At 38.4% G+C, this 57,671-nt stretch carries 51 protein-coding genes, 2 tRNA genes and 12 pseudogenes (2 of these 65 running past the window's edge); 43 read left to right on the top strand and 22 right to left on the bottom strand.

The genetic code is table 11. The features are described from left to right. Positions 1–525 carry the 5' portion of a DNA topoisomerase IB gene (locus WG932_RS09610; protein ID WP_483087770.1) on the bottom strand. Its footprint begins 453 nt before the window's first position, so the window shows 525 of its 978 coding nt (coding positions 1–525); the start codon lies at positions 523–525; the stop codon falls past the left edge of the window. A gap of 694 nt (positions 526–1,219) precedes the next feature. Here WG932_RS09610 and WG932_RS09605 point away from each other — a divergent pair. The 4 genes and pseudogenes from WG932_RS09605 to WG932_RS09590 form a co-directional block, all read left to right on the top strand. Beyond that, positions 1,220–2,317 (top strand): annotated as a pseudogene (locus WG932_RS09605) (catalase); the annotation flags it as partial. 224 nt (positions 2,318–2,541) lie between these two features. Then, positions 2,542–2,601: pseudogene (locus WG932_RS09600) on the top strand (hypothetical protein); the annotation flags it as partial. Positions 2,602–2,610: 9 nt separating this feature from the next. After that, positions 2,611–3,153, top strand: coding sequence for a DJ-1/PfpI family protein (locus WG932_RS09595; protein ID WP_483088613.1), 543 nt, complete (start codon positions 2,611–2,613; stop codon positions 3,151–3,153). Then, a complete protein-coding gene (locus WG932_RS09590) occupies positions 3,135–3,272 on the top strand; it encodes a hypothetical protein (protein WP_483087769.1) in 138 nt (45 codons plus the stop codon). The genes WG932_RS09595 and WG932_RS09590 overlap by 19 nt, the downstream gene beginning before the upstream one ends. 184 nt (positions 3,273–3,456) lie before the next feature. Here the strand turns inward: WG932_RS09590 and WG932_RS09585 are convergent. Next, positions 3,457–3,530 (bottom strand) — tRNA-Asp (locus tag WG932_RS09585). 956 nt (positions 3,531–4,486) lie between these two features. Continuing rightward, a tRNA-Asp gene (locus tag WG932_RS09580) sits at positions 4,487–4,560 on the bottom strand. A gap of 424 nt (positions 4,561–4,984) precedes the next feature. Between WG932_RS09580 and WG932_RS09575 the strand changes: the two are divergent. Then, positions 4,985–5,709: pseudogene (locus WG932_RS09575) on the top strand (VIT1/CCC1 transporter family protein). A 372-nt stretch (positions 5,710–6,081) separates the two neighbouring features. Here WG932_RS09575 and WG932_RS09570 read toward each other — a convergent pair. The 6 genes from WG932_RS09570 to WG932_RS09545 form a co-directional block, all read right to left on the bottom strand. Beyond that, positions 6,082–6,720, bottom strand: coding sequence for an alpha/beta hydrolase (locus WG932_RS09570; protein ID WP_483087768.1), 639 nt, complete (start codon positions 6,718–6,720; stop codon positions 6,082–6,084). Then, complete coding sequence (locus WG932_RS09565; RefSeq protein ID WP_483087767.1) at positions 6,642–6,917, bottom strand: alpha/beta hydrolase; 276 nt, start codon at positions 6,915–6,917, stop codon at positions 6,642–6,644. Before WG932_RS09565 ends, WG932_RS09570 begins: the two co-directional genes overlap by 79 nt. Positions 6,918–7,040: 123 nt before the next feature. Then, positions 7,041–7,754: a hypothetical protein gene (locus WG932_RS09560; RefSeq protein ID WP_483087766.1), complete on the bottom strand. Its 714-nt coding sequence runs from the start codon at positions 7,752–7,754 to the stop codon at positions 7,041–7,043. 44 nt (positions 7,755–7,798) lie between these two features. After that, positions 7,799–8,215, bottom strand: a complete 417-nt coding sequence (locus tag WG932_RS09555; RefSeq protein ID WP_483087765.1) for a 6-bladed beta-propeller — start codon at positions 8,213–8,215, stop codon at positions 7,799–7,801. A gap of 7 nt (positions 8,216–8,222) precedes the next feature. After that, entirely contained in the window at positions 8,223–9,803 is a 1,581-nt protein-coding gene (gene pckA / locus WG932_RS09550; RefSeq protein ID WP_483087764.1) for a phosphoenolpyruvate carboxykinase (ATP), read from the bottom strand. 238 nt (positions 9,804–10,041) lie between these two features. After that, complete coding sequence (locus WG932_RS09545) at positions 10,042–10,878, bottom strand: 1,4-dihydroxy-2-naphthoyl-CoA synthase (protein ID WP_187770973.1); 837 nt, start codon at positions 10,876–10,878, stop codon at positions 10,042–10,044. Between the two features lie 348 nt (positions 10,879–11,226). On the opposite strand from WG932_RS09545, the pseudogene WG932_RS09540 reads away from it, so the two are divergent. The 3 genes and pseudogenes from WG932_RS09540 to WG932_RS09530 all read left to right on the top strand — a co-directional run. Then, a pseudogene (locus WG932_RS09540) lies at positions 11,227–11,700 on the top strand (AMP-binding protein); the annotation flags it as partial. Between the two features lie 345 nt (positions 11,701–12,045). Then, positions 12,046–12,474 carry a DUF2141 domain-containing protein gene (locus tag WG932_RS09535; RefSeq protein WP_014022950.1) on the top strand — a complete coding sequence of 143 codons (429 nt, stop codon included), beginning with the start codon at positions 12,046–12,048 and terminating at the stop codon, positions 12,472–12,474. 2 nt (positions 12,475–12,476) lie between these two features. Then, positions 12,477–12,653, top strand: coding sequence for a hypothetical protein (locus tag WG932_RS09530; protein WP_014022949.1), 177 nt, complete (start codon positions 12,477–12,479; stop codon positions 12,651–12,653). 41 nt (positions 12,654–12,694) lie between these two features. Here the strand turns inward: WG932_RS09530 and WG932_RS09525 are convergent. Next, positions 12,695–14,421, bottom strand: a pseudogene (locus WG932_RS09525) (phospho-sugar mutase). A gap of 200 nt (positions 14,422–14,621) precedes the next feature. Here WG932_RS09525 and WG932_RS09520 point away from each other — a divergent pair. Then, complete coding sequence (locus WG932_RS09520) at positions 14,622–15,044, top strand: hypothetical protein (protein WP_014022947.1); 423 nt, start codon at positions 14,622–14,624, stop codon at positions 15,042–15,044. Positions 15,045–15,231: 187 nt separating this feature from the next. On the opposite strand, the gene trpS is transcribed toward WG932_RS09520, so the two are convergent. Next, positions 15,232–16,206, bottom strand: coding sequence for a tryptophan--tRNA ligase (trpS, locus tag WG932_RS09515; protein ID WP_149394548.1), 975 nt, complete (start codon positions 16,204–16,206; stop codon positions 15,232–15,234). 107 nt (positions 16,207–16,313) lie between these two features. Here trpS and WG932_RS09510 point away from each other — a divergent pair, with 107 nt between their 5' ends. The 7 genes and pseudogenes from WG932_RS09510 to WG932_RS09480 all read left to right on the top strand — a co-directional run bounded on the left by WG932_RS09510 (position 16,314) and on the right by WG932_RS09480 (position 25,102). After that, positions 16,314–17,333, top strand: a complete 1,020-nt coding sequence (locus WG932_RS09510; RefSeq protein WP_483087763.1) for a DUF1573 domain-containing protein — start codon at positions 16,314–16,316, stop codon at positions 17,331–17,333. A gap of 218 nt (positions 17,334–17,551) precedes the next feature. Beyond that, positions 17,552–18,521, top strand: a pseudogene (locus WG932_RS09505) (tryptophan 2,3-dioxygenase family protein). A 3-nt stretch (positions 18,522–18,524) separates the two neighbouring features. Further along, positions 18,525–20,098: pseudogene (locus WG932_RS09500) on the top strand (NAD(P)/FAD-dependent oxidoreductase). A gap of 36 nt (positions 20,099–20,134) precedes the next feature. Further along, complete coding sequence (locus WG932_RS09495) at positions 20,135–20,512, top strand: CoA-binding protein (protein WP_041934854.1); 378 nt, start codon at positions 20,135–20,137, stop codon at positions 20,510–20,512. Positions 20,513–20,950: 438 nt separating this feature from the next. Continuing rightward, a pseudogene (gene gyrB / locus WG932_RS09490) lies at positions 20,951–22,909 on the top strand (DNA topoisomerase (ATP-hydrolyzing) subunit B). Positions 22,910–23,019: 110 nt separating this feature from the next. Further along, positions 23,020–24,484, top strand: a pseudogene (locus WG932_RS09485) (polyphosphate kinase); the annotation flags it as partial. Positions 24,485–24,496: 12 nt separating this feature from the next. Further along, positions 24,497–25,102 (top strand): hypothetical protein, encoded by a 606-nt coding sequence (locus WG932_RS09480; protein ID WP_483088612.1) that lies wholly within the window; start codon positions 24,497–24,499, stop codon positions 25,100–25,102. Between the two features lie 286 nt (positions 25,103–25,388). On the opposite strand, the gene WG932_RS09475 is transcribed toward WG932_RS09480, so the two are convergent. Together WG932_RS09475 and WG932_RS09470 are read right to left on the bottom strand one after the other, a co-directional pair. Further along, positions 25,389–25,637: a hypothetical protein gene (locus WG932_RS09475; protein ID WP_483087762.1), complete on the bottom strand. Its 249-nt coding sequence runs from the start codon at positions 25,635–25,637 to the stop codon at positions 25,389–25,391. 77 nt (positions 25,638–25,714) lie between these two features. Continuing rightward, entirely contained in the window at positions 25,715–25,990 is a 276-nt protein-coding gene (locus WG932_RS09470; protein WP_014022938.1) for a DUF202 domain-containing protein, read from the bottom strand. 141 nt (positions 25,991–26,131) lie between these two features. Here WG932_RS09470 and WG932_RS09465 point away from each other — a divergent pair, with 141 nt between their 5' ends. The 9 genes and pseudogenes from WG932_RS09465 (at position 26,132) to WG932_RS09425 (ending at position 34,605) form a co-directional block, all read left to right on the top strand. Further along, the gene (locus WG932_RS09465) at positions 26,132–27,034 is read left to right on the top strand and encodes a DUF3078 domain-containing protein (RefSeq protein WP_014022937.1); all 903 of its coding nucleotides are present in this window, start codon (positions 26,132–26,134) and stop codon (positions 27,032–27,034) included. Positions 27,035–27,680: 646 nt separating this feature from the next. Further along, the gene (locus WG932_RS09460; RefSeq protein WP_242067744.1) at positions 27,681–28,550 is read left to right on the top strand and encodes an AraC family transcriptional regulator; all 870 of its coding nucleotides are present in this window, start codon (positions 27,681–27,683) and stop codon (positions 28,548–28,550) included. A 153-nt stretch (positions 28,551–28,703) separates the two neighbouring features. Continuing rightward, positions 28,704–30,083, top strand: a pseudogene (locus tag WG932_RS09455) (glycosyl hydrolase). After that, on the top strand, positions 30,080–30,349 hold the full coding sequence (locus WG932_RS09450) for a hypothetical protein (protein ID WP_483087761.1): 270 nt from the start codon (positions 30,080–30,082) through the stop codon (positions 30,347–30,349). Before WG932_RS09455 ends, WG932_RS09450 begins: the two are co-directional and overlap by 4 nt. Beyond that, a complete protein-coding gene (locus WG932_RS09445) occupies positions 30,334–30,909 on the top strand; it encodes a sugar phosphate isomerase/epimerase family protein (protein WP_483088611.1) in 576 nt (191 codons plus the stop codon). The genes WG932_RS09450 and WG932_RS09445 overlap by 16 nt, the downstream gene beginning before the upstream one ends. Positions 30,910–30,921: 12 nt before the next feature. Beyond that, on the top strand, positions 30,922–32,064 hold the full coding sequence (locus tag WG932_RS09440; RefSeq protein WP_483087760.1) for a Gfo/Idh/MocA family protein: 1,143 nt from the start codon (positions 30,922–30,924) through the stop codon (positions 32,062–32,064). Between the two features lie 56 nt (positions 32,065–32,120). Continuing rightward, on the top strand, positions 32,121–32,846 hold the full coding sequence (locus WG932_RS09435; RefSeq protein ID WP_483087759.1) for a 3-ketoacyl-ACP reductase: 726 nt from the start codon (positions 32,121–32,123) through the stop codon (positions 32,844–32,846). A gap of 113 nt (positions 32,847–32,959) precedes the next feature. Further along, positions 32,960–33,187, top strand: coding sequence for a hypothetical protein (locus WG932_RS09430; protein ID WP_014022931.1), 228 nt, complete (start codon positions 32,960–32,962; stop codon positions 33,185–33,187). Then, positions 33,184–34,605, top strand: a complete 1,422-nt coding sequence (locus WG932_RS09425) for a sodium:solute symporter family protein (protein ID WP_014022930.1) — start codon at positions 33,184–33,186, stop codon at positions 34,603–34,605. Before WG932_RS09430 ends, WG932_RS09425 begins: the two co-directional genes overlap by 4 nt. Positions 34,606–34,830: 225 nt before the next feature. Here WG932_RS09425 and WG932_RS09420 read toward each other — a convergent pair whose 3' ends face one another. Next, positions 34,831–35,094: a hypothetical protein gene (locus WG932_RS09420; protein WP_483087758.1), complete on the bottom strand. Its 264-nt coding sequence runs from the start codon at positions 35,092–35,094 to the stop codon at positions 34,831–34,833. Beyond that, positions 35,085–35,822: a Gfo/Idh/MocA family protein gene (locus WG932_RS09415; protein ID WP_483087757.1), complete on the bottom strand. Its 738-nt coding sequence runs from the start codon at positions 35,820–35,822 to the stop codon at positions 35,085–35,087. Before WG932_RS09415 ends, WG932_RS09420 begins: the two co-directional genes overlap by 10 nt. 503 nt (positions 35,823–36,325) lie before the next feature. Between WG932_RS09415 and WG932_RS09410 the strand changes: the two genes are divergently transcribed. The 7 genes and pseudogenes from WG932_RS09410 to WG932_RS09380 all read left to right on the top strand — a co-directional run bounded on the left by WG932_RS09410 (position 36,326) and on the right by WG932_RS09380 (position 43,106). Further along, positions 36,326–36,712 carry a VOC family protein gene (locus WG932_RS09410; RefSeq protein ID WP_014022928.1) on the top strand — a complete coding sequence of 129 codons (387 nt, stop codon included), beginning with the start codon at positions 36,326–36,328 and terminating at the stop codon, positions 36,710–36,712. Positions 36,713–36,959: 247 nt separating this feature from the next. Continuing rightward, positions 36,960–37,157, top strand: coding sequence for a hypothetical protein (locus WG932_RS09405; RefSeq protein ID WP_483087756.1), 198 nt, complete (start codon positions 36,960–36,962; stop codon positions 37,155–37,157). A gap of 325 nt (positions 37,158–37,482) precedes the next feature. Continuing rightward, complete coding sequence (locus WG932_RS09400) at positions 37,483–39,132, top strand: DUF1549 domain-containing protein (RefSeq protein WP_483087755.1); 1,650 nt, start codon at positions 37,483–37,485, stop codon at positions 39,130–39,132. Beyond that, positions 39,083–40,168: a DUF1553 domain-containing protein gene (locus WG932_RS09395; protein ID WP_483087754.1), complete on the top strand. Its 1,086-nt coding sequence runs from the start codon at positions 39,083–39,085 to the stop codon at positions 40,166–40,168. The genes WG932_RS09400 and WG932_RS09395 overlap by 50 nt, the downstream gene beginning before the upstream one ends. Next, positions 40,165–41,650, top strand: a pseudogene (locus tag WG932_RS09390) (DUF1501 domain-containing protein). Before WG932_RS09395 ends, WG932_RS09390 begins: the two are co-directional and overlap by 4 nt. A 5-nt stretch (positions 41,651–41,655) precedes the next feature. Further along, entirely contained in the window at positions 41,656–42,288 is a 633-nt protein-coding gene (locus tag WG932_RS09385) for a DUF2231 domain-containing protein (protein ID WP_483087753.1), read from the top strand. Then, the gene (locus WG932_RS09380) at positions 42,264–43,106 is read left to right on the top strand and encodes a c-type cytochrome domain-containing protein (protein ID WP_483087752.1); all 843 of its coding nucleotides are present in this window, start codon (positions 42,264–42,266) and stop codon (positions 43,104–43,106) included. Before WG932_RS09385 ends, WG932_RS09380 begins: the two co-directional genes overlap by 25 nt. Positions 43,107–43,214: 108 nt before the next feature. Here the strand turns inward: WG932_RS09380 and WG932_RS09375 are convergent, their stop codons facing one another. The 3 genes and pseudogenes from WG932_RS09375 to WG932_RS09365 all read right to left on the bottom strand — a co-directional run bounded on the left by WG932_RS09375 (position 43,215) and on the right by WG932_RS09365 (position 48,717). Further along, a complete protein-coding gene (locus WG932_RS09375; protein WP_483087751.1) occupies positions 43,215–44,144 on the bottom strand; it encodes a hypothetical protein in 930 nt (309 codons plus the stop codon). Positions 44,145–44,462: 318 nt separating this feature from the next. Next, positions 44,463–45,605: a hypothetical protein gene (locus tag WG932_RS09370; protein WP_483087750.1), complete on the bottom strand. Its 1,143-nt coding sequence runs from the start codon at positions 45,603–45,605 to the stop codon at positions 44,463–44,465. 153 nt (positions 45,606–45,758) lie between these two features. Further along, positions 45,759–48,717, bottom strand: a pseudogene (locus WG932_RS09365) (DNA polymerase III subunit alpha). A gap of 203 nt (positions 48,718–48,920) precedes the next feature. On the opposite strand from WG932_RS09365, the gene WG932_RS09360 reads away from it, so the two are divergent. Beyond that, positions 48,921–49,214, top strand: a complete 294-nt coding sequence (locus WG932_RS09360) for a hypothetical protein (RefSeq protein WP_483087749.1) — start codon at positions 48,921–48,923, stop codon at positions 49,212–49,214. A 102-nt stretch (positions 49,215–49,316) separates the two neighbouring features. Here WG932_RS09360 and WG932_RS09355 read toward each other — a convergent pair whose 3' ends face one another. Further along, positions 49,317–49,682 carry a hypothetical protein gene (locus tag WG932_RS09355; protein ID WP_483087748.1) on the bottom strand — a complete coding sequence of 122 codons (366 nt, stop codon included), beginning with the start codon at positions 49,680–49,682 and terminating at the stop codon, positions 49,317–49,319. 44 nt (positions 49,683–49,726) lie between these two features. Beyond that, complete coding sequence (locus tag WG932_RS09350) at positions 49,727–49,948, bottom strand: hypothetical protein (protein ID WP_483087747.1); 222 nt, start codon at positions 49,946–49,948, stop codon at positions 49,727–49,729. Positions 49,949–50,484: 536 nt separating this feature from the next. Here WG932_RS09350 and tnpA point away from each other — a divergent pair. The 10 genes from tnpA (at position 50,485) to WG932_RS09300 (ending at position 55,986) form a co-directional block, all read left to right on the top strand. Then, positions 50,485–50,940, top strand: a complete 456-nt coding sequence (tnpA, locus tag WG932_RS09345) for an IS200/IS605 family transposase (protein WP_483087746.1) — start codon at positions 50,485–50,487, stop codon at positions 50,938–50,940. Positions 50,941–51,300: 360 nt separating this feature from the next. Then, entirely contained in the window at positions 51,301–51,519 is a 219-nt protein-coding gene (locus WG932_RS09340) for a hypothetical protein (RefSeq protein ID WP_483087745.1), read from the top strand. Then, a complete protein-coding gene (locus WG932_RS09335; protein WP_483087744.1) occupies positions 51,519–51,698 on the top strand; it encodes a hypothetical protein in 180 nt (59 codons plus the stop codon). The genes WG932_RS09340 and WG932_RS09335 overlap by 1 nt, the downstream gene beginning before the upstream one ends. Before the next feature lie 557 nt (positions 51,699–52,255). After that, entirely contained in the window at positions 52,256–52,759 is a 504-nt protein-coding gene (locus tag WG932_RS09330; protein ID WP_483087743.1) for a class I SAM-dependent methyltransferase, read from the top strand. 323 nt (positions 52,760–53,082) lie between these two features. Further along, positions 53,083–53,388 (top strand): YdeI/OmpD-associated family protein, encoded by a 306-nt coding sequence (locus tag WG932_RS09325; RefSeq protein WP_483087742.1) that lies wholly within the window; start codon positions 53,083–53,085, stop codon positions 53,386–53,388. Continuing rightward, complete coding sequence (locus tag WG932_RS09320; protein WP_483087741.1) at positions 53,382–53,489, top strand: YdeI/OmpD-associated family protein; 108 nt, start codon at positions 53,382–53,384, stop codon at positions 53,487–53,489. The genes WG932_RS09325 and WG932_RS09320 overlap by 7 nt, the downstream gene beginning before the upstream one ends. Positions 53,490–53,586: 97 nt before the next feature. Beyond that, positions 53,587–53,952, top strand: coding sequence for a DUF2200 domain-containing protein (locus WG932_RS09315; RefSeq protein WP_014022913.1), 366 nt, complete (start codon positions 53,587–53,589; stop codon positions 53,950–53,952). Between the two features lie 90 nt (positions 53,953–54,042). Further along, the gene (locus WG932_RS09310; RefSeq protein WP_483087740.1) at positions 54,043–54,801 is read left to right on the top strand and encodes a hypothetical protein; all 759 of its coding nucleotides are present in this window, start codon (positions 54,043–54,045) and stop codon (positions 54,799–54,801) included. 358 nt (positions 54,802–55,159) lie between these two features. Then, positions 55,160–55,846 carry a glycerophosphodiester phosphodiesterase family protein gene (locus tag WG932_RS09305; protein ID WP_483087739.1) on the top strand — a complete coding sequence of 229 codons (687 nt, stop codon included), beginning with the start codon at positions 55,160–55,162 and terminating at the stop codon, positions 55,844–55,846. Continuing rightward, a complete protein-coding gene (locus WG932_RS09300; RefSeq protein ID WP_483087738.1) occupies positions 55,819–55,986 on the top strand; it encodes a hypothetical protein in 168 nt (55 codons plus the stop codon). Before WG932_RS09305 ends, WG932_RS09300 begins: the two co-directional genes overlap by 28 nt. 194 nt (positions 55,987–56,180) lie before the next feature. On the opposite strand, the gene WG932_RS09295 is transcribed toward WG932_RS09300, so the two are convergent. Next, positions 56,181–56,993: a helix-turn-helix domain-containing protein gene (locus WG932_RS09295; protein ID WP_483087737.1), complete on the bottom strand. Its 813-nt coding sequence runs from the start codon at positions 56,991–56,993 to the stop codon at positions 56,181–56,183. 128 nt (positions 56,994–57,121) lie between these two features. Continuing rightward, positions 57,122–57,671: the 3' portion of a ChaN family lipoprotein gene (locus WG932_RS09290; RefSeq protein WP_483087736.1), read on the bottom strand. 182 nt of this gene lie beyond the right edge of the window; 550 of the gene's 732 nt are visible here — the last part of the coding sequence; the start codon falls outside the window, past its right edge; its stop codon occupies positions 57,122–57,124.

Raw genomic sequence — 57,671 nt, 5'->3', positions numbered from 1 at the left:
CTGAGCATCATCAATCATTACGCTTCGATCTATATGACTTTTACCATTATAGTGGAATATGATGCCATCTCCATCGATTTTCATGTGCTTTCTTCGCATAGTGGTTAAACCAATGGTGTCATTATTCTCCTGGTAATACTTGTTTCCTATCCGGATGCCATAGCCATCGAGGATCAAAATCATAAGCCCCAACACCTTTTCTTTGGTCCACTCTTTTGTTTGGATAGCTTTGTAAGATTTTTTTCTGATAGTTGGTAGTGCTTTAGCAAAATTTATTAAACTGTTGAATTTCTCTAATTGACAATTTTGCTCGTAGATTGTATGATAAATGTACTGCTTACGGCCTTTTTTGTCCCTGCCGGTTGCTTGAATATGTCCTTCCTCAAAACGGCATATCTTGACATCAGTCCACATTGGAGGTATAACTAAGTTCTTTAAGCGCTTTAGCGTTGTCTTGTCTTTTATAGGTTTTCCTTCTTCATTTAGGTACCTAAAACCTCTGGCCCATTTTTTCTGTAAATGCAAAGGGCGGAGTCATCAATTTCTCTTATGGCTTTCATTATTTAGCTATACTTCCTAGTGACATTGAATTGAATCACTTCTTGAAAATAATAATAGGGTAATGATGATGTAACCGACTGGTAGGCTTTTTTGTTTGGAATAAGCCTTGCCGTTCTCTTATTCTTAATTTTTATAATGTGTTATGTATCTCATAATTCGGCTAGATAATATATTGGAAATAAGTATTATAAACGGCTGAATTTGCCAATTGTTAAGGTTGATTTTATTAAAAGATGTCAAGACATATTACCCTGATTTTTAGCTGCCCATAAAAGTCTTCTGTTATTAATTTAAGTTAAATTTCATTTATAAAAGCATAAAATTTAAAAGAGCTAATTATTATTTTTTTTGAGCTATTGTTATTCTAATATCTCATTTAGCTTTGATTTAACCCTTGCGGGAAAAATATATTAGATCATAGGAAACTTAGCTTCTTACCTGAAATGAGTTTGATGTAGGCTAAACTCCTTTGAAGTAATAAACCAATTCCTAAAATAGCCTATAGGAAAGGAGGCTAATCAAAGGCTGTTGTAAAAATCAATTACTAAGATTAAAAAACATATTAACCCTATAAAACTATTGACATGAAAAAAGAAGATGGAAAGCAATCAAAAACAGCTCAGCTTAAGCAATTTACAATCGACCCAAAAGACCAAGAATTAACCACAAGGCAGGGGTAAAAGTCAACGATACGAATAATTCTTTAAAGGCAGGCATAAGAGGATCTTCGCTTCTTGAAGATTTTATTCTTCGTGAGAAAATTACCAGCTTTGATCACGAGCGTATTCCTGAGCGTATTGTACATGCAAGGGGGAGTGCAGCGCACGGTTACTTTGAATTATATGATAGCATCAGCCGGTATTCTAAAGCAGGTATTTTTACAGATACTAGTAGAAAAACACCGGTTTTTGTGAGGTTCTCAACAGTTGCCGGCTCCAAAGGTTCCACAGATCTTGCTAGAGATGTTCGTGGTTTTGCTGTAAAATTTTATACGGAAGAAGGGACTTGGGACTTGGTTGGCAATAATATGCCAATTTTTTTCATTCAGGACGCTATGAAGTTTCCGGATCTAATTCATTCAGTTAAGCCTGAGCCGAATAAGGAGATTCCACAGGCAGCTTCAGCACATGATACATTTTATGATTTCATTTCCCTTACACCGGAAACCCTTCACAATCAGATTTGGTTAATGAGCGATAGGGCAATACCTAGAAGTTTCCGGATGATGGAAGGTTTTGGTATTCATTCTTACCGTTTGGTCAATGAAAAAGGAGAGGCACATTTTGTTAAGTTTCATTGGAAACCAGTATTGGGAGTACATTCAGTAACCTGGGATGAAGCAACAAAAATAAGTGGAGCAGACAGTGACTTTCATAGAAGAGACCTGTGGGAAGCAATAGAGTCCGGCCAATTTCCTGAATGGGAACTAGGTGTTCAAATTGTACCTGAAGAAGATGAACACAAGTTTGATTTTGACTTGTTGGATGCCACTAAATTGATTCCCGAGGAGATGGTCCCCGTTAAAGTAATAGGAAAAATGACCTTGAACAAAAACCCGGATAATTTCTTTGCCGAAACGGAGCAAGTAGCATTTTTACCGGGTAATATTGTACCAGGCATAGATTTCACCAATGATCCACTTCTTCAAGGACGCTTGTTTTCCTATCGAGATACCCAGCTTTCTAGATTAGGTAGCCCGAATTTCCACCAAATTCCTATCAATCAGCCGGTAGCTAAAGCCCATCATAACCAAAGAGATGGTCATATGCAAACCGAAATACCTAAGGGGCAAACTGCCTATTTCCCCAACACACTAGGAGGAGGATGTCCGCATCTTTCAAAGATAGCAGAGGGGGCCTTTTCTTCATATGAAGAAAAAATAGACGGTAAAAAAATTAGAGCCAGAAGCGAAAGTTTCAACGATTTCTTTTCTCAGCCGGCTCTTTTTTATAGAAGTCTTGCAGATTGGGAAAAAGCCATGTGGCCAATGCTTATTCCTTTGAGTTGGGAAAATGTAACCATAAACATATCAAAGAAAGAATGCTATGGATGATAGCACAAATAGATGATGAATTGGCTGAGGAGGTTGCAGGTAATTTAGGTCTTAGTGTTCCGGAAAAAATAGAGGAACCTATAAACCAAGCGATAGGTGCAGATGTTAATGTAGCAGATTATCAACCCGGACCTAAAAAAATCTATCTCGAAAAGTCAACGGCACTGAGTCAAGCCAACACCAAATTTGATAGCATTGCTACTCGTAAAATTGCTTTTTTAGCCGCAGACGGATTTAAAATGGACGATTTTAAACAAATGAAATCGGCGTTAGAAGCTGAAAATGCTGTTTGCATGATCATTGCTCCTCATGGTGGGGCAATAAAATGTGATACTGGTATGGAGCATCCTGTAGGCGCAAGCATAACCACTACGGAAAGTGTTCTATTTGATGCCATATACATACCGGGAGGGCAGTCTTCAATTGATGCTTTATCAAAGACACCTAAATTCAAAAAGTTTATCAATGAAACCTTAAAACACTGCAAAGCCATAGCTGCAGATAATGAGGGGAGGACCTTTTGGATGAAACTTATGTAAAAGATTTCAAAGACGACAAAGCGGTACTGATCAATGCTGCGCCTGATGCTTTTATAAAAGCAATTGCCCAACATAGAAATTGGGATCGAATGAAAGAGACTGAAGGAATTCCTGTTTAGTCTATTTGATATTAATCCTATGAAAAACATAATTTTCTGAAGGAGATTTTCAGGTATTTTATATTTGTTATTCTCCTTCAGGAAGTTTTTTAGCCTAAAAGTAATTGTTAATATAGTGGTGTGTTAAGGAATTCTTTTAAAAAAAGAACCAACAAAAAAGCCTTGGAAAACCAAGGCTTTTATGCGGAATGGACGGGACTCGAACCCGCGACCTCCTGCGTGACAGGCAGGCATTCTAACCAGCTGAACTACCACTCCAATATTTTTACTTCTTAAGTTTCGATCCAGCGACCTTCCCGATAAGTCGGGACATTCTAACCAGCTGAACTACCACTCCAATATTTTTACTTCTTAAGTTTCGATCCAGCGACCTTCCCGATAAGTCGGGACATTCTAACCAGCTGAACTACCACTCCAATATTTTTACTTCTAAAGTTTCGATCCACCGACCTTCCCGATAAGTCGGAACATTCTAATCGGCTGAACTACCACTCCAATATTTTTACTTCTTAAGTTTCGATCCAGCGACCTTCCCGAAAAGTCGGGACATTCTAACCGGCTGAACTACCACTCCAATATTTTTACTTCTTAAGTTTCGATCCAGCGACCTTCCCGATAAGTCGGGACATTCTAACCAACTGAACTACCACTCCAATATTTTTACTTCTTAAGTTTCGATCCAGCGACCTTCCCGATAAGTCGGGACATTCTAATCGGCTGAACTACCACTCCAATATTTTTACTTTTTAAGTTTCGATCCAGCGACCTTCCCGATAAGTCGGGACATTCTAATCAACTGAACTACCAATCCAATATTTTTACTTCTTAAGATTCGATCCAGCGACCTTCCCGATAAGTCGGGACATTCTAACCAGCTGAACTACCACTCCAATATTTTTACTTCTTAAGTTTCGATCCAGCGACCTTCCCGATAAGTCGGGACATTCTAATCAACTGAACTACCACTCCAATATTTTTACTTCTTAAGTTTCGATCCAGCTACCTTCCCGATAAGTCGGGACATTCTAACCAGCTGAACTACCACTCCAATATTTTTACTTCTTAAGTTTCGATCCAGCGACCTTCCCGATAAGTCGGGACATTCTAACCGGCTGAACTACCACTATTTTGTTAATTTCTCACCTTTAAAAGTGATAATAGGTTAATAAATATTAAGAAGTCAAAAAAAGCCTTGGAAAACCAAGGCTTTTGTGCGGAATGGACGGGACTCGAACCCGCGACCTCCTGCGTGACAGGCAGGCATTCTAACCAGCTGAACTACCACTCCTTTTTTGTTTCTTTATTACTCCTCGTTTGAAGTGGTACAAAGGTAGAAGAATGTTTGTTTTTATACAATAGTAGGACGAAAAAAAGAAGTGTTTTGCTTTATCACTTTCATATTCAAGGACATTAATTTCAAATATTCAATTTCAGTCTCTCAAAAAGGGTAATAGTTCCTTTGGGCTAACTCAACCCGCCCTGGCTTTGATTATTATAATTACAGTACAAATTTTTATCATAACTCATTATCAGTTAGCACCATTATAATGCATGTTTCAGCGCATTAGAGAAGCCAAGGTGTTTTATTATAAAGGAATATAAAGTAGCGTGTCAACAATTACTTGAATTTTTGTAAATTAAAAATGTACCTGCTGAAATTGCATTCACGTTGCCATCAGCATTTTACTATTTAAAATTTTAAATCATATACTTTGGAAGAGTCAGAATTACATCAAGAAATACCATTCTTTAAAAATCTCCAAGAATACCTGAGGGAATTTGTATATGGAGGTATAGATGGAGCAGTTACCACTTTCGCTGTAGTGGCCGGTGCTGTGGGGGCAAACCTGGATCCTATGGTAATTATTGTTTTGGGTTTTGCCAATTTGTTTGCGGATGGGTTGTCCATGTCAATTGGAGCTTACCTGTCTTCCAAATCGGAAAAGGAAAATTACCAAAAACACAAAAACATAGAATATTGGGAGGTGGACAATATACCAAAAAAAGAGCGTGAAGAAATTGTTGCCATTTATAAGGAAAAAGGATTTGAAGGGAAGTTATTGCAAGAGGTTGTGGAGGTGATTGTGGCTGATAGGGATAGATGGGTGAATGAAATGATGAAGGACGAACTCAATATGATTGAAGAGGTTAAAAGCCCTTTAAAAATAGGTTTGGCAACGCTTATATCTTTTGTGGTGGTAGGATTTATTCCCTTAATAGTTTATGTATGGGATTACTTTTATGAAGTGGATTTTGATGTTTTTTCTGGACTTGTCTGTTAACCGGCTCGGCCTTTATATTGGTGGGTGCTTTAAAGAGTTGGGTCAACCAGACCGGGATTTGGCAAAGTGTAATTGAAACACTTTTACTTGGTATAATAGCCGCGTTAGTAGCCTATTTTGTTGGAGATGTTTTGGAAGCTTTTCTCTTACAATAAAAAATAAAAAAGCCTTTGTAATACAAAGGCTTCTAGGTGGGTTTATTTTAACCGACTACAGCTATATTTCTGGCGCAATGCCTTACTGAGTAAGTATTTAAATTGTTATGATTTTTTAAACTTAAGAAAAACAAATGGAAGCGCAAGCGTCATATTAGCATATCTTTTCATTAAGTTGAAAAAAATTAAATATTTCAAATTTCCTGTTTATACCAAATAATATTTCATCTAATTTTCTCCAAAAATCATTATAAAGTGTTTTATTTACACTTTTTAACATGTTTTTATAACATTTCCAATTGAATGAAACTTTAAATTAGAATTAACATTTTGGTAATGATATTGTTTTTAGTTAGCGGATTAACGGTGGTTTTAAGATTTAGGAAACAACCCGATTTTTTCTAGAAATGCTTCAGTTTCTAAAATAGTTTGTTCATAAATTTCTCTGTTCTTAAAATTGAAAAAACCATGTGGCTGACCATCATATAATACAAATTCACAATAGCTTCCTAATTTTTCCATTGCTTTTTGATAATACCTGCCAGTTATTACAGGAATTAATCGATCTTTTGTACCCAAAAAGAAAAGCGTGGGTGGAACTCCCTCTTTTAGATTGTGCAAGGGAGAAACCTCTTTGTAGCGTTCTCCAAGTCGATCGTAACCATATCCTGCTGGTCCGTTGTCAATGACAGGGTTGAAGAGAAGTAGGGCAACAGGCTTTGCACTTATTTCTTTTAAAGCATCACTTTCAAACCCTGAAATTGTTGCGGTACTTGCCGCAAGATGTCCCCCGGCAGAACCTCCGGATGCAATCACTTTGGCAGAATCAATACCAAACCTTTCTGCATTCATTTTGACATATTTCATGGCCGATTTTGCATCTTCGATCGCTTCAAATGGGCTGGTTCCATGCCTTGAAGCAACCCTGTAATCTACGAGTATGGTAACAAAACCTTTTTTGAAAAATGCACTGCATGAGGGCGGAATTGATCCCAACTTCCGGAAACCCATCCTCCTCCGAAGAAAAATACGATTGCTGGCTTGTCCTTCTTATTTTCATCAGAAAGAAAAATGTCCATTTTTAAGGTGTCATTTTCGGCAATTTTGTAGATTTCTTCTTGATGGTTTTGGGCATGGACGGTCAGTTGAGAGGTGATCAAACAGATCAGCATTAGAAAGGGGTACAAGATGTAAGTTGAATTTTTCATGAAATTTATATTTTCAATTAATAAGTTGGGGTAAAGTTCGGTTCTCATCTTTTAGAAAATGTTGTATTTTCAAAATTAAGCTTTTAGGTTTTTTTTTATTCGCTATTTCCCGGCAAATTATTTTTAAAATGTCACTTTATACTTTAATATGATGGGGTCCTCTTCATCAGTTAAGTTTTCAATGCATTGTAATAGTTGTTCTTCATGCTTTCCGAAGTAAGAAATATCTATCGCCCTTTGCCAATCTTCATATTGCATAACTTGATAAAAATATCCCTCTTTTGAATAACTACTGTTTCGGACATCGGTTAATGATTTGGTGATTTTCTTCTTGCCCGTGTCACGTTGAATAAATACATCATAAAAAGGAAAAGTAGAAAGATCTCCTTGGTCAAAATTATTACTTTTTTCAAGCCCATAAATCATTAGCTTTAAGACTCCATCACTATAATCTATTAAGCCCGAGTTGAAGGCGTAATTTTGTGAAAGGAGAATTTTTTCCATAAAAGTGTGCCCTTCCAATTCATAGTCCTCGGCAGCAATTCCCTTACTTCCAAAATTTAGAGAAAGATAAGATGTTACCGTATCTTCCTGAAAATGATAAATTGTATCGGATAGTCCAAAATTCAATATTTTCCCCATTTCTGAATCTGCGATCAATCCGGGGTTTAACTCACCACTATAGGGGAGAGATAAAATGGGGAGTGCTTTAACTTCATTAGTTTTTGTATTTAAAATTTGAAAAATTTTTTCTTGACCATTCCCAATTTTTTCAGAGGAAATTAACCAACTATCTTCTCCATTTTTTGAGACGGTAGGGACAAAGTTGTTATCCACCAATTTAATTTCACCTAGATATTCAAACGCTGGCAGGCTGTATTTTAGTAAATTCCCCTTCCTGTGTTAATGAATAGTGTGCTGTTCTCTACTATTATGTCATGAATAGCAGGATATTCACCGGGGCCGCTTCCTTTTTTGTTCCAGCTACGGAGGTGATTTCCACTAAGATCAAAGGAATGAATGGAGAAGTCCTTGGAGCACCTACTGGCATAATAAATCTTGTCTTTTATGACCAAGTCATAAACACTGCAGGAAAGATTAATCAAGGTGTCTTTTGGGGCAATTAACGGGATGAATTCAATACTTGAAACAAATTCTTCAAAAGGTAGAATTTCCTTGTTATCAATTAAAAGAGAAGGGGTGCCTATGGACACCCCTTCGTCTATTTTTGATTGACATTGAATTAAAACTATACCTACGAAAGCAATGAGTATAGCAAAACAATTGTAGCTTTTCATTTGCAATTTATTTTGGGCCGGCTTGAATGATTTTGTTATCAACTTGATCCTTAAATTGGTTAAAATTGTCTTTAAAAAGATTAATTAGTTTGTTTTTAATTTCCTTAAATTTCTCCTGATCCTTCCATGTATTTTCAGGAACCAATATTTCACTTGGCACTCCGGGGCAGCTTGTAGGGATTTGAAGTTTAAAATCATTTTCTTTCACGAATGAAACATTGTCAAAATCCCCATTGTGGATCGCGTCTAGAATCGCTCGTGTATATTTTAAATTTATTCTTGCCCCTACACCATAGGAACCACCACTCCATCCCGTATTGACCAACCAAGCATTCACATTGTGATTTTTTATTTTGTCAGCCAATAAGTTAGCATATTTATTTGGATGCCACATCATAAATGCCGCACCAAAACAAGCGCTAAAGGTAGCTTCAGGATCTTTCACCCCCATTTCCGTACCTGCAACCTTGGCAGTATATCCTGAAATAAAGTGGTAGCTTGCTTGTTCCGCATCTAACTTACTTACCGGAGGTAATACTCCAAAAGCATCACAGGTAAGAAAAATGATGTTCTTTGGATGCCCTGCAGTACATGGGATTTTGGTGTTTTCTATATAATCGATTGGGTAGGAGGCACGGGTGTTTTGAGTGATTGTAGTATCAGAATAATCAACTTTTCTACTTACTGGATCATAAACAACGTTTTCTAAAACTGTACCATAGCGAATGGCACCAAAAATGTCAGGCTCTGCTTCTTCACTTAAATCAATGGCTTTGGCATAGCAACCACCCTCTATATTGAAAACACCGTCATTGTGCCAACAATGCTCATCATCACCAATTAGCTTGCGTTTTGGATCTGCACTAAGAGTTGTTTTGCCTGTGCCCGATAAGCCAAAGAGTAAGGTGACATCTCCTTTTTCCCCTACATTAGCTGAGCAGTGCATAGATAATACATCTTGCTCAGGCATTAAGTAGTTCATTATTGTAAAGATCCCCTTTTTCATTTCTCCGGCATACTCAGTACCTAAAATTACCACTTCTTTATTTTCCAAGCTTATCCCTACACTTGTTTTGGAAGTCATATTGGTAGTGAAGTGGTTGGCCGGAAATTCTCCCGCATTAAATATCACATAATCCGGCTCTCCAAATTCTTTAAGCTCTTCTTCGGAAGGAAGAATAAGCATGTTTTGCATAAACAAGGCATGGTATGCTCTTGTGCAAATTATTCTTACTTTAATTCTGAACTTTGGATCCCAACCCGCAAAAGCATCTACTACATACAGATGTTCCCTAGTGTTGAAATAATCTATGGCTCGCTCTCTATTCACCATAAAAGTGTGCTCGTCCATTTCATAATTTACCGAACCCCAATCGATGTCTTTCTCAGACTCAGGGTGTCTTACGATCCGCTTGTCTTTAGGGCTTCTTCCTGTTTTAGTGCCTGAGTATACCATTAAAGCTCCTGTACTGGAAATAGCAGATCCTTTCTCTAACCTCAAGGCAGCCTCATATAACAAGGCAGTTTCCCCATTTCTCAAAATGTCAGTTACCTCAATTTCGTATTTTTTTAAATCAAAATCCATCATTCTAATTCTCTTTTTAGTTCTCAATAGGAATTAGTTAAAAATACCAAAATTAGTAAGAAACGCCAATGGAGACGGTCAGGAAAAATCATGACTAAAATCATGAAAATATAGAAAGGATGGTAGAAAAATGATTGAAATATAAAAATAGGAAGAAATAGCTGTAGAATTGATGCTTCCTCCAGCTATTTCTTACTTAATCTCTGAGTTGAAAATTAATGATTATAAAGATTTAGTGGATTTAAGGTATCCATTTAATATGTTTAAAATTAGGCTTGCGTTTCTGGAGAAAAGCATCTCGGCCTTCTTTTGCCTCTTCAGTCATATAGGCTAGCCTCGTTGCTTCTCCAGCAAAAACTTGCTGACCAACCATGCCGTCATCTGTAAGGTTAAATGCAAATTTTAACATTTTTATTGAAGTAGGAGATTTTTCCAAAATTTCTTGGGCCCATTGAAAAGCAGTGTCTTCCAGTTCATCGTGGGGAATAACTGCATTTACCATTCCCATCTCATAGGCTTCTTGAGCAGAATAGTTGCGTCCCAAAAAGAAAATTTCGCGGGCTTTCTTTTGACCTACCATTTTGGCTAAATAGGCAGATCCATATCCTCCATCAAAACTGGTTACATCCGCATCAGTTTGTTTAAAAATGGCATGTTCCTTACTTGCCAGAGTAAGATCACAAATAACATGCAGACTGTGTCCACCTCCAACTGCCCAACCTGGAACTACAGCTATAACCACTTTTGGCATAAAGCGAATTAACCGTTGTACCTCCAAAATGTTTAAGCGGTGCATCCCGTCTTCACCTACATACCCTTGGTGACCCCTTGCTTTTTGATCTCCCCCACTACAAAAGGAATAAACTCCATCTTTAGAGGAAGGACCTTCTGCAGACAACAAAACCACACCAATGTTTACATCTTCCCGTGCATCCAAAAAGGCATCATAAAGTTCACTGGTGGTTTGGGGACGAAAGGCATTTCTAACATCCGGTCTGTTGAAGGCGATTCTGGCCACCCCTTCACATTTTTTATATGTAATGTCTTTGTATTCTTTTACTGTTTTCCAATTGATCATTTCCAGGTTGATTTTTTGTTGCAAGTTAACAGCCTATTTTTATTTTGTAAAATTAACCTTGCTGATTATGGCTGAGAGTTTATAATTTCTTTATTTTGTACAGGCAAAAAGCTATGATAACATTCGGAAACACAACTTTTACAATAGATCAGATTCGAAGAGGGAGGGCAATCATTTGCCTTCAACTTACAGAAAAGCTTTTAATTTTTGTGAGCAGTGGTTGAACGGCAAGGATAATTTTGATCTATTAACTTCAGGATCTACAGGCTTGCCTAAGAAAGTGACAGTTTCCCGTAAGCAATTGGCAGAAAGTGCTAAGGCTACCAAAGCCTTTTTGGGTTTAACAAAGGCTGTAAAATGCTTTGTTGCCTTGATACCGAGAAGGTAGCCGGTAAAATGATGCTTGTCAGAGCCTTAGAGTGGGAGGGAGAATTAATTGTGAAACCGGCAGATGGCAACCCGCTTAAAGGATTGGAAAATGAGTTTTTTGATTTCGTTGCCTTGGTACCTTTGCAAGTAGAAAAAAGCTTGACTTCAAAGAAAGGAGCCTTAGCATTGGGAAAAATTAAAAATATAATCATTGGTGGTGCCCCCATATCTGCTAATTTGAGAGTGAAACTGAGTCTTTTACCGGGCAAGGTCTTTCAGACTTATGGCATGACGGAGACGGTTTCTCACATTGCACTTGCCAATTTAAAAAGCCATGGCAATTTAATTTACCAGGCTTTACCCAATGTGCAGGTAAAAGTAGATGCCTCCAATCGACTCATGATTCTTGCTCCTATGGGGGCAAAGCTTGGTTGCAGACAAATGATATTGTAAACCTTGAAGGTGAAAACTCTTTTACATGGAAGGGTAGAGCAGATCATGTGGTGAATTCGGGCGGGATAAAAATACATCCGGAAGAAGTTGCACAAAAAATAGGAGACCTTATGCAAGAGTACTTTCCTAATTGCATGTTTTTTTAGCAGGGATTAAGGATGATAAGCTGGGCCAAGCTTTGACTTTGGTTATTGAAGGAAAGGAAGATGTTGAAGCCGGAAAATTATTACTCCAAAGGGCGAAAAGCTTGCTTCCTAAATTTCATAATCCCCGAAAAATCTTGTTTTTTCCCAAATTCAAGTTAACAAGTTCAGGTAAAATAGATCAATTGCGTACTTTAGCAAAATGATTAACCAAACCATACTTATTCTTTTCACTTTACTTATGGGGCTTTACCTTCCAGACAATAGCGCACAGTTGACCATACAGGTAGAAGTACCAGATACAGATTCCGGATTTGTGCAGCTGTTGTTGTTCAAAGGGGACAAAGGTTTTCCAGAGCAAGCTACTGAGGCTCTTGAAACTGCTACAGCCAAGGTTCAATCAGGGAAAGCTATTTTTAAATTTGAGAATTTGGAAACGGGTATTTATGCTGTTTCGGCATTTTATGATGCTGATGGGGATGGTGTAATGCGCAAAAATTTGTTTGGAATACCAAAAGATCGCTATGGATTTTCTAATGATGCAAGAGCTGCTTTTTCTGCTCCTACATTTGATAGTGCATCCTTTAGCCTATCCTTAGGAGAGCATACCATTAGTTTTACATTAAAATAATTATGTTGAAGAAGCTTCAAATTATCGTTGCCTTAATTGGGCTTATAGCGGCAATCGTATATATATTGTATTTTTTTAGAGTCATTTACCATCCTTATATTCCTACGATAGCAGGAGGGACGGTTATTTTCTCTTATTTATTCGGGGTATATGCAAAAAAGAAACAGGAGGAAGGATAAGCAAAAAAATGCCGGCTTTATTGCCGGCATTATCATTTATTTTATTCAAAGAATGATTTCAAAGCACTGATTTTTGCTTCAAGGGAGGCCTCTGTGGCCCGATAGGCATCTCTGTTGGGTAAATTTTCATTGACAGAGATGTAGTATTTTATTTTAGGTTCTGTGCCGGATGGTCTTGCAGAAATTTTGCTTCCATCTTCAAGGTAAAATTGTATTACATTGGATTTATCCAGCTCTAATTTTTCCTCGGTACCCGATTTCATGTCATAGCTGATGCTTTCTTGTACATCCACGATCTTGCTAACGGCAATTCCATTGATTGATTTAGGCTTATTGGTCCTAAAGCCCTTCATCAACTCCTGAATTTGTTCTGCTCCGTCTTTGCCTTTCTTAGTGATGGAAATAAGTGCTTCTTTATAGAATCCGTATTCCATGTAAATCTCAGCCAAGACGTCTATTATATTTAGGCCTTTTTGTTTGTAGTAAGCCATAATTTCAGCCACTACTGCACACGCAGAAACCCCATCTTTATCTCTCACAAAATCTCCTACCAGAAATCCATAACTCTCTTCTCCTCCGGCAATAAATTCTTTTTACCTTCATTGGCTAATATTACTGCTGCAATGTTTTTGAAACCTGTTAGCACATCATAATATTCAACGCCAAAACCTTTACTAATTTCTCCCAATAAGCCCGTAGTCACGATGGTACTTACTGTAAATTGGTTTCCGGTAAGTCTTCCCTGTTCACGGTACATATTGAGCAGGTAATAGATGATAAGGGCGCCTGTCTGATTACCATTTAGTAATTCATAGTCATTGTTTTCGTTTTTAACGACTGCAGCATACCGGTCCCCATCCGGGTCACAGGCTAATACTAGCTCAGCATTAATTTCTTTGGCAAGTTTAATTGAAAGATCCAATGCTTCTGTTTCTTCCGGGTTAGGGTATTTAACCGTCGGGAAGTTACCATCCGGTTCAATTTGTTCTTTAACCACATGAACATTCTCAAAACCGAAAACCTTTAAGGCATCAGGAACCATTTTTCCGGATGCACCATGGATAGGTGAAAAAACAATGGTCATGTCTTTTTCTGCTAAATTGGTTAGCGGTGACATGCTTAACTTATTGACTTCATCAAGGTAAATGTTGTCAAAATCTTCTTCAATATACTCCTTTAAAGTGTCGTCTTTGGCCCAATTTACATCATCTATAGATTTAATTTTCATCACCTCGGCAATGATATTTTTGTCATGGGGTGCAACCACTTGACCACCATCATCCCAATAAACTTTATAGCCATTGTACTCTTTAGGATTATGGGATGCTGTTACCATCACCCCACTCTTACAACCATAGTGCCTGATGGCGAAGGAAAGCATAGGTGTAGGGCGCATGTCTTTAAAATATTTTACTTTAATTCCATTCGCGGTCAATACATTTGCGGTAGTTTCTGCAAAAAGCGTGTTGTTGATTCTGGAATCATGGGTAATTGCAAGGCTTATTTCCTCTTCGGGAAAAGAGGCTTTAAGGTAATTCGCCAATCCTTGGGTGGCCATTCCAATGGTATAAACATTCATTCTGTTGGAACCCACACCCATTAATCCTCTTAAACCTCCTGTGCCAAACTCTAGATCTTTATAAAAGGAATCAATAAGTTCCGTTTGGTCTTGTGCATTTAATAAAGCATGAATCTCTGCTTTACTCTTTTCGTCGATGTTACTATTAAGCCAAGCTTGAGCTTTTTCGATTATGATTGTGTCAGTCATATTTTTAAAAAAATTACTATGGTTTGAGAATTATAGCCAAAATATAAGCATTTATATGGATTATGCCTTAATGAGCCTTTAGATTTTTCCTTCTAATAAAATAATAAGTTGGCTCCCATACTTTTAATAATTCTAAGTTGGAATATGGTTTCATATTATTTACCTTCATCTATTTAAAAAATATAATAGTATTAGCTTATATGGATTTTGAGAAATTAGATGTGGAGCTCACCAAGATCGTGAAATTGCGAATAAAGTTGAGTGAAATAACTTATGCTGACCCTGAATATGATGACATCGAGGAGGAAATGCATGACCTTGAAGATGATTTGAATGAGGAGTTTGGAGACGAATTGGAAAGTAAATTAGAAGACATTTATGCCAAATTGGTGTCTGACAATGATGTGCTTCTGCCTTCTGCTTATTTGGCAAACAACTATATTCCAATGTTACCGGATGCAAGAGGCGTCATTACCTATGATGTCCAAGGTAGAGAAGGCGTTCCAATTGAATCTGAACAATTCGATGGGCAAGATGTGAGGATAGTCTTGGTGCCAAATCCAACTCGTTTTGTCATGGTAATCAATGGAAGATCATTAAAAGACCTTTGGAGATCCAGGTAATTAGAAAAATTATTTAATCTTTATTATTGGCAATCGGGTTAAACAATATTTTTGTTTTCCGGATTGCCGATTTTTTTGATGCATTTAAAAAGAACAAAATGGCAAAAAAACAGGTAGTTTAGTACCTGTTTTTCATCTTTTTGAGAAATAAAATATCAAGCTTTAACCTAAACTCGATATTGTGGATTTACCCAAAGCCAAGTTTTTTTCTAACTATTGCTAAAATTTCACCGGCCTCTTCTCTGGCTTTTTCTTCACCGGCTTCGAGTTTTGCCTCCAATTCCGGAAGATTGTTCATATAATATGAGAATTGCTCCCTTTCATGTTTGTAACTGTCTAAGATCAAGCCAAGTAATTCTTTTTTAGCATGGCCATAACCAAAATTACCTGCCAAATACTTTTCTCGCAAGGCAAGGGTTTGTTCTTCGCTAGCTATAAGTTTATAGAGTTTGTAAACATTGCAAACATCCGGGTCTTTAGGCTCTTCCAGAGGTGTACTATCCGTCACAATGGTATTGACATTTTTCTTTAATTGCTTTTCTGGTAAAAAAATATCGATGAAATTGTTGTAAGATTTACTCATTTTTTGACCATCCGTACCTGGAATTATCATCACTTCATTACTGATCCGTGGCTCCGGTATTTTTAATACCTCTTCACCTAAACGGTGGTTAAAAGCACTGGCAATGTCTCTAGAGATTTCTAAGTGTTGCAACTGATCTTTACCTACGGGTACCAAGTCTGCACTATAAAGCAGAATATCTGCCGCCATCAATACAGGATAGGTAAATAGCCCTGCATTGACATCTGATAAGCGATCAGATTTGTCTTTAAAGCTATGGGCATTGGCCAGCATGGGATATGGTGTAAAGCAACTTAGGTACCAAGTAAGTTCAGTTACCTGTGGTATTCTTGACTGCCTGTAAAATACTGACCTGTCAATATCCAGCCCGAAAGCCAACCATGCTGCAGCAACAGCATTGACATTGTCAATTCTAACTGCTGGATCTTTGATCGTAGTAAGTGAATGAAAATCTGCGATGAAGATAAATGATTCATTGTCTTCATTTTTTGTCAAAGTTATGGCTGGTTTTATTGCACCCAAAATATTCCCTAAATGCGGTTTTCCTGAACTTTGTATACCTGTGAGTACTCTTGCCATTATTGTCTTTTTGACACAAATTTAAGGAATTTAAACAATAATTTGTGGTTATTTTACCGTTATTTGCCAATATGAAGTACTTAGTGTTTTTATTAAATGTTGGTGCTATGATGCTTTCTAACATCGTAGCTGTTAATAGTCAGGAAGTTGGAGAAGAAGGCTTAATTTGGGAAAATAATCTGATAAACATTGGAGGGGTATTGCCGGAAAACGAAATTAAGTTGGCAGATTTCTATTATTTAAACCAAACAGACTCCAATGCATATATCAAAGAAGTAATTACAGACTGTGGCTGTGCCGTGGTTGCCTATTCTGAAGATACTTTGGCCCCAAATAAGGTTGGTCACCTTCAGGTTACCTTTGACCCGGAAACTAGAGGAGGCACTTTCTCAAAAATGATTCTGGTTAAAACCAATGTTAAACCTTCAGGAGATTCTTTGTTTTTGGAAGGGGTGAATATTCATTATCCGGAGGATCCTGAAGTCCATTACAAAGTAAAGAAGAATGGCTTAGGTTTTGTTTTCAACCAAAATAATTTGGGTACGATGTATACCAACAAACCTAAAATTAAATTTATTGACTTTTATAACTTCAATGATTTCCCAATCCAACTCAATTTAAAACAGGACAGTATCCCTTCTTATGTCAAGGTAAAGATGGAACCTCCCTTGGTAGAAGGTAATAGTAGAGGCGTTTTAGAATTAGAGTATGACCCTGCTTTAAGAGATGATTTAGGCTTTCTCCGTGATACATTTCCGCTTTCATTTTTATCAGGAGAGCGATTCAATGTTCCCATGCATTTAATGGCTACCATTCATGAGTATTTTCCTCCGCTACCTTTAAGTCAAGTGAATGAGGTGCCCAAGCTATTCGTTGAAGAAATGGAAATTGACTTGGGTAAAATTGGTCCAAAAAATGTAATTTCCAGAATTTTAACGCTTGAAAACACCGGGCCAAAATTGTTAAACATACGAAAGATTGTTACCAATTGTGATTGTTTGACCTATGAGCTCCCCACTATAGATATAAAAGCAGGAGAAAAAGTGGATCTTGTTTTTTCATTTGATCCAAAAGGACGTAAGGGTATCGACCACAAAACCATTACTTTTTTAGCAATGACCCTTTGAGCCCTACCAAAACTGTGGTGATAAAAAGTAGGATCAGATGAAATCTTTAAAATTTTTAAATGAATGATGTAAGTCATTGTTGCGCTATTTTTGGCGAATACAAGGGTTGTTTACGCGAAAATCTTGTTAATTTGCCGGCAGATAGAGATTTATGCTTGGTTTTCCCAAGAATAATTCTGTTAAATGTGTTTTAATGAAATAATGCTTCAGCAACCCGCATGGAAAATAAATATCCCGAAAAGGAAATAGTAGATAAAATTAAACTTCTGGAAGAAAAATTCAGGGCTTCAGGACAGGATTTATCCTCTTACCTTGAAGGGCTTTTGCATGCAGATTATCTTAACTACTGGGATTATATAAATTTAGATACCCTCCTTACTCTGCAACAGCCAAGAACTTCTTTTAAAGACGAGAAGATTTTCATCATTTATCATCAAATTACCGAGTTATACTTCAACCTGATTTTATGGGAGTTGGAACAAATGGCTGCTGTTGACAATATAGGTCTTAAGTTTTTTAAAGAACGGCTGAAAAGGGTCATTATGTATTTTGACTTGTTAATTTCTTCTTTTGCCGTCATGTGGAAAGGGATGGAAAGAGAGCAGTTTATGAAATTTAGGATGTCTTTGCTACCTGCAAGTGGTTTTCAGAGCGCCCAATATCGAATGATAGAAATTATGTGTACAGATATTCAAAATCTTGTATACTTGGAGCAAAGAGAAGATTATAAAGACATTAACCTTACCAATATAGATAGTTTGTTTGATATTTTATATTGGCAATATGGAGCCAAGGAATTGGCGACCGGAGAAAAACTTTGACACTGAAGTCTTTTGAAGAAAAATATGGAACTGAATTAAAGGAGCTGATTGCGAAATTCAGAAAAAATAACTTGTGGAAGAAATACGTTTACTTGGATGAGAAGGATGACGAATTGACAAGTTTGATGAAAGAGCTGGATGAAAAAGCCAATGTTTTTTGGCCACTAGCACACTATAAATCCGCAGTGAAATACCTGCACAAAAACCCTATGGATATAGCAGCAACAGGAGGTACCAATTGGCAAAAATTTTTACCACCTAGATTTCAGAAAGTTATTTTTATCCTGAATTGTGGACGGAGTCGGAAATTAAAGAATGGGGTAAACGATGGGTGGATTCGGAATTGCTAGATGTGGTGGAAAAGTAACTTATGAAAAAAGAATTGCAGCTGGCTTTAAGCCCCGAAGAAGCTTATAATGAAGCTTTGTTTAATAAAATAGTAGCGGAAAAATCAGGGCTCTCTCCTCACCAAGACCTTATAATTAGGGCCACAAAGAGGTCTATTGATGCAAGGGGCAGAAAGGTTAAAATTAATGTTACTGTTGAAGTATACAGCGGTCAAACACCCGAACCTCTTATCAGTAGAGGTAAAGATTATCCCAATGTATCAAATAGTGACCCAATAGTAATTGTTGGGGCCGGCCCGGCAGGACTTTTTGCTGCGTTAAGAGCCATTGAGCTCGGGAAAAAGCCTATTGTTTTGGAGCGCGGTAAAGATGTTCGTTCTCGCCGAAGGGATTTGGCAGCTTTGAATAAAGAACACATTGTAAACCCGGATTCCAATTATTGTTTTGGTGAAGGAGGTGCAGGAACCTATTCGGATGGCAAACTATATACCCGTTCAAAAAAAGAGGGGATTTACGGAGGATTATGGAAATTTTGGTTGCCCATGGTGCCAAGGAAGACATTTTAGTGGAGGCGCATCCACATATAGGTACCAATAAATTACCCTTATTGATTACTCAACTCAGGGAAAGTATAATAGAGGCAGGGGGAGAAGTATTGTTTAATACAAAGGTTACCGAATTCATTTTGGAAAATGACTCCATCAAAGGGGTAGTGACAAGCGAGGGGGAGAAAATTTTTGGATTAGGAGTGATTTTAGCAACAGGACATTCTGCCAGAGATATTTTTCATTTGCTCCACAGGCAAAAAGTTTTAATTGAAGCAAAGCCTTTTGCATTAGGCGTGCGCATTGAACATGAGCAAAAATTAATTGATAGTATCCAATACCACTGTCAATCAGATAGAGGACCTTATTTACCGGCATCCTCCTATAGCCTTGTTCAACAAACCGTGTTGGATGGAAAGCAGAGAGGTGTATTTTCGTTTTGTATGTGCCCGGGTGGATTTATTGTGCCCTCGGCTTCCTCACCGGAGGAAGTGGTGGTCAATGGGATGAGCCCAAGCAGAAGAGATGGCAAATTTGCCAATTCTGGTATGGTTGTGGCTGTAGAGTTAGAAGATCTTGGCAGATATGGGCAATATGGTCCACTGGCTTCCTTGGTGTTTCAGCAGGAAGTAGAACAGGCCGCTTGGGAAGCCGGAGGAAGGTCTCAGGTTGCTCCTGCGCAAAGGGTGGTGGACTTTGTCAAAAATCGCCAGAGTCAAGATCTACCAAGCACTTCCTACCAGCCGGGGTTAAAAAGTGTTAATTTAAACGATTTTCTTCCGGATTTTATCTCGAAAAGATTGGCCATGGCATTGCCGATGATGGATAAAAAGATGAAGGGGTATTACACCAATGAAGCCCAAATTGTAGGTGTAGAAAGCAGGACCTCTTCTCCTGTAAGGATTCCAAGAAGCAAGGAAAGCTTTGAACATCTTCAAATCAGCAGGCTTTATCCATGTGGAGAAGGTGCCGGCTATGCAGGAGGAATCGTATCTGCAGCCATGGATGGAGAGCGTTGTGCAGAAAAATTAATAGAAAAATATGGGCGGTAAATAAAATGTTGCATCTGTAATTTTAAAGAAAATTAAATGATGACAGAAAATAAAAAAACCGTGGTTTTAGGAGCAAGTCCGAATCCATCTAGATATGCCTATACTGCAGCCAATATGTTGCATGAACGAGCTATTCCTTTCGTACCTGTTGGTATCAAAACAGGGAATATCTTAGGAAAACCAATTCTTAATTTGAGGGAAAAACCTTCATTGCAAGACATTCACACCGTTACCCTTTATATTGGGCCACAACATCAAGATGAGTGGTATGATTACATTTTATCTCTAAAACCCAAAAGAATAATATTTAATCCCGGTACAGAAAATCAAGAATTAATGAATTTGGCGAAAACCAATGGGATTGAAGTGGTCCCTGCATGTACCCTAGTGCTCTTGAGCACGGGACAATATTAAAGCCTGCGGTATGATTTCTTGAACGAGCAATCTGTTTAAGAAGATGGATAACCAAGCCTTGCTTTAACAAATATTCAATTGCTGCCAAGCGTAAATTGCTGCTTTGTAGTGGCTACAATTTTACTGTCTAGTGCATGGTTAATCCTATTCAGATGATCAGTATTAAGTGAATATTTTAATGAGTTAATGGAGGCGTTATTTAATGTATAAAGTTTAGAAAGGCGTATCTTCTCCCAGAATTATTCAATAAATTTTGTGAAAAAATGAAGTTGTTGCTTGAAATACAGTCAGATAGGATTTCAGGGTATATCCATGTTTATTATAGCAACAATAGCCAAAAAAAGGGTTAAAGTCTCGTTTTTTTTGTGTATTTTTGTCTTTAGTTTAGTTTTAATATTTGAATTTGAAATGGCACTTCTTAGGCCATAAAATCTAACTATGAGTAAGGAAAAAGCGTCGTCGAATAAAAGCGATTATTCAGCCCAGAATATTCAGGTGTTGGAAGGGTTAGAAGCGGTTAGAAAAAGACCGGCCATGTATATTGGTGATATTGGGATTAAAGGACTTCATCACTTGATTTGGGAAGTTGTTGATAATTCCATAGATGAAGCACTTGCCGGCCATTGTGATACCATTTCTGTAATTGTGCATGAAGATAATTCAGTATCGGTACAGGATAATGGTAGGGGGTTCCTACCGATTTTCATGAGAAGGAGAACAGGTCAGCTTTAGAGGTTGTAATGACTGTGCTACATGCCGGAGGCAAATTTGATAAAGATACCTATAAAGTTTCAGGTGGACTCCATGGAGTTGGGGTTTCCTGTGTGAATGCTTTATCCTCTTCCATGAAGGTAACCGTTCATAGAGGAGGAAAAATTCATGAACAAGAGTATGTAAGAGGTGTACCTCAATATGAAGTAAGGGAAATAGGAGAGACAGATCGCAGAGGAACTCATGTTCATTTTAAGCCAGATCATGAGATCTTTCAAATCTTAGAATATAAATATGAGACGATAGCAAATCGTTTGCGAGAGATGGCCTTTTTGAATGCAGGCATTAAAATTTCGCTTAAAGACCTCCGAGAAAAAGATGAGGAGGGTAATTATCGAGCAGACGATTTTTATTCAGAAGGTGGTTTGATAGAGTTTGTTGAATATTTGGATGAAAACAAACAAAAAATCATTGAAAAGCCGATTTACATAGAGTCAGAGAAAAACGGTGTGCCCGTACAGGTGGCCATGGGCTATAATAATTCTTATACAGAAAATGTTGTGTCCTACGTCAATACCATTAATACCTATGAAGGAGGTACGCACGTTTCCGGCTTTAGAAGAGCACTTACCAGAACCCTTAAAAGCTATGCTGATAAATCAGGGATGCTTGATAAGGTTAAAATTGATATTTCAGGTGATGATTTCAGGGAAGGGCTTACAGCTGTTATTTCAGTTAAAGTTGCTGAGCCTCAATTTGAAGGGCAAACCAAAACCAAATTGGGGAACTCTGATGTAACTGGTGCGGTAGATGCTTCAGTTTCTGAGACCTTACAATTTTGGTTATTAGAACACCCCAAAGAGGCTAAAATAATCATCGGTAAGGTGGTGTTGGCTGCACAGGCCAGGCATGCGGCCAAAAAGCCCGTGAGATGGTGCAGCGTAAAAATGTACTCGGTGGAGGAGGGCTTCCCGGGAAGTTGGCAGATTGCGCCAATTCGGATCCCGCTGTTTGTGAATTGTATCTAGTGGAAGGGGACTCTGCAGGAGGCTCTGCCAAGCAAGGAAGAGACAGAGATTTTCAGGCCATATTGCCTTTAAAAGGAAAAATCCTAAACGTAGAAAAAGCCCAAGAGCATAAAATCTACGATAATGATGAAATAAAAAATATTTTAACAGCTTTAGGTGTTAAATTCGGAACTGCGAACGATGAAAAAGAATTGGACTTGTCCAAACTTCGCTACCACAAAATCATTATCATGACAGATGCTGATATTGATGGTTCTCATATCAGGACCCTTATACTTACTTTGTTTTTCAGGTACATGAGGAATTTGATAGAAAGTGGGTATGTTTATATTGCTCTACCACCGTTCTATTTGTTGAAAAGAGGCAAAGAAGAAAGGTATTGTTGGACAGAAGAAGATAGGCAAAGGGTTGTGAAGGAATTGGCTCCCGATGGAAAAGAGGACAGTGTCAATATTCAGAGGTATAAAGGGCTTGGAGAAATGAATCCTGAGCAACTTTGGACCACAACGATGGATCCTGAAACGAGGACTTTGAAAAAGTAACCATAGAATCCGCTGCTGAAGCCGATCATTTGTTTAGCATGCTAATGGGAGATGAAGTGGCTCCCCGAAGAGAGTTTATTGAAAAGAATGCTAAATACGCAAAAATTGACACCTGATAAATGGTATAGGTGTTCGCAAAAGAATAAAAAAGGGCATTTGGCCCTTTTTTTATTCTATAAATAATTTAGTATCATTGGTCTACTTTTACCATTATAATAGAAAAAACATGAAATTGATCCAGCTTGATAAAATTGAAGAAACCATCAATAATAGCAAATTAATCAGTAGGGATCTTAGTTGGCTAAAATTTAATGATAGGGTTTTTGACCAGATCAAAAAAGATAAAAGGAATATTTTCGAGAAATTTAAATTTCTTGCTATAGCAGCTTCTAACCTCGATGAATTTTTTATGATTAGGGTGGGGTCATTGTATAATTATCTTGATTATGATAAAGTTAGAATAGATTATTCAGGTCTTAGAGAAGATAGCTTTAAGAAAAAGCTAATGATCGAGTCTCAGATTTTTCATAAAAAGCTGCAAAAGCAATTTGTTAATGAATTGCTTGCCACTACTAAAGAATCCGGCTTCCAGCTGAGTAATGTGCGTAATCTTTTGCCGGAAGAACAAAAGACTGTCGAAGAATATTTCTATAAGGCGGTTTACCCCATGTTGACGCCTATGGTTTTTGATGGGTACCATACTTTTCCAATTTTGATGAATAAATTATTAATATTTGGAGTGGTAACCATAGGCCCTGGTGAGAAAAAGGACAACAAGAAACTTTCATTTGTACAAATTCCTTCCAATATCCCCAGGTTTTTTGAATTAGAGAGAGAAGACATGACCATTTATGTTCCCATAGAAGAAATGATTAGGGAACATATTGTATCCTTGTTTAGGAATGTAAATATAGAGTCCATTAACCTTTTCAGGATTACTCGAAATGGTGATTTCACCCTAGAGGAAAGTGAAGACATGGATACCAATTTTCTGGAAGAAGTAAAAAGGAAATTGAATGAAAGAAAAACAGGCAGGGTTGTTAGGATTGAAATAGAAGAGGGTTACAGCAAGTGGATGGTTAATTTGCTCAAGCAACGTTGGACTTTACATGATGACAGCATTTTTAAAATAGAACGAAAAAGTTTGATGGATTTTACCGGCCTGTGGCAGGTAATAGGCAACAAACGTTTCAAAGATAAAATGCCTGCTGCACCTACTCCTATCCCACCTTTATCTTATCCCGAGGCAGCCTCTGAAGATATATTTGAGGTGCTGAAACACAAAGATGTTCTCCTCCATCATCCCTATAATGATATGGAGCCCATTTTGGAACTTTTGGATAAGGCGGCAGATGATCCACATGTAATGGCCATAAAAATGACCATATACAGATTGGCAAAAAATTCTCGGATTGTAGGGGCTTTGCTTAAAGCGGTAGAAAATGGAAAGCACGTTTCTGTGTTGTTTGAGGTGAAAGCTCGATTTGACGAGGAAAACAATATCAGGGAAGCAAAAAAATGCAAAAAGCAGGCTGTTTTGTAATTTATGGAGTAAGTAATTTTAAAACCCATACCAAATTACTTTTGATCGTAAAAAAGGAGGAAAATAGGGTCACACGTTATGTGCATTTAGGCTCGGAAATTACAATGAAGAAACCAGTCGAATTTATACAGATATTGGCCTTTTAACAACCAATGAAACCTTGGCCAATGATGTTTCCGAATTCTTTAATGTGATTACAGGTCATTCGGCACCTACTAGCTATCAAAACCTCATCACTTCTCCTAGGGATATGAGAAACAACTTGATAGAGTTTATCAAAATTGAATCTGAAAATGCCAGAAAAGGTTTGCCTTCCGGTATATTTATTAAAATCAATTCTTTGGAGGATTCCGAATTTATACATGCCCTCTACGGGGCCTCACAGGCCGGTGTGCCGGTTAAGTTAATAGTGCGAGGCATTTGTTGCTTAAGACCCGGGAGAGAGGGATTGAGTGAAAATATTGAGGTGATTTCAATCGTGGGGGATTTTCTGGAGCATTCCAGAATCTATCATTTTCATAATAATGGTGATCCTAGGATTTATGTGGGTAGCGCTGATGCCATGGTGAGGAGTTTTGATAAACGTCTGGAGTCTTTATTTAAAGTTGAAAACGAGTTCCTGCAAAAGCAGCTCATGAATATATTGAGGTACAACCTGATGGACAATGTAAATGCATATGTTATGCAAGAGGATGGCAGATACGTAGGTAAGGAACCAAAAGAAGGAGAAGAAATCTTCAATATTCATCAAAGATTTTTGAATTAGAGCCCGCTATGATAGAAGATGTCAAATTAATTGATTGAAATAGTTGACAAGCAAATCAAAAAAATAGCCGCAACCTCGATGGTGCGGCTATTTTTTTATACGAAAATAATACTTAGAGGATTAAATATAGAATCTATTATTTGCTATCACAAAATCAACCCATTTGTCACTGTTTTTTATTCCCATATAGCGATGCTAGGCTAAAATTTCAAAAAGCCTTATTTTCCGGGGATTGCAAACTTATTACGACTGCAATTGCATAAGCTCGGATTGAACATTTCTGTTTTCATGACCTACAAACAGGGGTGGTATGCTTATGGATAGAGTTATTTCTTTTTCCTACAGCCATTAAAACAAAACCGGCAACGATAGCAATACCTCCGGCGTATGGTGGCCAATTGAGGTCGTTTTCTTTATCGGTACTGATTTTTAATGGTCCGGCATCAATAATCGTTTCTTCGGTGGTGTAGGATATACCTGTAATCAAAAACATGACTGTTCCCACGATAATTAAAATTATTCCTAAAAATTTCATTTGAAATAGCGTTGATGTTATGGGGTTATCTGCAAATAGCCTACCAATTTTTTTAAAATTTAGTAAGGTTAAAAGGGTTACATTTTTTGGTATTTACCTTTTGACAGTTTGTTTCTTAGTCTGAAATAATTTATAAATCCCGTAATTAGTAAAATTACACTGATCAAAAATGAAAAATACCCTAAACTCTTGACATTTGCAAGGTCGTTTACCTTAATTAAGGCTGTTCCACTTACGATAAAATATAAACTAGTTCTTATATAGGCCAATAATGTTCGGTCATTGGCAAGCTTTGTCCTCTGGCGAGCTAAAAAATCTCTAACAATCAGTGTTTCTTCTGTTTGATTTTCCATAGATTTGCGCTTTGTTTAGATTTTGCAATTATATTAGGCTCATTACTGATAAATTTAGTTAAAAGTAATTGATAATAAAGGTTCAATTCTTTTAATAATTCAAATTAGATACACAATTATTGAAAATTAATAAAGTAAAGCATGAAAAATTTTATACTAACCTTACTGGTTTTTGTTCTAGCAATAAATTTAACCCTGGCACAGGGTGGTACGGATGCTTCAGAGCAGACTCCAACAGACACATCATACTGGCAATCCGAATTTAGTGCAGGGTTGAACTTTAATCAGGCCGGATTTAGTAATAACTGGAAAGCCGGAGGAGTAAATTCTGTGGCTTTTGGAAGTATCATTGCAGGTAAAGCCCTTTACCAAAAAGATAAAATTTCTTGGGACAATGAGTTGGAGCTTTTATTCGGGATAGTTAGAAACGAGGGGGAAGGGACACGAAAGTCCAATGACAGAATATTTCTGGATACAAAATTAGGGTATCAGTTAAGCAATAAGTGGTCAAGTTACTTCTCAGTAAACTACCTTTCCCAGTTTGCAGAAGGTTATACTTACAATGATGATGGTACCAAATCATTGATATCTAAGTTTATGGCTCCGGGGTACCTGACTTCATCCTTAGGTTTTGAATTCAAGCCTAATAAAGAGTTTTTCTTAAGAATAGGTCCATTTTCACCAAGATTTACTTTCGTTACGGACAATCAAATTATTGCAAATGTACCGGCAAATTATGGGGTACCGGCAGGGGAAACGGTTAGAGTGGAATGGTTAGCCATGCAGGTTTTTGCCAGTTTGGATAAGAATCTTTCAGAAAACCTTAACTTAAAATCAAGGTACACCATGTTCGCCAACTATGAGACGCTTTCCATGAAAAATATAGATCATAGATTGGATGTAACCCTAACCGCCAAAATTTCTAATATTATTAACGTAACCCTTACAGGTATATCCTTATATGATATAGATCAGGATCCGGGGGTTCAATATAGCCAAGGCTTAGCATTGGGTATATTATATAAAGTGGGTAACAAAAAATAGATTATTAACCATTTTTTATCAGGTTAATTTGGTTTTTAATCAGGTATTGTTAATTTTGTTTGTATTATGGTAGTTAAATAATAGTTGGTTTAGTTTTCAAAATAAAAAGCAGGGGATATTCTCCTGCTTTTTTATTTTATGCCTATTTTATTTTTTCTATTATTTCTAATAACACTCATTGAAAGGATTTAAGCCAGGGGAAAACAAAAAAGCTATGAAACAATGTCTCATAGCTTTAGTCAATTAACAATAAACCCAAAATAACCTGCTGTAGGAGAAGGAGTCGAACCTCCACGGAGCAGTTAGGAAAAATACGAGCTCGCTATTTTCTTTATCCTGAGATCTCCACCCTCGAGACAGGAGGGCATGTCTGCCAGTTTCATCATCCTACAGTATAAGAGACCATTTGTCTCTGTTTGATGTTTCAAAGGTAAAACAAACCTATTGAAATTAAAAATATGACAATGAAAATACTAAAAAAATACATTATAATTAAAAATAGTATTGATTATGTGGTTTTTTGATAAAAATTGTATTGTTTTAAGCTATGTTATTAACGATTTTTGAAAAATACATTTTATATTTTTGATTACCTTAGAGGTTTAACATACCGATTGTCATGCAAGAGCCTATCAAAACGTATGAAATGCCCAAAATTACTAACAAAAGGGCATTCCAAATTTATGAAGTTCAAGGAAAAACCATTCAAAATAGTACCTATCCTCATGAGACTGATAGACCTCATCGACATAAATATTATGAGATATGTGTTTTTGTAAATGGAGCGGGAAAGCATGAGATTGATTTCAACAGCCATGCTATCCATTCAAGAAGTGTGCATTTTCTCACGCCCGGGCAAGTACATAAAATCAGTAGAGAAAATGACTACCATGGATACCTAATGGTCTTTTCTAGAGAGTTTTATGCTTTAGATACAAAAAATGAAGAATTTCTTTTTCAACTACCTTATTTCAACAATCCTACCTTGGTGCCAATTCTCAATTTAAATGAGGAGGATTTTAAAGATCTATTAGATTTGATAGAGGTGATAGGAAAAGAGTATAAAAAATGGAATAGTTTTACAACAGCAATCTTAAATAATTATCTTCAGATTTTCTTGATCAAGTGTAAGCAATTTTACCTAAGGTATTTTGCTGATAAAAATAATACCTTGGATCCGGATTTTGCATTGGTTCAACAATTCAACGCGCTGGTTGAACATCATTTTAAGCAAGTACATCAGGTGCAGGATTTTGCTGATAAAATGAAGCTTTCGCCAAGTATGCTAAATAAACACGTAAAAAAAATTACTGGGATGACCGCCGGAGAGGTGATTTTGGAGCGTTTAATGCTTCAGGCCAAACGGTACCTTATCTATACAGACCTTTCGAATAAGGAAATAGCATATGAACTTAACTATCCTGACCCATCCTATTTTAGCAGGATTTTTAAAAAGAAAACGGGTGTTTCTCCATCTGAGTTTAGATGGGTGGAAAACGAAAAGTACCAGCAATAGGGTGAAAAATGCCTTTATATTAGATGAATTTTAAGATATCTTTATCATCTTAAACAAAAAGTGCATGATTTGACCTTTTATAAATCAGATTATAATACTGAATTTTAAAGCTACAAATCACAATTCCAAAATAAACTTAAACCCATTAAATGTATGATTGCAATTGATTCTGAAATCCAAGCTAAAGATCTAAAATCTGCTCTGGATAAATTTTGGCAACTCTCTGCTGAGAAAATCTCCGCAATTGAAAAGGAATACCCCAAAACCAAGGTTCCCCTGTTTTTACAGTAGATGGAAAATATGCAACCAGAGGTTGGACCGAATGGACACAAGGTTTCCAGTTTGGCTCTTCCATCTTGCAGTTTGATGCTACAGGTGAGAAAAGCTTTCTGGAAAAAGGAAAGCTAAAAACGCATCAGTATATGGCCCCTCACATTAGCCACACAGGGGTACATGACCATGGTTTCAACAATGTCAGCACCTATGGTAATTTATTAAGACTAATGGTGGAGGAAAAAATTCCTTATGTTGAATGGGAAAAGAATTATTATGAATTGGCATTGAAGATTTCAGGTGCTGTGCAAGCCAGCCGATGGTCTCCCATCAAAGATGGTGGATTTATGTATTCCTTCAATGGCCCTCATTCACTCTTTGTGGATACCATCAGAACCGTAAGGATTTTGATGCTTAGCCATAGCTTGGGACATGTGCTTCAAGAAGAGAATGACAAGAAAGTCAATCTTCTTGTGAGAGGTTTGCAACATGCCAAAGCGACAGCCGATTATTCTGTATATTATGGTGAAGGTAGAGACCGGTATGATCTATGGGGTAGAACTGCTCATGAGAGTGTTTTTAATACCAATGATGGCAATTATCGTTGCCCTAATTCTCAGCAAGGATATACAGGATTCTCTACTTGGACGCGTGGGTTGGCTTGGGCCATGTGTGGTTTTGCTGAAGAGTTAGAATACATAGAGACGCTATCCGAAACTTCATTAAAAGCCTATGGAGATCCTGCAGAAATTAAAGCATTTTTGTTAAAAGCAGCCACAGCATCTTGCGATTTTTACATCGAGCATACACCTACAGACGGCATTCCTTATTGGGATACTGGAGCACCTAATCTTCATAATTAGGGGATTACCTTTCTCGTCCTGCTGACCCTTACAATGACTTCGAGCCGGTAGATAGTTCTGCTGCTGCTATTGGTGCTCAGGGATTATTGAGACTAGGTCATTACCTAAAGAAAAACGGGGATGAGAAAAAGGAAATACATACTGGCAAGCAGGCCTTACCGTCCTAAAAACTTTGTTAGATGAGCCCTACCTTAGCACTGATAAAAATCATCAAGGTTTGCTTTTGCATTCTATTTATCATGAACCAAACGGATGGGACAATGTACCTGCAGGCCAAAAAATTGCTTGTAATGAATCCAGCATGTGGGGGGATTATCATGCAAGAGAGCTGGCATTGTATGTACAACGCATCATAGACAAGGATACTTATTATACTTTCTTTAATTGTCTGTCATGAGTGTGAAACCTATAAAAGATTTAAGTAAGCTTTGTGTACACACCATTACTACAAAGCCCTGGAGCTTGGAAGAAGCGGCTGAAAACTACGAAAGGGTAGGAGTAAAAGGTATTTCCGTATGGCGTCAATACCTGGGGGGTAGAGATATTGCAGCTTCCGGAGAGAGACTAAGAAGTCATGGGTTAGAGATCGTTTCCTTGGTGAGGGGAGGTTTTTCCCTTCAGTTTCTTCAAAAACCCGAGAACAGGCCATCCAAGATAATTTAAAGGCAATTGAAGAGGCTGCTGCATTGGGTGCACCCATGATCGTATTGGTATGTGGTGCTGATCCAGGGCAATCTTTGGTAAAGTCTCGTGAACAAATTAAAGATGGGATTGAAAAGGTATTGCCTTTTGCCATTGAACATGGAGTAAAACTGGCAATCGAACCTTTGCATCCCATGTATGCAGATACCAGATCGGCTGTAAATACCATGGGACAGGCCAATGATATGGCAGAAGCCATAGGTTCAGATCATGTTGGTGTTGCCGCTGATGTTTACCACTTGTGGTGGGATCCTGACTTACGAGAAGAATTATTAAGATGTGGGCGCAATGACAATCTATATGCTTTTCACATTTGTGACTGGATGTGTCCAACCGTAGACTTCTTGAATGACAGGGGTTTAATGGGAGAAGGTTGTATAGATATCCCTACCATCAGAGGATGGGCAGAGGAAGCCGGTTTTTCGGGGTTCAATGAAGTTGAAATTTTTTCTGACAGACATTGGGCAGGAGATCAAAAAGAGTTTTTAGACAAGATTGTTGAAAGTTATTATAAGAGTTAAAAAAATATAGAAATGGAACACAAGGTAGGAATTATCATGAACGGTGTCACCGGAAGGATGGGCACCAACCAACATTTGATGCGTAGTATCGCAGAAATTATTAAACAAGGTGGGGTAAAATTAGACAATGGAGATACCATTATGCCTGACCCGGTATTGGTGGGAAGAAATGAAGACAAATTAAAAGCTTTAAGCAAGCGTTCAGGTGTTTCCAAATACACTACGGATTTGGACAGTGTTATGAATGATGACCAATACAGTGTTTACTTTGATGCCCAAACTACAGGCAGAAGAGCTGATGCTGTAAAACAAGCGGTGAAAGCAGGTAAGCATATTTATTGTGAAAAACCTGTGGCTGTTGATACAGAAACTGCTTTGGAATTGCATAAAATCTGTAAAGAAGCCGGTGTGAAAAATGGGGTAGTGCAGGATAAGTTATGGCTGCCAGGGTTAAGAAAGCTTCAAAGGTTAATAGAAAATGGATTTTTTGGTGAGATTCTTTCCGTAAGAGGTGAGTTTGGTTACTGGGTATTTGAAGGGCAGACCATTCCTGCACAAAGACCTTCTTGGAATTATCGAAAAGAAGATGATGGGGGAATCATTGTAGATATGCTTTGTCACTGGAGATATGTTTTGGACAATATTTTCGGTAAAGTGAAGGCAGTATCTTGTATGGGAGCTACTCACATCAAAGAGCGTGTAGATGAGCAAGGTAAACCTTACAAATGTACTGCAGATGATGCCGCATATGCGACATTTGAATTGGAAGGTGATATCATTGCCCAGTTCAATTCATCTTGGACGGTTAGGGTAAGAAGAGATGACTTGCTTACAGTACAAGTGGATGGAACCAAAGGTTCTGCAGTAGCCGGCTTGAGGGAATGTTACATTCAGCATTATGGTAATACCCCAAAACCGGTTTGGAACCCTGATATTCCTCAGCCAATTGAATTTTACGAAGGTTGGTCTAAGGTGCCGGAGCAAGAGCCTATGGACAATGCATTTAAAGTACAGTGGGAGTTATTCTTGAAGCATATTGTTACTGATTCCCCTTTCCCTTGGGACATGAAAGAAGGTGCAAGAGGTGTACAATTGGCTGAAAAAGGCTTAGAAAGCTGGGAGAAAAGGACTTGGTTAGACATCCCGGAACTATAATTTAACAAACCCATGAAAAAAGTAGCCTTAGTCACGGGGGATCCCGTGGAATTGGTTTGGGAATTGCTAAATGCCTGGCCAAACAAAATTTTGATCTTGCCATCAACGGCATGCGAAAGGAAGAGGATGTACTTTCAAGTCTTGAAGAATTGAAGGCTTTGGGAGCTGATGTTGTCTATTGCAGGGGAGATGTAGGGAGTGCTGAAGAGAGACAAGGAATCATGGACAAAATCAACGCCCATTATGGTCGCTTGAATGTTTTGGTAAACAATGCAGGTGTAGCGCCAAAGGAAAGAAAAGACATTTTGGAAGCCACAGAAGAGAGCTTCGATTATGTATTGAAAACCAACCTAAACTCAGCTTATTTCCTGTCGCAGTTAGCCGCAAACTGGATGATTGAGCAGAAAGGTAAAGCAGAAGATTTTACAGGTTCAATTATCAATGTTTCTTCAATTTCTGCCACTGTCGCTTCAGTAAACCGAGGTGAATATTGTGTTGCCAAAGCCGGAATGAGTATGGCCACCCAATTGTTCGCTGTAAGACTTGGTGAATACAATATTCCTGTATTTGAAGTTAGACCTGGAGTAATCGCTACCGATATGACTTCAGGTGTGAAAGAAAAATACGACAAACTAATTGGTGAAGGACTGATGGTCCAGCCAAGATGGGGATTGCCGGAAGACGTAGGTTTGGCGGTAACAGCCTTAGCTAAGGGTGATTTTCCGTATTCTACAGGTCAAGTGATCATGGTAGATGGAGGTTTGACTTTGCCTAGATTGTAAATAGTATCAAATGGTCGGAGCTTACTCCGGCCATTTGGCCTTTTATATAAATATTTGCGCAGAATCAACCAACAATTGTATATTGTCAATTCAAGATATTAAACCCAATTCAAATGGAAAAAAAGAAATTATACTGGAGAATATGTTGCTTCGCAGCAGTTTTCTTATGCATCATTACCTATACGCCCCTTATTATTCCTCAAGGGGTAGCCAAACCCATGTTGGGAGGCGTTCCTTACAGTCTATGGACAAGTTTTATTATTACCGTATTATTGGTTGTAATTACCTTTATCGGTACTAGAGTTCATCCGGGCATGCAAAACGAGGAGGACGATTTATGATTTTCTGGGTTTGGGTTTTTGGTCTGATATACGCAGGCATGCTGGTATTTGCTTCTCTCAAGTCTTATAAGAAAGGGAGATCATCTGAAGAATTTATGATGGCCGGTGGAAATATTGGCCTTTCTCTGGGGGTGCTGACATTTGCAGCAGCACTTTTTAGTACGTTTACCTTTTTGGGAATGCCTGACTTCTTCCGAATTAACGGAATAGGGGCATGGATTTTTCTAGCGGTTTCGGATGGTGCCATGGTGTTTGTATTGCTATGGTTTGGTTACGAAATTCGTAAAAAAGTTAGAGGAATGGAGTTTAGAGGGGTGTCAGGGCTGATTTCACGTTGTTACGACAACAAATTAGCAGGATACACCTTTTTTCTTAGCGCCTTTTTGTTTTTGATTCCTTATGTAGGGATTCAAATTCAAGGAATTGCCATATTTATGGATGCAGCTTTCCCGGAATCATTGCCGGCATGGGGATGGTCCTTGGGTATTGTTTTGATCATGTTGACTTATAGTGAGATCGGTGGATTAAAAGCAATAATCTTTAGTGATGCCATTCAAGGTGTGCTATTATTAGCAGTGATTTGGATCATCGGATGGGTTTGCTTAGATCATTTTGGAGGAATTGGACCAATGTTCGAAAAAGTAGGCACAGTAAAAGAAGAACTACTTTCAACCCCTGGCCCTCAAGGTTTGTTAACTCCACAGTTTCTACTTGCATCGCTTATAGCGATTTTGATGATACCCGTTACTCAGCCTCAGTTTACTACCAGAATTGTGGTAATGAAAAGCATGAATACGATGAAGTTGATGGCGGTTTCATTGGGAGCATTTGCTATATTGGTGATTCTTCCTACGGTTTTTATCGGCATGTATGGAGCAGACCTTTATGGAGAATTAGATAGAGATGAGTTCTTTGCCAACGCTTTTCTAAAAGATCAGCATGAGGCTGTTGCCGCTTTAGCCATTATAGGACTGATTGCTGCCGGGTTATCCACTACCAATGCCATGATTTTTGCCATGGGTTCTGAGTTGAGGGGATTGCTTACAGGTGCAGAGAAAGTAATTATGAAACGGACAAAAATAGGAATATTCGTTTTCTCTACCATTGCTTTTATCTTCTCAATAATCGTCTTCGATCAGTTGGTATTGCTTGCTAGGGTGAGTTTTGCCGGAACAGGAATTATGGGACCAATGATTTTATTGGGAATTTTAAGTGATAGAAAAATTTCCCCTGTAATGATTTATTTATCTTTAGGTGGATTGGCCATATTCTTACTTTCTTTGGGAGGGATTATTCCAAGCATGTATTTTGGTTATCGTTTAGACTTATTGTTATTTATAATTCTTGGAATTTCTGCTGTAGGAAGTTACCTGAGCAGTGAAAAGCGCGTGGTTTCTGACACCAAAGTCAATGAATAATTAGAACTATAAATGTATGTATATACCTCTTGATTGTTCAACAACCTAAGGGATTCAATCAAATATTTATTACGCCTCTGCTTTGAAAAATGCAGGGGCGTATTTATTTGATACCAGGTAAAAATCATAAAAAAAAACTACAAAAAGTAGATTGGTCTTTTACCTAACCAGTCTACTTTTTGTAGTCCATCAAACTATATAATGGATTTTAATATTGATTGACAATCAATTAATATTCACCCATTTTTCGGTGCTGTCAGATTCAAATATGGCTTGTAAAACCTTGGTGTTGGCCTTGGTGTTTTCCAAGGTGACCGGCACCTCGGTATCTTCCAAAATTGCCTTGGAGAAATCAATGGCTTGTTCTGTATATTGGTTACTCACCGGAAGAATAATCTTTTCTGCATTGTCTTTAGAAAAGTCCCCTTCATGGATATATATTTCATTGGGTTGATCCAATGGCGCATTGAAAGGAATCCTTACTTCCAATATTTTTTCTCACCGAAAAACAGCATGCGCTGATAAGCAGTCAATTGTGTACTTATCGTAAATGTCATTTGAATTTCATGAAAATCTAATAGAACGGAGCCTACTTTATCGGTTCCAAACTGAGGATCATATTCCAGCATTGAAACCAATCTTCCCGGTTCTTTTTCTAAAACAAACCTGGAGGTAAAAACAGGATAGCACCCAATGTCCCAAACGCCTCCGCCTCCCATTTCCTCTATATTCCTGATATTGTCTTTGTCATCATTAAAATAACTGAAAAATCCTTGAACAGCTTTTATTTTACCCAAGTAACCGCTTTTCACCAATTCTCTGGCTTTAATCCACTGAGGATTTGAGGCCACCATAAAAGCCTCACCAACTTTTACATTGTATTTATCTCTTGCAGCGATTAGTCCGTCGATCTCCTCGTGATTCAATGCAAATGGTTTTTCACAAAGCACATGTTTTCCTGCTTCAATACACTTTAGCGTCAGCGGTACATGCATGTCATTTGGCAGGGGGTTGTAAATGACATCTATTTCCGGATCATTGATAAGGTCTTCATAAGAGCCATAAGCCTTTGGTATTCCCAGACTTTTTGCAGTTTCTTGTGCCCTTTCCAGGTTTCTGGATGCAATGCCGTAAACCTCATACAAATCACTGTTTGCCATTGCAGGAATGACCTTTTCTCTGGCGATTTTGGCAGTACTAAGTACTCCCCACTTCAATTTTTTTCATTGATGTTTGAGTTTAAAGACAATTTAAAGTTATTATCCCCTATGTTTTGGGGAGCGTTTGCTTAAGCAATTTACTATTAATGTAAAGTAAAGCCAAAATCAGGAGGGCTTCTTTAGTGAATCTATAGCATATGGCCAATGTAAACGGGTATAGAGGCTTTTAAATTTGGTTTGCCGATTACTGAATTTTTAACATCACTTTTGCCCAGAGAAAAATTACGGTTGGGATAATGAAGGGTTTCAAGCAGATAATAAATCCCCGTACTATATTATTTCATTGAAAAATGAATTTTAGACTTATTCATTCAAATAATTTTTTACATTTGTTACAAGTAAAAGTCTAAAATCAATTTTGCCCAGAAAAATTTATAAATAATTTATTAAAGATATTTTTAATTTTCCCCTCCATAAAGATTTCGCGATCCATGGAGGGGTTTTTTGTGAGCAAAATTAAACGAGTTTAGACAAATGGTTTCATATTAAATTAAGAACGCATGAAAATTGAACACATCGCTTTTAATGTAAAACATCCTCTTGAAGTATCGGATTGGTATGAGGAACACTTGGGTATGAAGGTGGTAAAGAAAATGACTACTTCCCCATACATGATATTTTTATCGGATGACAGTGGCAAAGCAATGATAGAACTGTACAATAATCCTGCTGCTGAAATTTTGGATTATGCGAATCAGGATCCTTTAATGGTACACTTGGCTTTCGTTTCTGAAAACCCGGAAGAAGAAAAGGAAAGGTTACAAAAAGCTGGTGCTGTCCTTGTAAGTGACGATACTTTAGATGACGGTACCCGATTACTAATGATGAGAGACCCTTGGGGACTAGCCATTCAATTTTGCAAAAGGGCAAATCCAATGCTGAAATAAAAGATTTTGCATCACAAAGTCAGTGAAATAAATCAAGAAAGTCTGCCCGTTTATAATTGCCGGCAGACTTTTTCTTTCCCAGGATACAGCGAAAATAGTTAATGTACTTCTATTCTTAAAAATGCTGCAACCCTTACTTTTAAAAGTTATGTATGGTTTACAATATTTTTTTAAAAAAAGTCATTTTTTCAGGACAAAGGAAAAAAAGAATACGTAGTGTCTATAAACCCAATCTTATTTGATCGAAATGAAAAGTAAATTATTGTTCCTACCGGATGTTCTATTGTTATTGTTTATATGCTTGTCATGTGAACGGAATGAGTTTCGACATTCAGAATTAAATAGTGATGGTGAAAAAACAGTTCTTTCAGTTAAAAATAAATCCATTGCAAGCGATCAAGTAATGGAAGAAAAAGTTGGGAATATATACAAGACACCTATTTAAAGCATTTAGCAAGTTTAAAAGCCAAGGTACTGAAAGATTAGTTGGTGAACTTTTTAATCTTCTTTTTGGTAAAGGTAAGTGTTCGGCGCTTACCTTTTTTGTGCCTTAATAATTCTTGGATATTACCTTTCCTTAAATCTTATATTTGAATTGAGCATGTTTTTCTTTACTTTGTTTGGTGATTAGGCGGATTGGCCAAAACCATAATTATGATCAATCAAAAAAAGTATTAATAGTAGTATCATCTGCATTTATTTTAGGGTTAGTTTGGTGGGTGGTTCGCGTAGTACCCTTAGAAAATAAACATAAATTTATTCCTCGGGTAATGTTGGGAGAAAGGGTCGATTTCAATCGTGATATTCGACCTATAATAAATAATAAATGCATTGCATGTCATGGTGGGGTGAAACGCTCCGGGGGCTTCAGTTTATTATTTGAAGAGGAAGCATTGGAAGTCAATGAATCAGGAGAAAGGGCTATCGTTCCGGGGAATGTCAAGAAAAGTGAGCTCATTCAAAGAATTACCCATAGAGATCCTGAATACCGCATGCCTCTGGAGGAGGAACCGCTTACTGATGAAGAGGTTGCGTTGTTTTCTCGCTGGATCAATCAAGGTGCACAATGGGAAGATCATTGGGCCTATAAAGCTCCTGAAAAACCTATAGTTCCTACTTCTGATGAAAAATGGGCAAATAATGAAATAGATCATTTCATCAAGGCAAAGTTGGAAGAAAAACATCTTAGTCCTAACCCTATTTCGGAAAAACAGTCTTTATTAAGAAGGCTTAGCTTGGATATTACAGGATTGCCCCCAAGCCTTGCGGAAATGCAAGCTTTTCTTAATGACAGTTCCGATAATGCATATGAAAAGGCTGTGGACAGCTTATTGGCTTCACCTGCTTATGGTGAGCGATGGGCTGCCATGTGGATGGACTTGGCCAGGTACGCGGATTCAAAAGGATATGAGGCAGATCGGCCAAGGGAAATCTGGAAATACCGCGATTGGCTTATAAATGCATTCAATAAAAATATTCCATATGATCAATTTGTAATGGACCAATTGGCGGGAGATTTAAAACCGGATGCTACTGACCAAGATTTTATTGCTACAGCTTTTCACCGCAATACCATGAACAATGATGAGGGGGGCACAGACAATGAAGAATTTCGGGTGGCGGCTGTATTAGATAGGGTAAATGCCACATGGACAGTTTTACAAGGAACCACCATGGAATGTGTCCAATGTCATAGCCATCCTTATGATCCTATTCGCCACGAAGATTATTACCGTAGTATGGCATTTTTTAATCAATCAGCAGATGCTGATGTTCCCAGTGAGTCACCTGTATTGATAACTTATAAGGAGGAAGATGATCTAGAGAAATTAGCTCAGATTAAAAATTGGGCGAATGAACATGGTGATGACGGAAGAAAGGGCAAGTATTACACTCAACTGCTTAGGCTTGGCGTGCCCAAACTATATGCACATTATTTTTATCAAATGGACAAAGGTCTTCCCATTCAGGGAACGGCTACTTTCAAGGTGGATGAGAAAGTTTATGCTTTCACTAAAGGACTTTCATTTGAAGGGGAAAATCGATTGGTGTTTAAGGCGAGAACCAATGGAAATGAGGGAAAGCTTAGTTTTCGTCTAGACAGTATCAATGGTACAGAAATAGGAGTGTGGAAGGTAAAGGCAAGGTTCAAAAAGGAATTTAATGAGGAAGAAAATAAGGAGGTGACCTATTACCTCAATGAGGTAATCACATTGCCCATAAAACCTATAAAAGGAAAACATGATCTATACCTCGTTTGGGAAGGGAAAGATGAGGTAGTGCAAACAAGCACCTTTGAATGGTTGATGTTACATCACGCTTTACCGGGTGAGGATAAAGAAAATTACCCAGAAATTGAACAAGCTATGTATGCGCTTTTTAATTCTGAAAAAGAGAGAAACAACTCCGGTAATGGTTGATCTGCCGATTAATCACCAAAGGATTTCTAGGGTATTTGAGAAAGGGAGTTGGATGGTGCCCGGAGAAGAGGTGAAAGTTGGTGTTCCTGAGATCTGGAATCCTTTTGATAAGTATGATGAAAACCGTATGGGTTTGGCAAAATGGATGTTTAGCGAGGAAAATCCACTAACGGCTAGGGTCATGGTAAACCGAATTTGGGAACAGTTTTTTGGTAGAGGGATTGTGTCCTCTTTGGAAGATTTTGGTTCTCAAGGATTTTCTCCTACACACCCTGAATTACTTGATTGGCTGGTGATCAAGTTTAGGGAGGACCTTAAATGGGACATGAAAAAATTGATGAAAGAAATTGTCATGTCAGCTACCTACAGGCAGTCATCCCATTATACCCAAGAAGCCAAAGAGTTAGATCCGTTAAACGAGTGGCTGGCTAGAGGTCCTCGATTGAGATTAAATGCTGAGCAAGTAAGGGATCAATCACTTGCAGTATCCGGGTTGTTAAGTAAAAAAATGCTCGGAAAAAGTGTGATGCCTGAACAGCCGGAAGGAATTTGGCAGGTGGTCTACAGTGGGACAAAATGGGAAACTAGCAAGGGAGATGATAAATACAGAAGAGCATTGTATACATTTTGGAGAAGAACCAGTCCTTACCCATCCATAATATCCTTTGATGCACCCAGCCGAGAGTTTTGTTTGCCAAAAAGAATAGCGACCAATACACCCCTCCAAGCTTTGGTTACCCTAAATGATCCGGTTTATCTGGATGCTGCAATAGCTCTTGGTAGAAGGGTGTTGGAAAATGGATCAGCTGATGTAGCGGGGCAACTTTCCTTAATATATAGTTTAGCTATGTTAAGGGGAATAAGTGAAGAGAAACTGGAAGACTTAAAAGAGGTGTACCATCAAACTGAAGTTTATTTTGAAAACAGCCCCGAAGAGATTTGTAAATTAACTGGGGAAGAGGATAAAAAATTGGCAGTGTTTACAGTTGTGGCCAATGTCGTAATGAATTTGGACGAATTTCTGATGAAATCATGAGTAAAAGAATTGATTTAACAAGTGAATATCAATATAGGGAATTGCAAAGCCGGACTAGAAGACACTTTATCAAGCAGTGTACCACAGGCTTGGGTGGGATTGCTTTGGGAAGTTTGTTAGGTTGTGGAAGAAGCAACTCTACCAATACTCAGGCAGATATAGAAGCTTTTGTTCGCAAACAGGTTCCTCATTTTGCACCCAGTGCCAAGCGAATCATTTACCTACACATGGCCGGAGCTCCTTCACAATTGGAGCTGTTTGATTACAAACCTGAGTTGGCAAAATTGGATGGAAAAGATTGTCCACAGTCTCTTTTGGAAGGGAAGAAATTTGCTTTTATTCAAGGTGTACCTAAAATGTTAGGACCTCAGGCTGAATTCTCTCCAAGAGGGAATTCAGGGATGATGATTTCTGATAACTTGCCACATTTTTCAACGATAGTGGATGATGTGACATTGATCAAAACCATGCACACAGATCAATTTAACCATGCCCCTGCACAATTGCTTTTGCAAACAGGATCACCTCGGCTTGGTCGCCCAAGTATGGGAAGTTGGGTTACTTATGGCTTAGGCTCTGAAAATGAAGATTTACCGGGATTTATGGTGTTGGTATCTGGGGGTAATACGCCTGATGCCGGGAAATCGGTATGGGGAAGTGGGTTTTTACCCTCTGTCTACCAAGGCGTGCAATGTCGTTCTGAAGGTGATCCGGTATTATATGTTTCCAATCCTTCAGGTATAGATGGCCACCTTAAAAAAAACCATTGATGCCATCAACCAGATCAATGAGAAAGAATACAAAGAATTTGGAGATCCTGAGACCCTGACCAGAATCTCTCAATATGAAATGGCTTATCGCATGCAAACCTCTGTTCCGGAGGTAATGGATATCAAAGATGAACCTGAGTATATTCATGAAATGTATGGGACTGAGCCCGGCAAAACTTCTTTTGCCAATAATTGTTTGCTAGCCAGAAGGCTGATTGAAAAGGGCGTTCGTTTTGTTCAATTGTTTGATTGGGGTTGGGACATGCATGGCGTAGCGGAGAGAGAAGCTTTGGACACCGGCCTGCCAATTAAATGTAAGCCTATTGATAAAGCAATGACAGCCTTGGTCAAAGATTTGAAACAGAGAGGTTTGTTGGATGATACTCTGGTTGTTTGGGGAGGAGAATTTGGGAGGACGCCAATGCAAGAAAATAGGGGAGGAAAGGAATGGCCATTTAAAGGCAGAGATCACCATACAGAGGCCTTCCCCGTTTGGATGGCAGGTGGAGGTGTAAAAGGTGGTTTTACCCTTGGAGAAACCGACGAAATAGGTTATTATGGTATCCAAGATAAAGTACATGTCCATGATTTGCAGGCTACCATCCTGCATTTAATGGGGATGGACCATGAAAAGTTCACCTATTTTGCACAGGGAAGAGATTTTAGATTAACGGACGTGTCCGGTAAAGTAGTTAGTAAAGTTATCGCATAAATTAAATGGAACAAGGCGCAGATATTATTATTTTCTTTGGCAGGTTTCACCCCCTGTTTTTACACTTACCCATTGGTTTTTTAGCCTTGGGATTTCTAATGGAGATTCTATCCCGTAGAGATCAGTTTTCTTATCTGAAACCAGCTGTAGGGTTTGTTTTGGCCCTTGGCGCATTGACTGCGCTACTCACCGCTGTGTTGGGCTTAATGTTGGCCCAAGCCGGAGATTATGGGGAAGACCTGCTGTTTATTCACAAATGGGCAGGGATTTTATTGGTGGTTTTTGCTTTTGCAGCTTGGGGTTTACACTTCAAAAGGGATAAAAATCCCTCAATAACCATTCAAAGGGCCTACATTGGGACACTGTCAGTCATGATGTTGCTCCTTGCTGGAGCAGGACATTACGGTGGATCACTAACACATGGATCTACTTACCTTACTCAGTACATGCCCGACACCATGAAAAAGTTGGCCGGGATACCTGTGGAAGAAAAAGGGCCTAAATTAATTGAAAATCTGGATGAGGCAGTGGTTTATGTAGACATCATTCATCCCATCATGGAGCAGCGTTGCAATTCCTGTCACAATGCCAGCAAAAGAAGGGAGACCTTCAAATGCACACACCTGAAGCACTCATGAAAGGTGGAGAAAATGGTGCCATTTTTGAACCTGGAAGTGCAGCAGAAAGTGAGATGATCAAAAGGGTTCACCTGGAAGAAAACCATGATGACCATATGCCTCCCAAAGGAAAATCGCAGCTAACCGATGATCAAGTGCTTTTGCTGGAATGGTGGATCAATGAAGGAGCGTCATTTGATAAGAAAGTAGCTGAACTTAAGGCGGATGACGAAGTGAAAAATGTATTGCTTACATTGTCTGATCCCAATGCAAATAAATCCGCTGTTGAAATTTTACTGGCAGAAGGTACCTCAGCCATTGAGGAAGAAAAATTAAATGCATACGTGAATGAAGGCATTGCTATCAAACGGCTTTCCAATGAAGACAATTGGTTGCAAGTGACTTTGTATAGAAAAGATTCAGTAGATGCTATTCTTGCTAGATTAGCAACTGATTTTCCTGAACAAATTACTTGGTTAGATGTAAAAGATACCCAACTGTCTGATAAAGGACTTACGGAAGTAGGGAAATTAAAAAACCTTACAAGACTAAGGGCAGAAAAAACAGCAGTAACAGATTCCGGGCTGGCAAATCTGGAGGGGCTGACTTACCTGGAGTCACTCAACCTGTATGGTACAAATATTACAGATGCAGGACTTGCCCACCTTGCAGGTTTGCCTAATTTGAGACGTTTATACGCGTGGGAAACGCAGGTAAGTAGGGATGGTGCAGCTGCCTTTATGGAAACTTCTGGAAACCTTGATATCAATTTGGGCTATGAAGTAAATGTTCTTGATTCGACCAATGTAGAAGTAAAACCTATCGCTGTAAGTAATTGACAATAACACAAGAGTAAGCTAACCGAATAATACCAAGCTCAATTCTAAGTAGAATTGGGCTTGGTTTATAGAGTACTTACAGTTTGGAAAGAAATATTAATTCAAATTTTAACCTGCCATCGGATTGATTTTAATATAATTCAATAATATACTTTTTACATTTTCTACTGTTCCTGATTTCATGCCTCCATCAGTTGCTCCGGTAATCCAATACAGCACCATGCCTGCATCAGAGCAATCCCATTTACCTTTTTGAAATTTGACGACATCATCTACTTCTGCTATTTTTCCAAGCATCCATACCCACTGAATTCTAGGATCAGGGTGATTTTTGGCCCAATCCCATTGTGCTAAATCCACCTTTAGGTTTATATTTTGGTCTGGAATACGAACTTCTTCAACCCCAAAATCCAATACCTGGTTCCAGGTATAAAAATCTCCTGCATTGTCATTCGCCGGATGATGGGTAATCACTTTTAAGAATTGGTGTTTACCGTTATCGGAAGCCTCTAAAGCGAGAGCTATAATGTCAGGCTCACCTGCTTCAATGATCCACAATGGGTTTTCGGCCGAAGATTCATTTATGGCTTTAGCTAGATCATTGACGGTTTCCTCTTGTTGCCAAAGGGCATCGAAAAACACCAGAGAATCATATCCTCCCCATCTGCGGGCCGTAACATCGCAGGCTACTTGCATCAAATAGTGCCGCTCCCTTTCAGCCCTTTCAGAAATTCTTGCCCCTCTTACCAAATCACAACTGTGGGAATAATGCACCAATCTGTCTGTTAATCCTGCTGCCCGCAACAAGGCTAAAGAAACAGCTGTTCCACCTAAGTCATCCGGGTCGGGGGAATTGCCATCCGCCACAATGGCCATTCTTCCCAGTGGAGGAGAAATTACTATACCTAATTCAGTTTCGATATTTTGCAATGACTCTCCTTTAGCTCTTGATGAAAGAACGATCCCGGCCCTATCTCTGTCAATTAAACTTTCATTAATCCCATTATTTGGTTTTACCCTTATATGGCTATCATTCATTACTGAATTTTGAGCTTCTGCAATCATACTTAAGCAGACCAAAAAAATTGCGGAAAGAAAAATTACTCGCATAGTGATTGTCTTTTTGAGATTATTGGATGATGTATTTCACATCGCCAGCGGTTCCAAAATTCATCGATTGGATCTTATCCGACTTTTTGGATGTGATTTGTAAAAATATCATTTAAAATCAAAAAATCTGTTTATAACCAGTGCTAGCAACCTGATTTCGAGTTATAATAGGCCTAAATCTACTATATCGTCACTAAGTACCCTTTTTGGGGCTATTAATTCTCTAGCTATTTCCAGCAATGACTTCTACTGCGGGACCAATGCTACCTGATAGATGGTATAGAATTCAGGCTCCTGATCCAAAAGCTCAACATGCTGTCGCGCCCACAACCGATTTTTACCATCTACATGTGTAGGGGTAAAATTGGTGGGACAGAGGCCAACTTCGCTGTATACCCCTTCAGCTTCTCTTACCAGAAATTTTAAGGGGTTCAATCGGGCGTTAATTTTTTTGGCATCCTCCTGGGTGGCTGTTTTGTTGGCAATGATAACATCAAGAGACAATCCGGACTGGTAAAGGATCAGGTCTTTCTCATCCACCTTAAAATAGCTTTTTACTTCACCTTTCCTAGGTTTTGGGGTGTCATAATCTTCACTTCCCCCAAATGGGTATCCCGGATTAAGGATAAAATCATCAAATGGGATACCTTCCACGGTTAATCCATTTTCCGCTTTGCTCAGGTCATGGGTATGAAATAAGGTGTCTGTGGCAAAAACAAAATGAATCTTGTCTTCATTCACCTGAAACATTGGCCTGATAAAATTAAAAGCCTTACCCTGTTTGTACCTGCTTTTGGGATGCAGGGGAGTAATGGGTACGTAGCCCCCTGAATCAAGGCTGATAAGGTCAAAGGTGTTAAAATGGTTGTAATAGTCCTCCTGATTTGTTGCGACTGGATGTTGGGCTCCTCCGGTAAAGGCAACTAGGTTGGTTTCATCGCCTATATTGACCTTATGCAAATGATCAAAGCCGGAGTAAGTCATACCTTGACCTGCATAGGGTTTTTGATGACTTTTAATATAATCAAAATCAAGGTTATATATCACCAGCTTTTGTCTCCCCATGACGACAATACTGTCACCGACAAAAGTAGCTGCACAAGCGGTGTTGCCATAGGAGCTGGGAGCATCCCCAGGTTGATCGAAGGAGGAAAGAACCTCCCCGTTTTTATCCGTGAGGATGAATTGATTTTGCTGGAATTCATGGAAAAGGAACAAATCCTTTGTAGAATGAACGGCATAAAGTTGCAGGTTTCCTAGAAAATCCACCTGTACAGAATCTACTATTTCTAAAGCGTAGGAAGTGTCTGAGAGATTGTCATTATCTTTGGATCCACATGAGAAAAAGCAATTGATCAAACAGATTTGCAGTAGGATTGTCTTTTTCATAGTAAAATGATTGAACTATTAAGTTAATTAAAATTTGGCGAAATTCCATTTCAAATAAGGTTTTATTCATTTTAAAGGGAATGATCAAATGCTAAGGGAGGATTGGCCTAGAACGCTTGTATAAAAGTGATTATCGTCCTCGTTTTTCTAAGGTTAATCCTCTGCATTCCAGTAGGCCATCCTTTCGCAACTGCTTACTTCTATGCTGTAAAAATCAAATTCCTCGGTTACCTTGCCTTTAATAAGGTAAATGCCCCGCCCTTTTAGGGGTGTTTTTTAACTACCGGTGGAAAATGAACCGTGTCTATCCAATGCCCATCTTTGTCTATAAAAGTACCAAAATTCATCACATCCCCTTTAACGGTACGGGTATATTTGACTGTAACGAGATAGCCTATAAGTTGCACACGCTTGCCCAGGAATTGCTTCATTTCCAATGCAGCAATTCCCGAAGTTTTCTGATCTTTCACCAAGTGGAAAGGGCTGATTAACGGGAATTCCAGAATCTCCAGTTGATCGATAATCTCCTGTCTCAGGTCCAAATCTTCCAGCACGGGCGCCTTTAGCTCGCGAAAGCCCGCATTGGCAAATAAACGCTGACTTCCACCAACAGGGCTTTTTTTGCGGTGCATGATAAAATGGGCTTCCCATAAACTCTCTTGTTTGCTCTTCCCTGTAAAACGAAAGCAACCGATTCGGATCAGAATCAGCACTTGCTCCAGACTGATATCTACCCTAGAGATAAAGTCAGTCAGTCCACCATAGGGGCCAGCCTTTTGCCTTTCAGCCAATAGTTTATTGGACGTTTCCTGTTGCAGGTATTTCATGTGTACAAATCCCAGGTAAACGGTTTTTCCCTTGATATTGGTGAAATAATCGCTTTCATTCAGGTGTGGGGCCTGTACATCAGCCCCATTCATTCGTAGCTCGTGTATGTAAAATTCTGTATGGTAAAAACCACCAAAATTATTGATAACGGCCACCATAAACTCTAGGGGATAATGTGCCTTCAGGTACAGGCTTTGATAGCTTTCCACAGCAAAAGAGGCCGAATGCCCTTTGGCAAAGGAGTATCCGGCAAAACTCTCGATCTGATGCCATACTTCTCCGGTGACTGTTGCATCCCTGCCCATTTCTTGACAATTGCTAAAGAAACGCTCTTTGACTCTTTGTAAGGCTCCTTTTGAGCGGGATTTACCACTCATTCCCCTTCGGAGCACATCCGCTTCACTAAGTGTGAGTCCGGCAAAATGGTGAGCCACTTTGATCACATCTTCCTGATAGACCATGATGCCGTAAGTTTCAGGCATGATGTCTTTCAATACAGGATGGGCCCTTTCCCTACGGGCGGGATTTACATGTCTCAGAATGTATTCCCGCATCATACCCGAACGAGCCACACCAGGACGAATGATGGAACTGGCTGCTACCAACTCCAGGTATTCATCGGCTTTCATTTTGGCCAGCAACATACGCATGGCGGGAGATTCTACATAGAATGCCCCGATGGTACGGCCTTCACGAAGATGTGCTTTGATGGCAGGGTCTTTCTTAAATGCAGCTACCTGACGGATATCCACTGTTTTTTCCTGATTTGTATGAATCAGCTCCAGTGCACTTTTGATATGCCCAAGGCCTCTTTGGCTGAGAATGTCGAATTTATGCAAGCCTATGTCTTCAGCCACATGCATGTCAAACTGGGAAGTAGCAAAGCCCTTCGGTGGCAACTCAGTAGCGGTGTAATAATGGATGGGCTTGTGGGAAATCAGTATTCCTCCGGCATGTATGCTTAAATGAGAGGGCATATTGCGAATCACCTTGGCGTATTGATAGATCAGTTTCCCATATTGGTCGGGAATGTAATTGCTGCTGCCTAGCTTGTCACCATAGTAGATCAGGGATTCTATTTCCGATTTGGGTAGGCCAAAGACCTTTCCCAGTTCCCTCAGTACGGAATTGTATTGGAAGGTGTTAAAAGTAGCCAGCAGACAGACATGGTCCTGTTTGGGTTGGTTATAGGTGTCGAATATATAGTGGGTGATTTCATCCCGGTCTTTCCAGGAAAAATCAAGGTCAAAATCAGGTGGGTTTTCCCGGTAAAGGTTGATAAAACGTTCGAAATACAGGTCCAGCTCAATGGGGTCCACATCTGTAATGGCCAGGCAATAAGCCACAATGCTGTTGGCCCCACTGCCCCGGCCTACATAGAAGAAGTTTTTGTGCTGTGCAAAATTGACAATGTCATAATTGATCAGGAAGTAAGAAACAAAGCCTTTTTGTTGGATAATCTCCAGCTCTTTTATAATGCGTTTTTCTTTGATTTCATCCAGGCTGCCATAGCGGCGAAGGGCGCCTTTGTAGGTTTCCTGTCGCAGGTAATCAAAGTCTTCCCAGTCAGATCCCAGAATATCCCGCCGATTTTTCACAGCCTGAAAATAAAAGGAAAATTGGCACTGCTCCAGAAGCTTTTGAGAATTGTAAATCAGGTAACTGTGCCCCTCACAGCGCCCAACCATGTCGGCATAGCCATAAAACCGATCTGTAGGATCTCCCTGTTCGCTAAGCGGAAGCTTGCTGAGCAGGGTGTTGCCATCCATGGCCCGTAGCAGGCGATGGGCGTTGAAGGCCGTTTTGCTGGCAAAGGAAACCGGTTGTAAAAGTACCAGGCGTTCTTTGTATTTGGCCCATGGACTGTAAGGAAGCCGGTTGAGTTGCGAAGGATGTATGCCAAGGTATTCATTCTCCTTCAGGGCATAGAAAGTTTCGGTAAAAGGGTAGATCACCACACTGTGATCGAATACCGGTGCCCTTTCGGGAAAAGGCAATTTGTTCATCAGGTGATGGGAAAGGTACTTGTTCAGTTCATAAAAACCTTCCTGATTTTTGGCCAAACCGATAAATTGCTGCTTGCTGCCATTGCGAAAATCTATTCCTATGACTGGATGAATGCCATTTTTTTGGGCCTCCCGGATAAAAGGAAACACCCCCGAACAGCTATTGATATCTGTCAGGGCCAGGGCATCAAGTTTTTGCTTTTTGCTTCCAATACAAGCTCCTCAACAGAGAGAGTGCCATACTTGAAGCTGTAGTAACTGTGGCAGTTAAGGTGCATTTTGTTTATATAATTAACATTTACTGGTTAATAATATAAACAAAATGAATTGATTCCAGGGGGTTAGTAGGGAAATTTTTAACTCAGTAAAGACAATACTGGGTATTTCCAACACAGGATTTATCTATTAAAATAGCCATTAAGCTGCTTTTTTATCTTTATTCTATTGGTGATTTATTCCCTAAATTTTCTTATTTTAATTGATGCAATCAGTGATCCTTTCTAATGTTCTAGAAAAAGACCCAGAAAACACCGAAAAAGAAATAGACAAAGCAAGTAGGTTAATGCATCAGTATTTTGATAAAAAAATAATGAAAGACTATAATAATATAAAGACATTTGATGAGCTAATCGAACTTGAACATGGGAAGATTGGTACCGAAAATCGAAATAAATACGAGGAAGGTGCACAAATGTTTATCGTGAGCGAAATGTTAAAAACTGGTCGCATCTCCTGCGTCGGCTTTCCCAGGGCTACAAATATTGCACCCCACTGAGGTGCGACATTGGGTATTGTCGTTGGATTGTTGCATTTCGAAAATGTTAGGTCTCGGAATAACGATTCTCCTATGATATTGGGTGTAAGCTTAAGTCAAGAATTACCTTATCACCGGTCGACCATGAACTTCTATCCAGTCCAGTCTTGAGCAAGCTTTGGATTGTCCTCCAGGCATTAAATCGGTAAAGCCTATTTCTTCCACATTCGATAAATCTGGATCAGTTGCCGGACCTATGGCTACTATGCCTGTAGGGTCCAGATGGTGCCAGTTGATGTCCTGTATATTAAATTCCCAGATGCGCCAGTCTTTAGAGGCGCCGGCAGATTGGTCACTTACCAGCCACTTTCCATCAGCCAGTTTCAGGGAAATTCTAAGTTCTCTTAGCCCTACTTGTTTGGAGCGAAATTTCACTTTGGCAAAACCTGTAAGGTCTACGTTTTGTTGGCGGTGTTTAAGGCTTAGCATCCAGTTGCCCTCGCATAAACCTGACCAGATATAGAAAGGATCGTCTACGGGTTTTTCATGGTTGCTTTTTTGATAACATCTTTTCCCGGTCCATATAATTGTACGGTTAAATTCTCATTTTGCACATGGTTTTGGTTGACAGGTATTTCTGCGGGTGTTTCTTTCCAATCTTCCCTAAAAAAGAGATCAGGGCGGTAGCTGCTTTGTGCTATGATAATTCCGGTAAATACCAGGTAAAAGCTGAGGGTCAGGAGAATTTGTTTCACGTGTAAGGAGTTATTTTGATATGATGGCCAGGCCTAATCTGGCCAATGTGTTTATTGCAAGCAATTTACAGTTATTTTCCCAAATAAAGGAAATAGGAGGTAAGATGCAAAGGGTTTTTTACGTGTAGGTGATTATAGTTATTCAATGTTTCTTTTGATGACCAATACATTTTTGAAAGGTTGCAATGTGCCGCTCCTCTGGAGCTTCAAATGATAACCGATAGATTATGCTACAAATATATTGCTCCGCTGGAGCATTTTAATTCTCAATTGAAAAATGCAGGGCAAAAAGGATTTGTTTCTAGATTTGAGTAAATTAAAGTTTGTATTATTACTCCATAGAGAGCAATTGAAAAACACAAACTTGGTTTACTTAGCTATCAATACACGATCGAATTTGTTTTATTTCTTAGGTTTAATTATATTATTTTCAATGGATTAAGTTGTGGTTAAGCTCCGTAGGAGTTTTATTTTTGTAGCACTGGATTTTTGAATTATTACCAGCTCCCTAGGAGCGGTACCTAAATTTTAACGGCATGGCGAATACCTATACCCAAATTTTGATACAGTACGTTTTTGCTGTAAAAAATCGCGAATCAATAATTAAAGAGAGTTTCAGGGTTCCAATGGAAAAATACATTTCGGGGATAATATCTAACAAAAGACACAAAATGTTGGCCATTTATTTTATGCCTGACCATTGCCATATATTGGTAGGCTTAAACCCTTCACAGTCAATTTCAGATTTAGCTAGGGATATTAAATCAAATACCACAAAATGGGTTAATGAACATAGGAAAATGAAATTTAATTGGCAAGAAGGTTATAGTGCATTTAGCTATGGGAAAAGTCAGTTAGACGCGGTGGTGAATTATATTTATAATCAGCCAGAACATCATAAACGAACATCATTTAGAGAAGAGTATATGACATTTTTGAAAGAATTCGAAGTTTCTTTTGAAGATCAATACTTATTTGATTGGTTGGGATGAGGAACCGCTCCTCTGGAGCATATTAAAGCTCCGTAGGAGTTTCATTTTTGTAGCCCTAAGTTTTTGAATTATCATCAGCTCCATAGGAGCGATACCTAAATTTTAATACAGTACGTCATTGCAGTACGAAACCGAGAATTTCTAATTAGGTTTCAGGGTTTAGAAGACCAATACACGTTTGATTGGTTGGAATGTGGTGCCGCTCCTCTGGAGCTCCTGATCATAAACAGTACAATATGCTACAAAAATATTTCTCCTCTGGAGCATTAAGGTTTTCAAATTAATATCCGTAAATTTAATTAAACTATTGTCTTAAGAATTTTCTAAATTATTGGCTTTAATATTTTACGAGATGAGATTATGGAAAAACAAATTGAAGATGAAATTAATTTGATTTTGGCTGAATATTATGAAAATGGCATGATCCCCTTTCATCAAAGTATTTCCGATATTAGAGATAAAGCCATTACCCGCGCCAAAATTTTAGGCTTAATTAAGTGTAAGAATAAGAACGCTTATGAACTTTCAATAGAAGGACTAAAAGTGCTTGACTTTGATGGGGAGTTCGAGAATACCTAATGAATATTAAAACAAAAGAGAAGGAAGAGGATTTGATAAGAGATCTGTCTATTAAAGATTTAAAAGGTAATATCTTCCAATTTAAATTGGCTTGGCTATTCTTTCTTTTGAATGCGATTGTCTCATTTATTGTAGGTAATTTCGAATTGGTTTCAAAATGGTTTGAATTGATTCGATAGAGTTGAAACTTTTGTAGATTCAGAATTACTTATATTCAAAGCTCCGAAGGAGTTTTACCTTTGCAGCATAAGATTCAGGTGTTTATATCTCAGCTCCCTAGGAGCGGCACATTAAATTAAACGATATGGCGAATACCTACACTCAAATTTTAATACAATAGGTTTTTGCAGTAAGGAACCAAAAATCGTTAATTAGGTTTCAGGTTTCAGAAGACCCATACATTTTTAAATGGTTGGAACGAGATGCCGCTCCTCCGGAGCTCCTGATTATAGGTGGTACAATTGGCTACAAAAATATTGCTCCGCTGGAGCATCGTGATTTTCCTTTATTAATTTTTCCCTTTCTTAAAAAAATAAAATTGTTCATGAACCGATTGGTAAGTTATTAATCTATTTTAAAGCTCCGAAGGAGTTTTACCTTTGTAGCATAAGGTTCAGGTATTTATATCATCAGCTCCTTAGGAGCGACACATTAAATTAAACGATATAGGAAATGCCAATTGTAAAATTTATAAATTGAAAAGCAATGCCATGAATTATGGTGAGAATGTAAAACCATGACGGAATTTTGGGAAGAGAACTTTAAAGACAAGCAAGCCATGTGGGGGTTCAGCCCTGCAGATACTGCTTTTGAAACTGTGGAACTATTTAAAAGGCAAGGACTGAAAAAAATCCTTGTTCCCGGCTTTGGCTATGGGAGGAATGCGAAGCCTTTTATGGATGAGGGCTTTGAGGTGACAGGAATAGAAATTTCTGAAACTGCAATTGCTATCGCCAGAAGGGAATATGGAAACCAAATAAAGGTGCACCTCGGAACGGTAAGCGACATGCCTTTTGACAAGGAAACTTACGATGGGATCTTTTGCTATGCATTAATTCATTTGCTTGATAAGAAATATCGCGCGAAACTAATTGCGGATTGTTACAAGCAGCTTAACGAAGGTGGTTTAATGGTTTTTGTGGCGATCTCTACCGATGACCATTCTTTTGGGAAAGGAGCGATAATTGACAAGAACCGATTTTTGACACCTCATGGTGTTGAATTGTTTTTTATAACTTAGACGCTGTAAAGGATGAATTTGGAGACTTTGGTTTACAAGATTCAGAGAAAATAATTGAACCTTCGAATAGTATAAAAGGTAAGCCGGGGCAAATATTTTGGAAGATTGTATGCAAGAAAATTGCAAATAGTTAAAAGAATGAATTAAAACAATGGCTAAAGTTGTAATAGAAGATTTCTGTCCATTAGACAAAGACGAGTGGGGCGATTGGTTAGCTCGCAATCACAATACAGCAAAGGGTATCTGGCTTATTATTTATAAAAAAGTTCATCACGGCCGAATTTGACCTGGAGTGAATCGGTGGATGAGGCTTTGCGATTTGGTTGGATAGACAGCCTGAAAAAACCATTGACAATGAAAAATACAGACAATATTTTTGTAAAAGAAAAGCAAACAGTATTTGGTCGAAAACAAATAAAGATAAAATTGAAGCACTATTAAAAGATGGACGGATGGCAGAAGCAGGGATAAAGGCTGTTGAAATTGCCAAAAAGAATGGTTCATGGGCCAGGTTAGATGCTGCGGAATCATTGGAAGTACCTTTGGATTTAGCTAAGGAATTCAAGAAGTTTCCGGAGTCAAGAGACTTTTTGATAGTCAAAGTATATCATTTAGGAAAAGTTTGTTAATATGGATTGCAATGGCCAAGCGACCTGCTACCAGAGAAAAGCGAGTACAAGAGATTGCTGAATGTGCAGCCCAAGAGTTAAAACCTATAGCATTTCGATAGCTATTCAATCTCGTTTTGAAGCTTTGCCAATGGTATATCATCTTGAACAATTTAAAAGCAGGAATATCTTTCACAAAACCATAAATCCCAAAATTCTATGAAAGACACAAGTCACCACGATGAGCGGTTTGCTACAATGACATTCGCCTCCGTCTATCCACACTATGTTACAAAAATAGAGAGGAAGGGAAGAACAAAAAAAGAATTACATCAGGTAATTGAATGGTTAACAGGATTTAATGAGAAGGAACTTCAAGAGCTTATTACAAACCAAGCTACTTTTGATCATTTTTTTCAGAAAGCCAAACTAAATCCCAATGCTGGCAAGATTAAAGGAGTGATTTGTGGCTATCGTGTGGAGGAGATCACAAACCCTTTGACCCAGCAAGTAAGGTGGTTGGATAAGCTTGTAGATGAATTGGCTAAAGGGAAAAAGATGGAAAAAATTTTGCGAGAAAGTTAGGCTAAAACGGTGGAATTGATAAGGTATAGATGAGCGAATCTTGGCTGGATTTAACTAGCATTTTTGTCTTAAGGCATAAAATCTTTTAATTTGTCACCTAAGACTCCATATTATGAGGCATCTATTTCTGCTAATATCTTTATTCTTTTTCTTTCCTGCTCTGATGAAGAAGAGCCTTCTCAGCCGGTTGTATATAATGGTGATCTGGAAGTCAGGTCCCTCTCTGACCTTAAGAATATTGCTGAAAAAGGATATTCTACGATAAATGGTGTTTTGGCTATCCATTATACCAGTAATGTGGAAGATTTATCATTGCTGAAGAATCTCCAACAAGTTTCCGGACTAATTATCCGTTACAATGATGGTCTCCAATCTTTAAAAGGATTAGAGAATATTGAGGAGGTGGGTTTTCTTGAAATAGAAAGTAACCTCGAGTTGAAGGAATTGACTGGATTGGATAACTTGAGTTCGGTTACAAAAATTCTTTCCATCAAAGACAATGATCAATTGGGTTCCTTGGCCGGTTTAAAAGCATTGACTTCCTTAAAAGAGCAGTTTGTATTATTTGATAACAGGTCTTTATCCAACCTCCATGGTTTGGAGCAATTGCAGGAAGCCCAACAAATACTGATAACAAATAATATCAACCTAGCAAGCTTAAAAGGCTTAGAGAACTTAAATAAATCTAGGGATATAAGGATTTATTCTAACGACTCACTCATTGATTTTTGTGCCTTGGCAAATTTTATTGAAAAGAAAGATAAGACTGATACCTATGTTGCGCATTTGAATGCTTTTAACCCTACGCTAGCCGATTTTGAGAACAATAACTGCGTTTGGATTCCCTAAAAATCGGAAGCTGCTCTTCTTATTTTTACACGGATTATGTAATAGGGTTTCTCCACCCAGACAATAGTCAGGGGTGAAGCCGGTCCCGTGTTTACAGGAAATGTTGTAATCGCAAGAAAATCAGGTTGTTTGGAGATTTTAGCATAGCACCGCTATAGTGAAATTGAAAGCAGCAACGAAGTGGCCGATTTTAAAGCGATTTCAGCAGATAACAGATTGTCTATTGCATATTTCGGGTTTAACATTCAGTTGATTTAAATTTAACAAAGCACAGGGGGTAATTTCTATAATCTTAATGGCCTTCTTCAACTTTTGAAAGTATAGCTTAGTGATACTTTACACAAGAATTATACAGCAAATGCATTTAATAACAAAAAGAATTTTAGCACCATTATTTTTCCTTTTTCTGTTTGTCCAATTTGGTCAGGCGCAAGTCGATGAAATCAAGGAAAAGTTTCTTAAAACTGAAGAATTGATGGTAATTGCTCACCGGGCGGCCAATCAAAATTTCCCTGAAAATAGTATTGTTGCCATAGAAGAAGCTATCCGTATGGGAGTAGATATTATTGAGCTTGACATTAGAGTGACTGCTGATGGTGTAGTGGTTTTGATGCATGATCAAACAGTAGATAGAACAACAACCGGTACCGGAGATATTGAAACTTTGGATTATAGCTACTTACAAACGTTAAATTTACTTCATAAAGGAGAAGCTACCCTTGAGAAAATCCCAACCCTAGAAGAAGCACTAAAAGTTACCAAAGGACAAATCATGGTGGATATGGATATGAAAACGGATAAAGTTGAAGAGGTGTTGGAGGTGGTTAAAGCCATGGATGTTGTTGATGAATTGTTATTTTTCGATTCAGACTGGGATGTATTGGCGGCATTTCAAACAAAGCTTCCGGATGCTTTTATAATGCCAAGAACCTACAAAACAAAAGAGATAAAAAAGCGGTTAAGAAATTTAACCCTAGGGCTGTGCATATTGACCCAAGTTTTTATACCCCTAAAACAGTGGCAAAAGCTAAGAAGTATGGTGTAAGGCTTTGGATTAATGCTCTTGGAGATGTGGACAGGGAAATGCTAACCAATCCTGACCAAGAATGGGCCCGAGAATGGCTTAATAAAGGTGCTACCATGGTGCAGACTGATGTGCCAAGCTTCTGGACAAAGTTGAAGTAAAATAGCCAGAGAAATTTAAAGGTGTGACAGTTGGCGCTGTCACACTTGTTTTTTAGAAAGCCAAAGCTTAAGTTTGTTTTAAGCCGTTTGAACGGTTTCGGTACTTTATGAATGAATGGCTTTACTTTTTATCTGCTTTTATCGGATTAGCGATCATTGGTAATTGTATTTGATCGTTTTTGAGTGAGATTGTATCACTGTGCTTGTTGATTTTTTATCTTGTCAAAGGCATTGTATAATACAATTAGCAGGAGAATTTCACTAATTGCGAGGGTTACCAAACCGACCAACGCCAAAACTACCGAAATAAATAACAAGCCCGTGAAAGTGGCAGCAATCCCTGCCCCAATTGCCAAGTTGCCAAATTCGTTTTTGTACTTAAAAAGTCCAAATCCAAAAATCGTGTAAATACTTCCGAAGGTTATGGCTTGTGCTGCCATTAGCGGCAATGGATCTGTATCAATGTTGTAAAACATGTAGAGGTCAACTGCAATGCAAACCACAATTGCTGCGATGGCAAGTAAGGAAGCCGGTTTAATCCAACTGTTTTTCCAAATAAGCCCCATTTGATAAAATCCAAGCATAAATAGTGAATAGAATACCATTATGCTTAATTTAAGCATCGTGTACTTCCATGGTGAAAGATTTATTACCTGAGAAGTGCTTAACTGATAGTCCATAAAAGCTTCCCAAAAGGCCAATATGAAATAGATCAATCCACCAAGGAATGCAAAGAGAAACCATTGTGCTGCATTCTTAGAGGGGAGAGGAGGAGCACTTGTTTGTATTTGATCGAAGTCTATGTCCAACGCTGCAAAGATGGATCGAATAGTGTGTGACCTAGGTGTTACTTCACCTGCTTCGATGCGTTGGATTGTGCGCACATTGATATTGCAACGGGCAACCAAATCTTCCTGAGTTAGTCCATTCGCTTTTCTTAATTCAAGGATTTTCCTTCCTAATTCCGGTTGTTGCATGAGATATTCTTCGTTTGGTTTCCTTTGCAAGATCTGCTAAAAAATATTAAATCAGCCTGTATCTGCGGTGAATTTAACCCGACATTTACCCGACACTTGATCTATTTTATGACCAATGGTTTTAATCCTTTGCTTTTCCCAGAAATCAATCTTTGGTTTTATTTCGGATTTAGTTGTTTCGTGAGGATGATAAAATCAGCAAGCTCCATTTCTTTGGGTACTTTTTCATCATTAACAAAGCATGAAATTGTTTTTACCCTTAATCTCGGTTTCATTCTTTTTAACTCAGCAACGGTTCCTAATCTCTCATCACTATGGAATCTACCGGTGAGGTGTAGTATTTTTGTTTTTTTATCTTTCCGCCAATTTTTGAAGATGCTTTCCGCCATGGTAGCATCCCGGAGTAATTGAGCATGAAAAACCGATGGTCCCATTCTATGTGTGTGAGCCCCCATGGCCTTATTAAACTTGAGCAGGTAAGGGTCTTCAGGTTCAGGAGTTTTAATTTTTGCAAACAAGTGGCGGGCCTTTCGCTGGAGTTGGTTTAAAGAGGCCAGTCCTTTTCTGCTTACCATGTTTGCATACCGGCCGGGAACATTGGCTGCAATCACCTGCTGTTTCTTTTCTTTGGCCAAATTTACCAATGGAGCATAAGCTGAGTAGTTGCTCCAAACTTTGCCTTCCTCTAGAAGCTTCTTTTCTGTTATC

This window comes from Cyclobacterium sp. SOCE241 (assembly GCF_056867545.1).
Note: the sequence above shows the minus strand (reverse complement) of the source record. Positions and strands in the feature narration are given on the sequence as shown.

Excerpts from the sequence above, each read along its gene's own strand:
- WG932_RS09595 (WP_483088613.1), top strand. The coding sequence starts at position 2,611 with ATGATAGCACAAATAGATGATGAATTGGCTGAGGAGGTTGCAGGTAAT.
- WG932_RS09570 (WP_483087768.1), bottom strand. The coding sequence starts at position 6,720 with ATGGGTTTCCGGAAGTTGGGATCAATTCCGCCCTCATGCAGTGCATTT.
- WG932_RS09565 (WP_483087767.1), bottom strand. The coding sequence starts at position 6,917 with ATGAAAAATTCAACTTACATCTTGTACCCCTTTCTAATGCTGATCTGT.
- WG932_RS09555 (WP_483087765.1), bottom strand. The coding sequence starts at position 8,215 with ATGAAAAGCTACAATTGTTTTGCTATACTCATTGCTTTCGTAGGTATA.
- pckA (WP_483087764.1), bottom strand. The coding sequence starts at position 9,803 with ATGATGGATTTTGATTTAAAAAAATACGAAATTGAGGTAACTGACATT.
- WG932_RS09545 (WP_187770973.1), bottom strand. The coding sequence starts at position 10,878 with ATGATCAATTGGAAAACAGTAAAAGAATACAAAGACATTACATATAAA.
- WG932_RS09535 (WP_014022950.1), top strand. The coding sequence starts at position 12,046 with ATGATTAACCAAACCATACTTATTCTTTTCACTTTACTTATGGGGCTT.
- WG932_RS09530 (WP_014022949.1), top strand. The coding sequence starts at position 12,477 with ATGTTGAAGAAGCTTCAAATTATCGTTGCCTTAATTGGGCTTATAGCG.
- WG932_RS09520 (WP_014022947.1), top strand. The coding sequence starts at position 14,622 with ATGGATTTTGAGAAATTAGATGTGGAGCTCACCAAGATCGTGAAATTG.
- trpS (WP_149394548.1), bottom strand. The coding sequence starts at position 16,206 with ATGGCAAGAGTACTCACAGGTATACAAAGTTCAGGAAAACCGCATTTA.
- WG932_RS09510 (WP_483087763.1), top strand. The coding sequence starts at position 16,314 with ATGATGCTTTCTAACATCGTAGCTGTTAATAGTCAGGAAGTTGGAGAA.
- WG932_RS09495 (WP_041934854.1), top strand. The coding sequence starts at position 20,135 with ATGATGACAGAAAATAAAAAAACCGTGGTTTTAGGAGCAAGTCCGAAT.
- WG932_RS09475 (WP_483087762.1), bottom strand. The coding sequence starts at position 25,637 with ATGAAATTTTTAGGAATAATTTTAATTATCGTGGGAACAGTCATGTTT.
- WG932_RS09470 (WP_014022938.1), bottom strand. The coding sequence starts at position 25,990 with ATGGAAAATCAAACAGAAGAAACACTGATTGTTAGAGATTTTTTAGCT.
- WG932_RS09465 (WP_014022937.1), top strand. The coding sequence starts at position 26,132 with ATGAAAAATTTTATACTAACCTTACTGGTTTTTGTTCTAGCAATAAAT.
- WG932_RS09460 (WP_242067744.1), top strand. The coding sequence starts at position 27,681 with ATGCCCAAAATTACTAACAAAAGGGCATTCCAAATTTATGAAGTTCAA.
- WG932_RS09450 (WP_483087761.1), top strand. The coding sequence starts at position 30,080 with ATGAGTGTGAAACCTATAAAAGATTTAAGTAAGCTTTGTGTACACACC.
- WG932_RS09440 (WP_483087760.1), top strand. The coding sequence starts at position 30,922 with ATGGAACACAAGGTAGGAATTATCATGAACGGTGTCACCGGAAGGATG.
- WG932_RS09430 (WP_014022931.1), top strand. The coding sequence starts at position 32,960 with ATGGAAAAAAAGAAATTATACTGGAGAATATGTTGCTTCGCAGCAGTT.
- WG932_RS09425 (WP_014022930.1), top strand. The coding sequence starts at position 33,184 with ATGATTTTCTGGGTTTGGGTTTTTGGTCTGATATACGCAGGCATGCTG.
- WG932_RS09410 (WP_014022928.1), top strand. The coding sequence starts at position 36,326 with ATGAAAATTGAACACATCGCTTTTAATGTAAAACATCCTCTTGAAGTA.
- WG932_RS09405 (WP_483087756.1), top strand. The coding sequence starts at position 36,960 with ATGAAAAGTAAATTATTGTTCCTACCGGATGTTCTATTGTTATTGTTT.
- WG932_RS09400 (WP_483087755.1), top strand. The coding sequence starts at position 37,483 with ATGTTGGGAGAAAGGGTCGATTTCAATCGTGATATTCGACCTATAATA.
- WG932_RS09395 (WP_483087754.1), top strand. The coding sequence starts at position 39,083 with ATGCGCTTTTTAATTCTGAAAAAGAGAGAAACAACTCCGGTAATGGTT.
- WG932_RS09385 (WP_483087753.1), top strand. The coding sequence starts at position 41,656 with ATGGAACAAGGCGCAGATATTATTATTTTCTTTGGCAGGTTTCACCCC.
- WG932_RS09380 (WP_483087752.1), top strand. The coding sequence starts at position 42,264 with ATGCACACACCTGAAGCACTCATGAAAGGTGGAGAAAATGGTGCCATT.
- WG932_RS09375 (WP_483087751.1), bottom strand. The coding sequence starts at position 44,144 with ATGAATGATAGCCATATAAGGGTAAAACCAAATAATGGGATTAATGAA.
- WG932_RS09370 (WP_483087750.1), bottom strand. The coding sequence starts at position 45,605 with ATGAAAAAGACAATCCTACTGCAAATCTGTTTGATCAATTGCTTTTTC.
- WG932_RS09360 (WP_483087749.1), top strand. The coding sequence starts at position 48,921 with ATGCAATCAGTGATCCTTTCTAATGTTCTAGAAAAAGACCCAGAAAAC.
- WG932_RS09355 (WP_483087748.1), bottom strand. The coding sequence starts at position 49,682 with ATGCTAAGCCTTAAACACCGCCAACAAAACGTAGACCTTACAGGTTTT.
- tnpA (WP_483087746.1), top strand. The coding sequence starts at position 50,485 with ATGGCGAATACCTATACCCAAATTTTGATACAGTACGTTTTTGCTGTA.
- WG932_RS09340 (WP_483087745.1), top strand. The coding sequence starts at position 51,301 with ATGGAAAAACAAATTGAAGATGAAATTAATTTGATTTTGGCTGAATAT.
- WG932_RS09335 (WP_483087744.1), top strand. The coding sequence starts at position 51,519 with ATGAATATTAAAACAAAAGAGAAGGAAGAGGATTTGATAAGAGATCTG.
- WG932_RS09330 (WP_483087743.1), top strand. The coding sequence starts at position 52,256 with ATGACGGAATTTTGGGAAGAGAACTTTAAAGACAAGCAAGCCATGTGG.
- WG932_RS09315 (WP_014022913.1), top strand. The coding sequence starts at position 53,587 with ATGAAAGACACAAGTCACCACGATGAGCGGTTTGCTACAATGACATTC.
- WG932_RS09305 (WP_483087739.1), top strand. The coding sequence starts at position 55,160 with ATGCATTTAATAACAAAAAGAATTTTAGCACCATTATTTTTCCTTTTT.